This window comes from Frankia gtarii (assembly GCF_025403375.1).
GTDB classification, from domain to species: domain Bacteria; phylum Actinomycetota; class Actinomycetes; order Frankiales; family Frankiaceae; genus Frankia; species Frankia gtarii.
On sequence record NZ_JAMPTM010000005.1, the window covers coordinates 1 to 55439 of the forward strand.

Consider the following 55439-nt stretch of genomic DNA (forward strand, 5'->3'; position numbering starts at 1 on the left):
TGTGTATAAGAGACAGGGCCGGGCCGGCCACCGCCATGCGGATCTTCATCGCCGTCTGCGCCGCGCTGCTCGTCGGAGAGACGCTGTTGCTGAGAATCTTCGCGCCGTCGATCGCGCCGCGGGTGACCCAGATCCGGCAGGAGGATCTCGGTCGGGTGCTGCGTGGTTGGGACGCCAACCAGCTCGGCGAGCAGCGCGCCCTGAGCGACGACCTCGCCGCCCGCCAGCGCGCGCTGGATGGCGCCCACAGCCTTGTCGCCGGCAAGACCGCCGAGGTGAACTGCCAGCTCACCGGGGGCGACGGCTGTCTGAGCGGCGAGGGACCGGTGTACCGGATCAAGCTGGGCGAGCTCGGCGCCGCGACCGGGGCGGTCACCACCGCGACCCGCCAGCGCGACGCCGCCCAGGCCCGGCTGGATGCCTTCGACCAGTCCCGTGAGACCCGCCGCGCGCATTTCCGCGATCAGCAGGCCGCCACCGTCGACGCCGCCGACGACCTGCTGATTCGGGAGAAGGCCTTCTGGCGGCTGACGGTCGCCGACCGATCCGTGCTGCTGTGGCGGACGGTGCTGACCCTGCTGCTGCTCGGCATCGACCTCGGCCCGCTGATGTTCAAGCGGACGCTGGAGCAGACGGAGCTGCGGCGCCGAGAGCGGCTCCTCCAGTGGCGGGGAGAGACCACCGACGAGGTCGACGCCCAGCAGATCGCGCAGACCGCGCGTCGCCGCGGTGAGCTCGCCGAGACCCTCGCCGAGGACGCCGTCGGCCGTTACGGCCTGTATGTGCGGCGCCGAGACGAGATCGGCACCTCACTGCGGGTCGCGGCCGACCTCGCCGACGCCGACGTCGGCCGGGAACAGATCCGCATCGACCGGGACAGCCGAATCCGCGACCTGCGCATCCGGTACCGCGTGCCGGACCCCGCGCCGCCGCAGGACCCCGCCGAACCCACCAGCCGTTCCGACCGTTTCGACCGCACTGACCGCACTGACCGCACTGACCGCACCGACCGTTTCGACCGCACCGACCGTTTCGACCGCGGCGCACCGCCCTGAGCCGCCGCGCCGCGCGACAACGCCCGGGCACGTGGGGTCAGTCCCGCACGTGCCCGGGCGTCCTGGTGGCCGGATTCCCGGCGCGACCGGCGTCAGTCGAGTTCGCCTCCGCCCTGGCGCCGGCGGCGCAGCACGAACAGCAGCAGAGCGAGCAGCGCCGCGGCGGCTGCCGCCACCGAGCCGCTGGTCCTGGGGTTCGCGGCGGCCTTCTGCCGGCCGGCGTTGACCGCCCCGCCCGCCGTGTCGCGCACCTGGCTCACCTTCGCCGCGACCTGGGGGTGGGCGTCGAGCTGGCGGTGGACCGTCTGGCTGGCGGAGCCGGCGGCGCTGCCGGCGGTCTCCCGGGCCCGCTGCGCCGTCGCCGTGACCTGCGGGTGGGCGTCGAGCTGGCGGCGCACCGTCGCCTTGGCCTGGTCCGCGGTCTGGCGAGCCTTCTCGGTGGCGGTACCCGTCGTCGCGGCCACCTTCGGCCGTACCGATTCGGTCGCCGAACTCACCCGGCGACGAAGGTCCTGCGCCGTGCGCCCGGCCACCTTCTGCGGGCTGACGCGGTCGGAGAGCTCGTCGAGATCGTCGCCGAGTCGCGCGCGGGTCGCTTCGATGTCGGATCGGATCTCATCCGGACTCGTGCTGGTCACTGGCCCACCTGCCCTTTTCTGTCGCGGTCTGTGCCGCTGTCGCGGTCTTGCGCTGTCGAGGTCCGTGCTGTGCGAGTGATGCGGAGCGAGCAGGGGCCGGGCCTACTTGCGCAGGCTCTGCGCCCACTGGACGTCCTCGCGCAGCGTCTCCACGGTCTGCGTCGGGGCCGGGTGGACCTTACGGACGGTCGAACGACCCTTCAGCGCCAGCACGGCCGCGACGGCGCCGAGGACGACGGTGACGATGAGGGCCGCCCAGCCAAGCGCCATCACCTCACCCAGCCCGAACATGACGGCCAGCAGGGCGAACAGCAGCGCGAAGTACCCGGCGCCGCCGGCGCCCGCGAACATGCCGGCACCCCTGCCGGCCTTCTTCGCCTCCTCGCGGACCTCCGCCTTCGCGAGGGCGACCTCCTGGCGGAACAGCGTGGAGACGTCCGTGACGACCTCGGAGACGAGATGCCCGGTCGAACCGCGGCCCGCGGAGTGCCCGTCGCCGTTGTGGCGCGCGGCCGAGGGAGGACCCGCCGAGGGTGGGGCCGTCGCGGCTGACGCGGCTGGGGTGTGCTGAACCTGAGTGGACCCGTCCGGCGCGTTGACGCCTGCATCGCCTACGTAGGCGGTATTGTCTCTCGGGTACGGATCGGCAGTGACGTCCGGCTGCTGACGGTATGTACTCGTCATGGGGTCTCCTCGCGGGTTCTCCTGGCGGGGCGTCCGCGTGGCGGCACCCGTCAAACAACGTGTGGTCTGCGGAATTCCCCACCTTGGGCTGCTTAACCACGCCTCTCGCGGCGCCAGGAACGAATACCCGTCGTGATCCTTTCGGCCGCGCCCGCCGGGCGGTCGTCAGTGGTCCCGTCGTCTTGATCGGCTTCGTCGGATTCTGGCCGGTCCCAGGGGCGGCGCACGCCGACGGGGGAGGCCTCCGGGTAGGTCTCGGGCGCGGTGGCGCCGGTCGCCTCGCGCGCCGCCTCCGCGTTGAGCAGCGCGCCGATGAGCACGACTGTGACGGCGTAGTACAGCCACAGCATGAGGATGACGACGCCGCCGAGAGCGCCGTAGGTCTTGTTGTAGTGGCCGAAGGCGCGCACGTAGAACGAGAACGCCACCGACGCGACGATCAGCGCCACGGTAGCGACGACGGCTCCCGTCGACGCCCACCGCCAGTTCGCCGGCGTGTGGGCCGGGCCGAAGCGGTAGAGGGTGGTGATCGCGCCCAGCAGGAGCAGCGCCAGCACGAGCCACTGCACGACCGTGAGCAGCATCCGCACCGCCGCATCGGACACCTGGTGGGACAGCAGGGAGCCGCCGGCGGTGATGCCGCCGACCACCAGCACCGCGACGACCACGCCGCCGAGGCTCATCGCGACCGCGAGCGCCCGCAGCCGGATCGGCCCACGCGTCTCCTCCTGCTCGAAGGCCACAGACACGGCCTTGATCAGATTCTGCGTGCCGGAGGAAACCGCCCAGAGCACCCCCGCGAGGCTCAGGAGCAGGCCCAGGCCGAGCCCGGAGTGGTTCGTCGAGACGATGCCGGTCAGCCAGTCCCGCAGCACCGCGCTGGTCGACGGCGCCAGCGAGTCGGACAGGTCGGCGATCTGGTCGCTCACCGTCTGGGGGCTGGCGACCAGGCCGTAGACGGTGAGCACCGCGATGGCGGCAGGGAAGATCGACAGGATCGCCCAGAACGCCACCCCACTGGCGAGCAGCGGGATCGACAGGATGCCGAGCTGCGACTTCACCCGCTTCGCGACGGCGAGCCAACCCCGGGCGGGGACGGATGTGGGGCCGTGCTCGGGCGGGTCGACCTCCCGCACCGGTCGGCTGGTCCGGCGCCGGTGGTCGTCGTGGCGATGCCCCAGGAGGGTGGACGGATTCATGGCTATCTCCGCTGCCGTCGTGACATGGCGGCAGATGTACCCGTCCGACCCTGGTCAACCCTCCTTCCGGGGCATCAGCCCCGGCGGAGTCGGTCAGTCGGTGCGTTCCTGAGGGGAGGAGTGCTCCCAGTCGGCGAGGATGGTGCGGATGCCCGTGACCAGCAGCAGCGGCCGGTCGAGCATCACGTGGTGACCGGCGAGCGGGATCTCGATTACCGGCGCCACCCGGCCGAGCAGGTTGTACATCTGCACCCCGATGTCCGGCGTCAGCAGGCCGTACTCGGCCCGGAACAGCGCGACCCGGCAGTGCACCTTGCGTAGTACCTCGGGGGAGGGGGTGCGGTTGCCGAACACCTTCGGGTCGAACTTCCAGGTCCAGCCGCCCTGTACGGAGCCGATCGACCCGCGGGCGATGTGATCGATGATGAACGGTAGCGAGCTCGGCTGGTCCGGAACCGTGCGGAAGCGGGCGAGGGCGTCGGTCGCGGTCGGATAGACCCGCAGCGGCCCGAAGGCGGTGCGGTCGCGGGCGGCGCGCTCCTCCGGGGTGAACTCCTGGACGGGGGAGTCGACGACGACGATGCCGGCGACCCGGTCCGGGTAGTCGGCGGCCGTCGTGATCGTGACCCAGCCGCCCAGGCTGTGGCCGATGATGATCGGCGGCGAGGTGATCCCGGCATGATCGATGACGGCGATGACCTCCGCTGCCCACGTGCTCAGCGTGTAGTCCTCGCGCCGGTCACTGTCGCCGTGCCCGGACAGGTCCAGGGCGACTACCCGGTACTCGCTGGGGATCAGGGGGGCGATGTGGTCCCACCACCCCGCGTGCGCGGCGCCGCCGTGGACCAGGACGATCGCCGGCCGTCCGGCCGCACCCCAGCAGCGGTAGCTGATGGTGGCGCCGGCGACCTTGGTCTCGTTCCGCTGCGGTCGGCTGTCGATGGCGGCCTCGAACCAGGCCGGTGCTTCGTCTTCCATCCCAGATCTCTGCCGTTCGGTTTGTGGGCGGGTGGCTTCGGCCGCCGGCCGGACGGCCTGCGACGTGTCCCACCCTGATACAACACCGCGCGCCCGGAGTTCTGGCCCTTCCGGGGCAGGTTGTCGGATTGGCGATGTATCACCTGGCACGCTGCGACGGGGCTGTGACGCGGGTGGGGTCCTCTTCGGTGGCTCGTGGACCGGCGGTAATCGGCCGATGCCCGTCCAGGCACGGCCGAGGTCGTGGGTCCAGCCGGGGACACCGGTCGGCCCGTCCGGGCCCGTCCGGGCCGGGCCGCCGGAGTGGATCCGGCCGGTCAGAACATGAACGTGGAATTAATGATCGCACCTCGGCGGGTGTACTCGATGACGCAGTCCTGGATATCCAGTGGATGCGCGGGTATCACTCCTTCGATGAGGTCCTCCTCGCGCAGGCCGTGCAGCGACAACCCAAACCGGCAGACGTAGACCTTCCCGCCCTCCCTGATGAAGGTCTCGATCTGATGATTTATGTTGTGCTCACCCGGAAACGCGGAATCGCCGGTGTGCGGAAATCCTCGGGTCGCCATCGTGTTCATCGCGCCGGGTCCGTAGAAATAGAGTACGGACTCGAAGCCCTTGCGTAAGGCGCGGGTGGCCTGCAGTATCGCGACGAAGCTGACCGACGACTCGTGCGCGATCCCGTGAATGAGGGTCAGGTGGCACTCGCCGTCGCGGGCCTGGTAGTCCGGGAAGATCTTGGTTGAGCCGTATAGCTTGCTACCTGGCGGAAGCGCTGGGTGGGGAACCTCGTTGAGGCTCTGCCGGTCGTTCTCCGTCAGCTCCATCAAAGCTCCTCGATCTGGCCGGGGGCGTGACCATGCGGATCGCCTGTCGCCGGTCTCGCCGAAGTGCCGTCGGCCGTCGCCGACGATGAAACGCGGGACGTAACCGGCCGTCGGCACGCTCCGCGGAGATCCCCTCGCTGCACGGTTTGCAGTCAAGCACCTCGCCGATTCCTAGGTGCGACGAACACCGCGATCCGCAGGAAAGCCCAAGCCTTCTGGTCCCAGTGTGGCCACGGCGGACCAGAAGACATTGCCATCCGCTACAATTGAGGTCTTTCTTTGCACCTATTGCCCGGCTTGGGCGTCTTGCGGCTACCGGTCCACGCCAGTCGGTTCCAGTGACGGGTCGGTGATTGTTCGTCGGGCGGTTCGGCCGCGCCTCGGTGGGCGTTCGGCGGCGGCACGGCGTGGGGATCGGCGTGGGGATCGGCGAGCGCTCGGCGACGCGGCGGCGGACCGGGGATGCTGATGGGGTGCGATATGCCGTGCTTGCCGACCTCCACGGCCGGCCGAAGGCCCTGCGGCGCATCCTCGCCGCCGCCGCGGCGTCGGGGGCCGACGAGATCGTCTGCCTCGGCGACTACCTGGAGGCGAAGGTCCCGCGCAGGCTGCACGATCCCTCGCGGTTCTGGCCGCTGGATCGGGTGGTCGACCCCGACCCGGTGCTGTGGTCGCGACTCGCCGGCATCCGTCGGGTGCTGGGCAACCAGGAGCTGCGCATCCGCGAGCTGCTGAGGCCCGAGCAGGTGCCCCCCGACCTCGCCGTGCTGCTCGACGCACCGGAGCGGGATCGCCTGCACGGCGTCCTGGGCCTGCACGGCCACCAGATTCGTTGGACGACCGGTCGTGCCGAGCCCGCCGGCGCCCCGGTCGAGCCCGCCGGCGGCGCGATCGAACTGGTCGGGGTGGCGGGGCAGAGCCCCACGGACGGGCGGGACCTGCTGGTGCCGGTCGCCGCCGACGTCCCCCGGGTGCCGGTCGTGGTGGTGGGGCACACCCACCAGGAGGCCGTGTTCGAGATCGTCTGGTCGAGTGCCGCGTCAGGCGACGATGCGGCGGACGCCCCGGCGACGCGGCTCGCGGGGACGGCTGCGACCGTCCGGGCGCTCCTCGTCGAGCCAGGCCGGCCGGTACTGGTGCCCGGCCCGTCACCGGTCGCCCGTCGGCTTGGCGCGGGCCTGCCCGGTACCTCCACCCTGGTGGTCAACGTCGGGCCTGCCCGAGGCAAGCCGTCCCACTGGCTGTTGTATGACACGGACCGTGGCGAGATGAGTTTTCAGCGTGCGGTTCGATAGCCAATGGTCCATTGTCCAGCACGTTGCGGCGCCATATGGCAAGAGTCATAGGCTAGTGACTTTGGTCCTGTCGCGTCGGACAGATGGGGGTCGTACACTTTCACCAGTCCCGGTGAAGTTCTCCACCTGCGTTCCCCCCGTACGTCAGGTGAGGCGGCTTCACCGGGACTTCTTGCGTCTGGACGGCTGCGGAGCGTGCGCATGCCGAAGCTGTTGCTTCACTATCCCGACCCTGGCCGGTGCCGTGCCACCGCTCACCCCCACAGGGTGAATCCGAGCCGCTGAACGTCACGCGCCGATGTCGTTGTCCGCGCCCGCGGGCCGCGCCAGCTCGATCTCCCGCTGATCGGCGGGGCGTCGCCGCGCCCCGCCGATCAGCCTCTCCAGGTGGGCACACCCGACCGGTTGATCCCCGCCGCGTGATGTCGTCCCGCTGTCCCGCCGGTCCCCTCGATCGTCCCAGTCCGGACGGGCCCGCTCCGCCTCGGCAGGGTGACGGGAGGGTGACCGAATGCCACAGCGGGTATCGGAGGCGCGAGGATGCTCCGTGCACCCGGCGGCGTCCCGGCCCGTCGGTGGGGAGGGAGGGGGGCACCCACGTTCAATCACTGTCCGCTCTGGAGTGAGCGTCTTCGGCGATACAGATGAACGGTCCGACGGTTGGCGTCGCTTTGCCGACAGGTTCGGCTACGTTCGGGCAGATGTGAGATGTTTCGTAGATAACCTGTGTGGGCCGTAGCTGCGCCGTCGACCGGGATCGATAGCCTGTTTTGGGCATGTACTGACAAAGCTGGGCGTTACAACCGGACGAGTTGGAGGGGGCGCGGTCGCGTCGGCGGGAGGCCGGCGTAATCCGGGGCCGTGGGGTCGCGAGGGTCGCGGCCGCCAGGGATGTTCCGCAACGCGGCGATGCCGTCTCGCGGATGCCCGCGGGACCGACATCGCGGCAGGGCCGCGGTGCCGGGCGACCGGGGTCCGCGCATCGGCGCGCCACCGTGATGCGGGGCATCCGGAGCAGTGCCCGCTCACACGGATAACTCGGAAGGCAGGGGTGAACAGGTGCATGTCCCCGCGGCGCGCATCGTCTTCTCACCGGAGGATCGCGCGGAGATCGCGTCGGCCACGACCGAGATCCTTTCCACCGGTGCGATGACCTTGGGTGCTCATACCGATGAATTCGAGGCGGCATTCGCCGCCGCCCACCGGGCCCCGTTCGCGGTGGCCGTGAGCAGCGGAACGGCCGCACTGGAGATCATTCTCCGAAGTCTGGGCGTTCAGGGTGCGGACGTCGTCGTTCCCACCAACACATTCGCCGCGACCGCCTTCGCGGTGCTCCGGGCTGGGGCGAACCCGGTCTTCGCGGATGTGAGTCCGGACACCCTCGCGCTGACCGCCCGTGACGTCGAGGCGGCCCTGACCCCCAGCACCCGGGCCGTCATCCTGGTGCACGTCGGCGGCCTGATCCCGCCGGACATCGCTGAACTCGTGGCGTTCTGCGCCGACCGCGGCCTCCTGCTCGTCGAGGACGCGGCGCACGCCCACGGCTGCCGACACGGAGAGACATACGCCGGCTCCTTCGGGGTGGCGGGCGCATTCTCGTTCTACCCCACCAAGCTGATCACCAGCGGCGAGGGCGGGATGATCGTCACCGCCGACCCCGCGATCCACGAGGCCGCGCTGGTCTACCGCGACCAGGGCAAGGCGGGTTTCCTCGGTAACACCCACATCAAGCAGGGCTACGCCTGGCGTCTCAGCGAGATGCACGCCGTCACCGGCAAGGTGCACCTGCGCCACCTCGACGAGTTCCTGGCGGTCCGCGCCGCCGTGGCCGCCCGCTACGACGCCGCGCTCGACGCCCTCGACGGCGTCATCCGCCTGCGGGTGCCCGCGGACGACGTCTGCAACTACTACAAGTACATCGTCCTGCCCCGGCCCGGCGTCGACCGGGCGCGGCTGAAGAAGGAGCTCAAGGAACGCTACGGAGTCTCGCTCAGCGGTGAGGTCTACGAGGCGCCACTGCACCAGCAGCCCGTCTTCAGCGACTACGTGGGCCGCTCGCTGCCGGTCGCGGAGGACCTGTGCGCGCGGCACGTGTGCCTGCCGATTCATTCCGACATGACCGATGCGGAGGCCGACCACGTGGTCACCTCCTTCGCCGCCGCGCTGGCGAGTCTCGACCTGGACGGGTGTGCGTGAGCATGAAGATTGCCGTTACCGGTGGTTCGGGGTTCATCGGCAGCCACGTCGTGGACCGGCTCCTCGACGCCGGCCACGACGTCCTCTCCCTCGACGTCGACTCCCGGCTGAGCGACCCGCGGGCCACCAGCCGGCAGGTCGACGTGCTCGACCTGCCGGGGCTGACCGCGGCGCTGGCCGGGGTCGAGGCGGTTTTCCACGTCGCGGGGATGTCCAACGTCGACTTCGCCTATGCCGATCCGGCGCGCACGGTGCGCCTCAACGTCGAGGGCACCGGCAACGTCTGCGAGGCGGCCCGGCAGGCCGGGGTCGCCCGCGTGCTGTTCGCCAGCACCGTGTGGGTCTACGGCGCGGTCGGTGAGCGGGTGGATCCGGCGCCGCTCACCGAGGACGCCGAGATCACGCTCGGGCGTGCCGGCCACGTCTACACCTCGACGAAGCTCGCCGCCGAGCTGCTGCTGCACAGCTACCAGCAGACCTACGGGTTGCCCTTCACGATCCTGCGCTACGGCATCCCCTACGGCCCCGGCATGCGCGACGAACTGGTGCTGGCCCGGTTCGTCCGCAAGGCGCTCGACGGGGAGTCACTCACCGTCGCCGGTGACGGGCAGCAGTTCCGCAACTATGTGTTCGTCCGCGACCTCGCCGACGCCCACGTGCAGGCGCTGCGGCCCGAGGCGGAGAACGCCACCATCGCCCTGGAGGGCGCCGAGGCGGTCAGCGTGCTGGAGATGGCGCAGGCGGTGTGCCGCCACTTCCCCGGCACGGTGATCGAGCACGTGCCGGCCCGGCCGGGTGACTTCCGGGGCCGGGAGGTGTCGGCGCAGCGGGCGCTTGACCTGCTGGGCTGGCAGCCGACCACCCCGTTCACGGACGGGGTACGGCAGTACATCGAGTGGTACCTGGCAAACCGGCGGCCCCCGGCACAGGCCGTCCAGCCCGTCGACGACCTAGACGTCTCCGCGGCGTCCTCGGAGTAACCATGGCGCAGATCGGCGGTATCACGGTGAGCGGACCATCCGAAAACGGCGATCCGGCGGCGACCGCCGCCCTCCCGACCCGGCCCTCCGCGGAGGGCCGGCCGGCGAGGGTGGTGTCGGCTGCCGGGCGTCACGGTGACGACAAGGCGTCCGTCCGCGGCGGACCGGTGATCGACGGCCTCGCGGTGCAGGAGGCCGCGGCCACGGCCCTGCTCACCGGGGCCGGGGGTGGGCTTGCCCAGACACGGCCGCGGCCGGGCAGGTCGCCCGACGGCGTCGACGGGTTCGCCGCCGCCGCCGACACGGCGGACCTCGCCGGGGCCGCGGCGGAGCAGGCGTCGACCCGCCGCGGATCGGCGCTGCTGCTGTCCGGCTCGCTGGGTATGGGACACGACGTCATGGCCGAGGCGTGCGGGGCATCGCTGGCCCGGCGCGGGTTCACCGCCCGGACCGCCGACAGCCTGCGCATGCTCGGTGGGCGCAACGGCTCCCGCGGGGAGAAGGTCTTCCGCGGGATGATCGCGGTGCCGGGCCTCTACGACGCCGTGCACTTCTCTCAGATGCGCACCGGCGGCCGGCTGGCCCTGGCGATCGAGCGGGCGTCGAGTCGCTATGTCGTCCCGGCGTTGCGCGAGGAGCTCACCGAACACCCGACCGATCTCGTCATCTCCATCTTCGCCACCGGCGCCGCGGCGACCAGTCGGGTCAAGCCGGAGTTCCCCGGCCTGGTCACCGCGGTGTTCTCCACCGACTGCTGCGTGCACCGGCTGTGGGTGCACGACAACACCGACCTTTACCTGGTCACCTCGCAGACCGCCGCCCGCTACGTGCGGCGGTTCGCACCCAACGCGATGGTCTCGGTCGTGCCGACCCCGGTGCGCGAGCCGTTCTACGACCCGCCGAGCCAGGAGGAGGCGCGCGCGGCGCTCGGCATCCCGGCCGACGCCCCGTGCGTGCTGCTGATGTCCGGCTCCTGGGGGCTCGGGCCACTGGTCGAGGGCGCCGCGGCGATGGCGGCGGCGGGAATCTACGTGCTCGCGGTGGCCGGGCGGAACAAGCCGCTGGCGGCGCGGCTGACCGCCCTGTCCGAGCGGCAGCACAAGGTCATCCCGTTCGGCTTCACCGATCGCATCCCGGCGTTGATGGCCGCCAGCGACCTGGTCGTCACCTCCTCCGGGGACACGTGCAGCGAGGCGCGGGTGATCGGCCGGGATCTGCTGCTCATCGACGTCGTGCCGGGGCATGGCCGGGACAACCTGCAGAAGGAGCTCGAACGCGGACATGCCGAGGTCACCAACACCGATCCGGTGTCGCTGACCCGCTCCGCGCTCGCCTGCCTCGACCGGGTTAAGCCCCCCTCGGACCGGGTGGCGATCGGGCCGCAGGCGTGGGAGCAGGCGTTCGGCTCCGCCCTCGCGCAGATCGGTTTCGGTACCCACTGGTGAGACGCGTCGGTGGTGAACCCGTGAGCGGGATGGCGCGCGGATGAGCAAGGCGCTGGCACTCGGCCTTCCCACCGCGATGGTGTCGGCCGCCCTCTACGGGGTCGCCCCACTGGTGCAGGCACGGGCCGCCCGGCGGGAGGAGGAGAGCTCCGGCCTGGGCCTGGGCCTGCTGGCCCGGTTGGTGCTGCGCCCGCTGTGGCTGCTCGGGCTCGCCGTCGAGGCGGCCTCGTTCCTGCTGGAGGTCTACGCCCTGTCGGTCGCGCCGGTGGCGATGGTCGCCCCGGTGATGGCCCTCGACATGATCGTATTTACATTACTGGCCCAGCGGGTGCTCGGTGAGCGGATCAGCCTGACGGGCTGGCTGGGCGTCGGCTCGATGGTCGCCGGGGTCGGCCTGCTCGCCTACGCCTTCGCCCGGCGCGCCGAGGTCGGCGCCGCGGCCAGCACGGACGTCCTGCTCGCCTTCCTCGTCCTGGGCCTGATCTTCGCGCTGGTGTGCGCGTTCTTCGCGAACGTCGCCGCCGCCCGGCACATGATCGCCGGGGCGGCGTTCGGGTTCGGCGCGGCCGCCGGCGTCTGCTACGCAATCGCCACCCTCGCGACCCGGCAGATCGGCCTGGCGGTCAACGACCGTCGGGACGGCCAGTCCGCGCTCGCCGACCTGCTCACCACGCCGACGCCGTACGTCCTGGTGCTGTTCTCCGTGCTGGCGCTCGGCCTTCAGCAGCGCGGCCTGCAGGGCCGGGCCGCGGTGATCGCTTTCCCGGTGACGAGCGGCGTGTCCGCCTTCCTGCCGGTGACCCTGGGCCTGACGCTGTTCGGTGAGCCGGCCCCGGACGGTGCCCAGCGGGTGGCGTTCGTCGTCGCGATGGTGATGGTGGCCGCCGGCATCGCCGCCCTCGGGCGCGACCGAATGGCGGCGAATCGTTCCGTGGACGAGCTGGAGGGCGCGGCGAGCCCCGCCGACAGGCCGGATTCCGACAGACCGGACTCCGAGCGGCCGGACTCCGAGCGGCCGGATTTCGGGCGGCCGGATTTCGGGCGGCCGGACTCCGACCTCGGACAGCTGCCGCACCACGGTGACGACTCGTGGAATCCGCCGGGCCGGGCAGATGGTGGGCAGAGCGCCGCGCTGCGGGAACTCGGCTGATCCGGGTGTGCGCTCGGACCGGGCGACGAATCGTCACCAAGGACGCGGACCGGCACGGTCGTTAACCCGGACGGCATGCTTCAAAACTTATAGTGATGCCGCATGTGCTTTCGGTGAGATAGTCGAGGTGGCCGGCCGCCCGGGTTCACCCCCCGATCGCCCGGGCGCCCGGCCGCCTTCCGCCCGAGGTCACCCCGCCCGCTCAGGGTAGCCGCGGGACGGGTCGGAGCATCGCGGGATGCAGCACCGGGGCGTCGCCCCGTCGGTACAGCTCCGCGGGCCGCCCCCCGTCCCGGGTCGTGAAACGTCCGGTCGGGACGAGGAAGCCCGCCGTCCCGGTCACCTTGCGGTGGAAGTTGCGGGGGTCCAGCCGCGCACCCCAGACCAGCTCGTAGATGCGGCGTAGCTCCGCCACCGTGAACTCGGGCTCGCAGAACGCCGTCGCCGCCGCGCTGTATTCGATCTTGGACCGAGCGCGCTCGAGCCCGTCCGCGAGAATCGTCGCGTGGTCGAAGGCCAGTCCGGGACCGTCGTCGGCGGTCGCGACGGGGCCCCAGTAGCTCGCGGCGGCGTCCGTGCCGGCGATCGGCGTACGCGACTGCGGCGCGAGTGCCAGGAAGGCCACAGTGACGACCCGCCCGCGGGGATCGCGCTGCGGCGCGCCGTAGGTCGCCAGCTGCTCGAGGTGTGCCGGCGGGTGACGCAGCCCGGTCTCCTCCGCGAGCTCGCGCACGGCCGCCTCGGCGAGATCCTCCCCCGGTCGGACGAAGCCGCCCGGCAGGGCCGGGCGGTCCAGGAAGGGCTCGATGCCACGGCGCACCAGCAGCACCTGAAGCCGCTCCTCGCGGACCGTGAGCAGGACCAGATCGACGCTGAGCGCGACCGTCACGAGGTCCGGCGGCAGTGCTGCGCCGCCGTCGGGGTGGGCGGTCGTGTCGGGAGGCGGCTCAAGCGGAGGCGGCATGGGGGAACCATACTCGTCAGATTGACGAAAACCTCCGTCCCGGTTTATCGTCGGTTCGACGATAAAGAGAGGGCGTTCTCATGGCGGACATCAGCAAGGTCCCGTTCCTATGCCACCTGCGGGGCACCCCCACCGGGTACATCCGCCACCAGCGCGGCGCGGCCGTCGCCCACGAGGGCGTCGGCCTGGTCTTCTGGTACCGGCCGCGCACGGCGGTGATCAGCGAGGTGCCGGTCGACGACCGGGAGCTGGCGGTGCTCTTCCACGCGCGGACCGCCGACTTCCAGGACGTCGCGGTGCAGGCCACCGTCACCTACCGGATCGCCGACCCGGTGCTGGCCGCCACCCGTCTCGACTTCGGCATCGACCCCGAGCTCGGCACCTGGCGGGAAAAGCCCCTCGACCAGCTCGCTGGGATGATCAACGAGTCCGCCCAGGAGTACGCCTCGGACCTGCTCGCCCGCACGTCGCTCACCACCGCCCTCGCGGAGGGGGTGCCGGTCATCCGGGAGCGGGTGACCGATGGTTTGCGCGGGGACGCCCGCCTGATCCAGACGGGGGTGAATGTGGTCGGGGTCCGGGTGGTCGCCGTCCGCCCGGCGCCGGACGTGGAGAAGGCGCTGCGCACGCCCACCCGTGAACAGATCCAGACCGAAGCCGACCGGGCCACCTACGGTCGCCGCGCGCTCGCGGTCGAACAGGAGCGGCGCATCGCCGAGAACGAGCTGCAAAGCAAGATCGAACTGGCCGTGCGTGCGGAGCGGCTCGTGACCCAGGAGGGCGCCAACGAGCAACGCCGGATGACAGAGCAGGCTGCGGCGGCCCGCATCGCCGCCGCAGCGGAGGCGGAGCGGGCCGAGACGGCCGCCCGCTCGCAGGCCGAGAAGGTCCGGGTGGAGGCGGCGGCGCGGGCCGAGGCCGTGCGCCTGGTCGGGCAGGCCGAGGCCGAGGCCGAGGCGGCCCGGGTCGCCTCGGTCACCGGCCTGGACACGTCGGCGATGGTCGCGCTCGCCGTGCGCGACCTCGCCGACCATCTGCCCGCGATCGGGGCGCTCACCATCACTCCCGACGTGGTCACCGAGACGGTCGCCCGGTTCGTCCGCGCCGGCACTCCCCGGTGACCCTCGCCCCGCGCGCGGTGCTCGTGCACCGGCGTACCGAGTACGCCGAGCTGCTCGACCGGCACGGCACCCGCGGCCAGGCCGTGTTCTTCCTGGTCTCCCGCGGGCGGGAGCTCGCCGAGGTGCAGGCCGCCCACGACGCCGCCGAGGCGGCCCGCCGGGCGGTCGCCGCGGCGATCCCGCCGCACTGGCGCCGCGGCGAGGTGGAGCGGACCGATCTCGACCGGTTTCTGTTCGCCCCGGACGACGTGGTCGTCTGCGTCGGGCAGGACGGGCTCGTCGCGAACGTCGCGAAGTACCTCGACGGGCAGCTCGTCCTGGGGATCAACGCCCAACCCGCCCGTACGCCGGGTGTCCTGGTCCGGCACGCCCCGGGCGAGGCCGCCGCCCTGCTGCGCACCGTCGACGGATCGCCGGCGGACGCCGCCCGGGGGCTCGGTCGCCTGCTACAGGAGCTGACCATGGTCGAGGCCCGCTCCGACGACGGCCAGCGCATCGTCGCTCTCAACGAGGTCTACGTCGGCGATCCCGGACATCAGACCGCCCGGTACCGGCTGCGGGTGCCCGCCGACGGGGGCGCCCCGGTAAGCGAGCGGCAGGCGTCGTCCGGGCTGCTGGTCGGCACCGGCACCGGCGCGACGGGGTGGTGCCGGTCGGTCTGGGCGCAGCGGCGCAGCGAGCTTTCGCTGCCGGCGCCGACCGTCGGCGCGCTGGCCTGGTTCGTCCGGGAGGCGTGGCCGTCGCCGGCCACGGGCACCGCTTGCACCGAGGGCAGCCTCACCGGGCCGGCGCGACTTGAAATCCTGGTGGAGGCGGATCGGATGGTCGTGTTCGGCGACGGCATCGAGGCGGATGCGATCGAGTTGTCCTGGGGGCAACAACTCACCGTCGGCGTGGCCGACCGCCGCCTGCGTCTCGCCTGACACGCGCCGACGGCGGGGGGACGAGGTCAGCTGCGACGGCGAGCCCGGCGGCCGGGCCGGGAGGTCCAGGGGCGGCCTGGCCGGCGCAGCGCGCCGGTAGCGGACGGGCCGGCTGGCGGCCGGCGCCGCCCGCCTGGCCTGAGCCGGCCCATCACACTCCGAAGCGTTCGAGGGCCTTGCGGACCCGGAGGTTCGCCTGCGCGAAGGAGATCTTCCCGTCCACATACGCCGACAGGGCCGCGCGTCGAACACGTTCGACGCGCTGATCTTTCATCGGGGTGTTGAGCAGGTTGGTCGTGGCGGTGGCCACGGCAATCACCTCCCAGTGGCAGGGGAACAGGATGGTGGGAGTGCGTATCGATCCGGGTCCGCGACGCCCGCAAGGCCCCGGTGGCGTCGGGGACGTCGACGCTCGGCGGATCCAGATGCGGACCGACCGTGATCAGATTCGAGGGAGTGCCCGGCACGTGGGCGGATGTGCCGTCCGCAGCTAGGACGGCGACGGGATGGCGGCCCCGCCGGCCACCGGTCCCGTTTGATGCCGGCCCGCAGCCGGCAGGAGACACAGCGCGGCTACGAGGTTCGTGGCCGTACGCGCGACGTGGTGGACCCCGGGACCGAGCGCCTGCGGCGACACGGCCACCCCGACCGTGACGTCGCGGCGCCGCATGCGGGTAGCCGTACAGTCAGAAATGATCACAACGACTGCCCTCCTCCGCGTTGGGCGGGCATTCGGAGCCCGCGTGGCCCGTCCAGCGGGCGAAGGTGGCCGAGCGTTGTCCCATGCCGCCACGGCGCCGGGAGCGTCCGGTCCGCCGGCCCACCCTGCGCGATGGGCGGCGCGGACGTCGTGCCCCGGAAATGCCACGACCACAACGGGACGAACACTTGAACAACGAGGACCGACTGAACATCTACAAGAGTGCGCGACCGGGAGGCGTTGCGCAAGAGCCAACCGGCATGTGGTGCGGCGGCCACGGCACCGTCCGAAGAGGAACCTCGGCCCGGTCGGGACGGGAACGCCGACGTTGATCGGCTCGTTCCGGCACCGTGATCGGCGGATCTTCCCGGCCCTGGTCCGGTCCGGTCGCATCCGGTAGAGGCGTCCGGGTCGGACCAGGGCGATGCCGGGCGCGGCCGGCAGGCTCGAGGCAGGCCGGTTCGCCAGGCCGGGCGTGGGTCAGGCCTGGTGGACCCTGGTCCGGTCGAACTCGCCGTCCCGCGCGCCGGCCAGGAAGGCGTCCCACTCGGCGGCCGAGAAGGCAAGCATGGGGCCGCGCGGGTTCTTCGAGTCACGCACCGCGATGCCCTCGCTCAAGGGAGCGATCTCCACGCACATGCCACCCGCTCCGTTGCTGTAGCTGCTCTTGCGCCAGGCCAGCTCGGAGGTTCCGCCCAGATCGGGCTTCGCAAATCTGGTCATCTTAAATCCTTTGCGACGGATCGTATCATCTGTACGGATTCCTCTGGCCGCAGGGCGGCGGCCAGAAGGTGATTCATCTTCAACTTATAGCGTCGGACTTCGGCAGCACGCTCTATGTAAAGACTGCCGGCCGCCTCTTCTATATAGACCACTTCGTGGTCTTCCGAGTCGGGGAATCCGAGTATCGAGAATGCGCTGCCCAGACCGGCATGTGCGCCCACCGAGAACGGGAGGACCTGGATCGTCACATTCGGGAGTTCGGACCGTTTGGCGAGGAATTCGAGCTGGTCGCGCATGACCGCTCGGCCACCGATCTCCCGGCGCAGCACTGCCTCGTCCAGGATCACCCACAGCCGGGGATGGTCGGGGGCGGTGAGCCGGCGCTGCCGGTCCATCCGCAGGGCGATCTTGCGCTCGACCTCCTCCTCGCCGACCTCCAGGTCATCGGCCTGGATGACCTGCCGGGCGTAGTCCTCGGTCTGGAGCAGCCCGTGGACGAGCTGGGACTCGTATACCTGGATCGACGCCGCATCGCCCTCCAGACCGATGTAGATCTCGAACCAGGCTGGTACGACGTCGTGGTAGGAGTGCCACCAACCGTGCCGACGGGACTCCCGGGCCAACGCCATCAGTGCGTCGCGCTGCTCACCCTCCGTGACATCGTACAGGTTGAGCAGGTCGGACACGTCGCGCGTGCGTACCGGCACCCGCCCGTTCTCCATCCGGCTGACCTTCGAGACCGAGCAGCGAAGCAGCTGGCAGACCTCGTCGACCGAGACCCCCGCCGCCTCTCGCAGGCGCCGTAACTCGGCGCCCAGTCGCCGCCGCCGCACAGTCGGACCGCCGCTTGTGGCCATCGCTCGTCCTTCGGTCTGCTCGGAGTGATGGGTGCATCCTGCCACTGGATCGCCACTCCTCATACGAAGTGCACAGCTCTGGGTAGCGAAACTCTTACAGAAGCTCTTGCAGATGGTCGATGCAGGGGGCATGCTTCGGGTCTTGGTTAACTTTGAGTGGCGAGCTTGATGCTCTGAGTGAAAACTTGGTGCAGTGGCGAATCGCGGGGAGTAGTTGATGGTGATCGCGCAGGGTCCGCGTCACCGATGCGGCGACCATGCCGGTTCGACCAGCCGGGCAGCGTCAGCGCTGCCACACGCCGCCACCACGGGGTCCGCCACCACGGGGTCCGCCACCACGGCCCCGACAGCCCCGATCGCACCGCCTTTCACAACCAGGGTGCGGCCCACCACCGTGAGGCCCGCGGCCGGTCGGCCGGCGATCGGGTGGCCCGCCTCCGCTCGGCCTGCCGGCACAGGGGCCGGTGCCAGCGGCCGTCGACCGTCGACTCCGGGCGGGTGGGCGTCGATCCCCGCCCGGAGCCGGCCAATTCACCGTCGTGGGCCGGGTCGATTCCGTGGGCCGGACCGCGCGCCGTGGACTGCTCCACGGGTCTCATTATCCAATACAACTGAAAGGCGTGACAATGGCGACTCGCCGATTCCAGGTCTACGACGGCGATGGCGAACTGGTGGCCACCTTCCGCGAGTGGGAGGCGGCGCACTCCTGGGCGCACCGCCGGGCCACCGAGGCGGGGACCCGAATTCCTGTTCAGGTCGAGGACCGGGTCGAGCGGCGGACCTGGACGATCGAGGCAGATCAATGCCGACTCACGGTGTGGCGGCGCCACGTGGAGTATGGATACTGCGGCCGGACGGAGGCGCGTCCCGTCACAGCCGGCCGCAAGCACGTCTACGTCTCCTGAATTGGCCGGGGCGCCGCGATGCCGGGGTGTTCGGTGCCGGCTCCGTTGTTGTGGCCATCGGGGGCGTGCGCCGGTTGCCGGACGCCCGTGCGTAGCGCCTCGAAAATCGCCATGCCCTGCCCGACGAGGCCGGTGGCGATCTCACCGATGCCCTCCGCGCCGTTGAGCACCGTCACGTTCGCGCCCGCCAGCCCCGACGCCGCCTGCCGGACGATCTCCGGGAGCTGGTCGATGAGCATCCGGTCGAGCGCGACCCGGTTGTGCGATGCGGCGGCCTCCGCCTGAATCCTCATCTTCTCGGCCTCGGCGAGGGCGAGGACGCGGACCCGCTCGGCCTCCGCCTCGGCGGGTTTGACGACCTCGGTGATGAGCTGCTGCTGGCGCAACTGAGCCTCCCCTTCGGCCAGCTCGGTCCGCGCCGCGGTCACCGCCACCTCCGCCTGGGCCTTCGCCAGCGGCCCGGCCTGCGAGGCCTCGGCCTGGGCCCGGTCGATCTCCGCCCGGTACTGGGCCTGGACGATGGACGTCTGCCGGGCATATTCCGCCTGCGCCCGCTGCGAGCGTTGCTCGGCCTCCGCGGCGGCCTGGTTGGCCTCGGCCTGGGCGATCTGCGCCTGGCGCTGAATGGCGGCGTTGTGCGGTGCCGCGATTGCCGTGATGTAGCCGAGTGTGCCGTCGTCGATGGACTGGATCTGTAACGCGTCGATGGTCAACCCGATCCGGGCCATCTCCGCCTTGGACCCGTCGAGCACCTCGGTGGCGAGCTTCTGGCGGTCGCGGATGATCTCCTCGACCGTCATCGAACCGATGATCGAACGCAGGTGGCCGGAGAAGATCCGTCCCGTCAGCACCGCCATCTGGCCCTGGTCCGACAGGAAGCGCTGGCCGGCGTTGACGATGCTTTCGCTGTCGTTGCCGACCTTGAAAGCGATCACGGCCCGGACGTTGAGAGAGATGCCCTGGTAGGTGACGCATGTTTCCGCGACCTCGGCCTCGCACATCGCCAGCGTCAGGAAGCGCACCTTGCGGAAGAACGGCAAAATGAAGCCACCGTGACCGGTGATCACTTTGAACGGCATCCCGCCGCGGTTCTTCCCACCTGAGACGAGCATTGCCTGGTCAGGTGCGGGGACTCGGTAACCAAACACGCCGCGAACCTTTCGTCAGAGATCGCCACCGAAGACGGCGGCGGGATCCAGCCACGGCACCACCTCGACGGTCCGGGGCCCGCGCGTCCCGATGACCAGCACGGATGCGCCCTTGGGCAGCGGAGTGTCGGACAGCGCGAGAAACGTTTCGATTCCGCCGCGGATCCGGACCACCACCTCGCCCGGCCCGGCGTCGCCCCGGGTGCCTACGATGAGCGCGCCGACGTGACCGATGACGGACGGATCGCCCACCATCCTCGAACCTCCTCCTCGCACGCGGCGGGCGCGGAAGGCCATGGCTGAACAGTCGTTGCAGGCTAGAAAAGACTACAAGTCGCCATCCCCGGAATCAGGGCCTTGTCCTGTCGACTTCTGTATTGACCGGGCACGATCCGTCTGTAGCCGGCCGGATCCCCTGCCGGCTGCCTCCTTCTCCGCTCATCCTCCGTCGCCTCGGCTGGTCGGATCTGGCGATGGTTGGACCGGTCCGAACCGGCGCTGGTAGGCGGTGGGTGTGAGGCCTGTGTGCCGGCGTAGCGCGACCCGCAGACTCGCGGCGGTCCCGAGGCCACTGGCGCGGGCAACGAGATCGAGGCGACGTTCCCCTCGTTCGAGCAGCCGGCAGGCTAGCTGGACCCGTTCGACGGTCAGCCACGCCAGTGGGGTAACGCCGAGTTCGATACGGAACCGGCGATGCAACGTGGCCGGGCTGACCGCGGCCTGGCTGGCAAGGTCGGCGATCGCCATCGGTTGGTCAAGCCGCTGGCGGGCCCAGTCCAGTAACGACGCGAGGGAGGTGTCGGGCACAACCGGTACGGGGCGTTCGACGAACTGCCGCTGCCCGCCGTCGCGGTGCGCCGCGAACACCAGCCGCCGGCTGACCGCGTTCGCGACCTCGGCCCCGTGGTCACGTCGGATGAGGTGCAGCCCGAGGTCGAGGGCGGCGGCGCTGCCCGCGGCCGTGCACACGTCGCCGTCGTCGACGAACAGCACGTCCGGTTCGAGCCGTACCTCGGGGTGGCGGCGAGCGAACAGGTCGGCCCACCGCCAGTGGGTCGTGGCCCGGCGGCCGTCGAGCACGCCCGCGGCGGCGAGGGTGAACGTTCCCGTGCAGAAGCTGACCAGACGAGCCCCGCGGTCGGCGGCCTCCCGGATCGCGGCCAGCACCGACGGTGGCGGTGCGACGAGCGGATCCGGACGGTTCGGCACGATGACCGTGTCGGCGGCGGACACCGCGTCGAGCCCGGTGACGCCGGACAAGGTGAACAACCCGCCGTGCATGCGGATCTGCGGCCTGGGTGCGCAGAGCGTGCAGTCGTACCAGGGCCGGTCGAGCTCGGGGCGGCGCAGCCCGAACAGCTCGGTGGCGACGCCCAGCTCGAACGGGTTCGACCCGTCATCCACGATCACCGCGATCCGGTGGGCCGGCGGGCGGTCCGACTGCGAGGATCCATGCGACATGCGCGATTCCTAGCACTCGTACGTTCCTGTGCCCGGCGGAAGTATTTACGTATGACCCCAGAGCAAGCCCCCGGGCCTGACCGTCGTCTCGCATCCGCCGATACCTCCACCGGCTCCGCGTCCACCGGCTCCGCGCACGCCGTCGCGGAGGCAGCGCCTGTCGAGCTTCCGCGAGTGCGGCGGGCTGAACCGATCGATCTTGCCGCCGCGCTCGACAGCTTCGAGGAACTGTGGAGTCCCCGCGTCGCCGCCAGGGTGAACGACTACGACATACGCATCGCCAAAGTCGCTGGCGAGCATGTCTGGCATGCGCACTCCGACACCGACGAGTTCTTTCTCGTGCTGGAGGGCACGCTGTACATCAGCCTGCGTGACGGGCTGGGCGGAGGGGAACGGGTCGTCATCCTGAACCGGGGGGAGATCTTCGTCGTGCCGCGCAATATGGAGCACCGTCCCGCATCACCGGCTGGTGCATCGATCCTTCTGGTCGAACCCACCGGCACCCTGTCCGTGGGGGACTGCCACGACCTGCTGCCCGACCACGTCGACGCGACGACGGGGCATGCCCTCGACTGAACCGCCGTCACGAGCCGCTCGATCCGGGCGGGAGCGAGCCGGTGCCGGGGAGCACGGCGCCGAATTCATACGCGGCGACGACGAGCTGTGCTCGATCGCGTGCTCCGAGCTTGGTCAGCAGTCGGCTGACGTGCGTCTTGACAGTCGTAACGCCGACGAACAGCTGCCGGGCGATCTCGGAGTTCGACAATCCCGCTGCAACCTGGAGGAGTACCTCTCGCTCCCGCTCCGTCAACCGGGTCAGTTCCTCGCCCCGGGCTGTGGGCGGCTGCGGCCGCTGGGCGAACTCGGCGATAAGCCGCCGGGTGATGCTCGGGGTCAGCAGCGCGTCGCCGGCAGCCACGATCCTGATCGCGGCCAAGAGGTCCTCCGGGCGGGTGTCCTTGAGGACGAACCCGCTGGCGCCGCCGTGCAGGGCCGCGAAGACGTGCTCGTCCTGATCGAAGGTCGTCACCACGAGGACGCGCGTCGCGGCGGTGTCCGGGTCCGCGACGATGATCCGCATCGCCTCCAAGCCATCCATGATCGGCATCCGGATGTCCATGAGCACGACGTCCGGACGCAGCTGCCTGGCCAACCGCACCGCCTGGGCGCCGGTATCGGCCTCCGCGATCACCGAAAGATCGGAAGCGGACTCGACCAGCACCCGGAAGCCTGCTCGCACCAATGCCTCGTCGTCGGCGATGAGAACCCGGACGGAAGCGTCGGTCGCCGGCATCATCGGCCTGCACCGTGCCCGACGGGGCTCGGCCGAACGGAGGCCGGGGGGAGCTCGGGAGACTGCTGGGCGAGCACGGTGACGGGTGAGATGGGAAAGCGGACCACGACCGCGAATCCACCTGCTGCACGCGGGCCCGCAGCGAGCTTGCCGGCGAACAGCTCTGCTCGCTCGCGCATCCCGATCAGGCCCAGCCCGGAGCCCGATCCCCTGTCTGGTTCGGGCCGTCGTAGGGCTGGGCCGCGTGGTTCACCGGCTGGGTCGGATCGCGACTGATCGCGGTGGCAATCCTCCGTTACCTCGTCGCCGCGGTGGTGCGCTGCGCCGCTCGGTGAGACACGGCCGTCGTCGACGATGCTCACGATCAGTTCCCGCGGCCCGTCGTGCACGGTGACCTGTGCCTCGGCGGCGTTGGCATGTCGGACCACGTTCGTCAGAGCTTCTTGGACGATGCGGTATACCGAGGTCTCCAGGACCGGCAGATAGCTGCGAGCGGCGCCTGTACGCCGGTATGACGTGTGGAACCCGCGCCGCCGGAGCCCGGCGACCAGATGGTCGAGGTCTGAGAGCTTCGGTTCGGTGATTCTGGCTGGTTCGTCGGCATCGGCGTGATCGCCCACGCACGCCGACCCGGCGGCCCCTGCCGGTCCGTCCGCCGCCACCGGTCGATCCGCCTGGCCTGGGACTTCGGCCGGCTCCGCCTGCGGCCGCGTCGTCTGCATCGCTTCCGATCGACCCGATGGCTCCCGGATCTCCTGACGAGTAGCGCGTAGGACCCGGCGTACCTCATCGAGCGCCGAGCGGCTTGTCGTCTCGATCACGCTCAGTGCCTCGTGCGCCTCGCGCGGGTCCTCGAGTAGCCGGGCAACGCCGGAGCGGACCGCGATCAGACTCAGCGTGTGCGACACGATGTCGTGGACGTCTCGAGCTATCCGCAGCCGTTCTTCGGCGCGGATACGGCGCTCCCGCTCCGTGGCCTCTCGGCGCGCCTCCAGCACCAGGCGGGACCGGTAGCGGCGGCGGGTGCGCAAGGCATCGCCTACCAGCCATGCCGCTGCGGCGACAAGCGCCTGGACCAGATCCTGATCCTGATCGGGATACAGCCGCATGGCGACGGCGGTGGCGACCGATATCGCTACGACGGCCATCGTGCCCGCGGCCACCGACGTCCGCCTGGGGTGGCGGTCGGCGACGGCGAGGACGGCGACGCCGAGCGCTGGTCCGGCGTTGCTGACGAGCGGGGTGAAACGGACTCCTGCGAGCGCGGCCGAGCAGAGGACCGCGGCGACGGTGGCGAGCACTGGCAGCGGCCAGCGCCGGGCCGCGATCAACGGAGCGGCGGCGAGCATCCCGAACAGCAGAACATGGGAGGTTGAGCCGTAGCCCTCGGCCCCCGGCGCGACCGTCGGGGTCAATGCGGCCGGCAAGGTGAACAGGGCAAAAGAAGCGAGAACGATCGCGATATCGACCACGCCGAGGGTGGCGCTTCGGTCGGCCCGATCGAAGGTGTCGGCGGCCGTGGATCCGACGGATGCGTCCGTGGGCGCGGGTGGTTGGATTGGGCCGGGCGGTGCCGGCGTGGCGAGCGCCATGGGACATGACGGTAGACGCCGATGTCGGCCCTCGGCGTCCATCCACAGGATGACGCAGGCTATCCGCCTCAGGTCGGATCGAGCCGCTCCGATCCACCCTCCGAAGGGGCCGGAGGGGGTGCTGCCGACGGACGACAGGCCGGTCCAGAAAAGCGACGGTGATGGGCATGAAGCCGCGTCTATCCACTCGCCGGCGGCGGGCGGCCGCAGGGCTCTCGCCCGTCCTGTCAGCGTTCGCTGTGACTGCTCTCAGTGCAGGCGTCGTCTCCGGCGGCGTCACCTACCACGACCGGTCGCCCGTCCGTGCGGGGCACAGCGTGGGCACCGCCGCCTGGGGCCCGCACCTGGTCGTACTGATTCTGGCTGGGGCGCTCGCCGCCGGGGCATGGCTACGCCGTCGCCGGCTTCCGTCCGAGCGGCGTCCCCGTGGCCTGTTGCCCGCGCCGCTCGGCCGGCCCGCAACGCGGCGGATCGGGCTGACAGTCCGCGCCGTCCGGCATAGCCCGGCGGGGCTCTGGCGGCTGGCCGTGCTCGCCCTCTTGGCCGTGCTGCTGCTCTACCTGTGTTGGCGGGCCGGGGTGCAGATGCTCGGCGGATTGGACCCGAATTTCACGGTGAACGCGTGGGGCGGCCCCAGCTATGCGGGTGCGATGGCCTGCCATTACCTCGATCTCGCTGTCGTCGGCACGGTCGCCGCGGGGCTGCTCGACCAGGCCCTGCTGCCGCTGCCGCTGGCCGAGTAGCCTCTGGTAAAGCGAGGTGGGTGGTACTGTGGCCGCCGTCATAGGTGATCGTCTTGAGGAGGTGGGACCCATTTCCGCAATATCAAAGTGGGCGTACCTCTCCCATGATCACATTAGGTGCAGTCGGGCCTGGTGATCGGGAGGGCGCCCTTCGGCGGTCCGAAAGGCTTCCCGTGTCGTCATCTCCGTCGTCCTCTTCGTCCTCTTCCCCGGCTGCCCTTGTCGTCCGCCGGCTGCGTGCCGCGGGTTGCGTCTTCGCCGAGGACGAAGCCCGGTTGCTTGTCGCCGCTGCCCGGACTGCCGCCGAGCTCACCGCCATGGTCGATTGCCGGGTCGCCGGCCAGCCTTTGGAGCACATCCTCGGTTGGGCGGAGTTCTGCGGCCTGCGGATCGCGATCGAGGCCGGCGTGTTCGTGCCCCGTCGCCGCACCGAGTTTCTCGTCCAGCAGGCCCTCGAGCAGGCCGCTGTCAGTCCCGTCAGGATCGTGGTCGACCTGTGTTGCGGATCGGGCGCGGTGGCCGCGGCCTTGCTCGCGGCCCTGCCCGGTGCCGAAGTACACGCCGCCGACATCGAGCCCGCTGCGGTGCGCTGCGCTCGGCGCAACCTGGCCGCCCTCGGCGGCCGGGTACACGAGGGGGACCTGTTCGCCGCGCTGCCCGGAGAGCTGCGCGGAAGCGTGGATCTCCTGGTGGTCAACGCGCCGTATGTGCCGACCGACGCGATCGGCCTGATGCCACCCGAGGCACGGGAGCACGAGCCCCGGCTGGCTCTCGACGGAGGGACTGACGGTCTCGACGTGCTACGCCGGGTGGTCGCCGGGGGGCCGCCGTGGCTGGCACCGGGCGGAAGCCTGTTGTTCGAGACCAGTGCGCGGCAGGCACCCTCGCTCGTGGACGCCCTAGCGGGCGCCGAGCTGTCAGCCCGGATTGAGGTGTCCGACGAGCTGGCAGCCACCGTCGTGATCGCGGCGTTCCCGGGCGGCGGGGCCGCGGCCGGCGGTGGACAGCCGGCTGCCGAGCCAGCCGGCGGCGGCGGCGGCCGGCCACAGGCGGGTGGCGGCGTTGCGGGCACGGATGCCGGCCCAGGTAGCGGGAATGAGTAGGTGGGAAGCCTGCTCGACGCCGCGCTGGCGTGGTTCGACCAGGCGGCGATGGCGGGCCTCATAACGGCGTAGTGCCGAACGGTGATCGTCGGAGGTTGCGGCCAGTTCCTCGGCGAGCGCGAACGCCCCGGCCATGGCCAGGGAGGAGCCGTCACCGAACAGGGACACGCAGGAGGCGGCGTCGCCGACGAGCGCGATCCGGCCGGCCGACCAGGCCGGCACGTCCACCCGGCTCACCGCGTCGAAGTAGAGGTCCTCGCTTGCCTGCGCCCGTGCCAACAGCTCCGGCGTCCGCCAGGATCCGGCCGCGTAGGCGCCGGTGAGCATGGTGCGGTGCTGGTCGATGTCGCGATGGTTGAACTCCGCGAGCTCCGGGCGGCGGAAGGCGAAGAACGCGATCGGCCCGGCGGCTGAGGGGTGCAGGGCGACGACTCGGCCCGGCGTGTTGTGCATGACCACCTCGCGCCGGTGTTCGATCGACCCGTTGAACGGCACCGTGGCGGCGTAGAGGCCCAGGTGACGTACAAAGTTCGTATCCGGCCCGAAGGCGAGTCGGCGCACGACCGAATGGAGGCCGTCGGCGCCGATGACCAGGTCGAACCGGCGGGGGCGGCCGTGATCGAAGGTCACGTCGACGCCGCGCTCGTCCTGCGTCAGACCGGCGATGGAGTCACCGAACACGAACTCGGCGTGCTCCGCGCTCGCCGCCTGCAGGATCGAGGCGAGCGCGCCACGGGGAAGTTCGACGTCGCCGCCGCCGGTCGAGCGTGCAAGCGCGCGCAGGTTGACGCGGCCGACACTGCGGCCCGCCATGTCCACGAACCGCATTCCCGTCACGTCGGTGGCGGCGGCCCGCAGCCGGGCTAGCACCCCCATCCGCTCCGCCACCCGGAGGGCCTGGCCGCGCACGTCCACGGGGCTGCCGCTGGTTCGCTGCCACAGCCCGCGCTCGACCACCGTCGGCCGGAAGCCGTGCCACGCCAGCCAGTACGCGAGCGTCGTACCGGCGATGCCGGCGCCGGAGACGAGCGCCGTCCGGTTGCCCATGCGTCCTCCGCGATGTGGGGTCGAGGCCGATCGACCGTCAGCGTATGACCAATTATGAAATCTGGTCAAAAGTTGAATGCGCGGTGTGATGAACGTTGACCAGCTCTCGAACATGGTCATACGGTCATCGCGTGAGCCTGACAGCCGGCCGGTCCCGGGACCCGTCGCGCGGGCAGGAGCGTGCCGCGCGCATCCTCGACGTCACCGAGGATCTGCTGCTGCGCCACGGGGCGCGGCGGGTGACCGTCGAGGACGTCGCCGTCGGCGCGAACATCGGCAAGGGCACCGTCTACCTGCACTGGGAGACGCGGGAGAAGCTGTTCGCCGCGGTTTTCGACCGGGCGGTGGCCCAGGCGATCGCCGAGCTGCTCGCCGCGATGCGGGTCCAGCCGAGCACCTGCCTGCCGCACCAGTTCGCCCACGACTACTTCCTCGCCGTCATGCACCGACCGCTGCTGCGCGGGCTGTTGGTCGCAGACCAGGAGCTACTCGGCCGGCTGGCCCGCCAGCACGATCCCGCCTGGGACGAACGGCATCATCTGGTTTCCGATCGGTACTTCTGGTTGCTTGCCGAACACGGCATGCTACGGACGGAGCTCGGGCCCGACGAGGTCGCCTACGCGTTCCAGGCGACGTTCGAGGGCTTCGTGCGGGCCGAGGGGGAGCTGGTCGACGGCGGGGGCGCGGCGGCGCGGGCCGCCGCCCAACCGGCGGTGGCGAACCTGGAACGGCGGGCGGACCTGCTCGCCCGGACCGTCGAGCTCGCCTTCGAGAGCAACCGCCCGGTCGCGGCCGACGAACTGCGCCTACTCGCCGCCGACGTCGTGGACCTGTTCACCGACCTCGTCGACCGCCGCGGCTTCGCCGACCTGGTCGACCGCGCCGAGCTCGGCACCCCAGCCGCGTCCTGATCACCGGTGGCGGCGCCGCACCGGCCCGCACCGGCCCGCACCGGCCCGCGTTGACCTCAGGGGCGGCCGGCGGGCGGGTCAGGGCAGGACGTCGTAGGTGTAGAGAGCGGAGCTGTCGAGCACGCTGCCCGGGGTATCCGGCTTGCTGGCCGGGGTGAACGGGGAGACAAGCGGGTCGTCGATCCGGTGGCCGAGCAGACTTGCCGGGGCCGTCATGTCCGGCTGGTAGCGGCGGCCGTTGCGCCGCATCCACCCTTCCCAGAGCCGGTCGACGTTGCAGTGGTGGACGAAGAACACCGGGTCGTTCGGGGATGATGCCGGGGCCATGTCCCCGCCGACCCACAAGTGGACCTGGTTGTGCAGGCCGGGCCCGGTGAAGCCCTCCAGCCGGTTGCGGAACCCCCGGGACGAGATGTCGAAGGGCGGCCGGTCGTAGTCGGCGAGGGTTGGATCCGCCCGGGTGTCATAGGCGGCGCGCACGTCGCCGGTGCGAGGCAGCCGCGGCGAACCGAACGGGGCGTTCTGGCCGAACCTGCGGGCGAGGCCACGCTCGGCGACCTGGCGCAGAGCGCCGTTCGAGTTCGTCGCGATCCGGACCCGGAAACTCGTCGGGTCGGCGCGGTCGAAGGCGAACGCTCCGCCGCGCACCGGGCTGCCCTGGCCGCCGAAGCCGTCCGGGGCGTCACGCCACAATGCCGAGGCCGCCGGGCTCGCCACCCCGCCCTGCGCGGGCGGCGTGCCGTCGAGCGCCCAGTCCCAGTAGGGCAGGCCGAAGTCCGGGTCGGCGAGCACGCGCTGCAGGTGCGTCTCAAGCCAGCGGAGCATGACCCGGTGCCAGGGCAGGAACACCGGTCCGCGATGCGCGGCGTTACGGGTTCCGGCGTCACCGCCCGGCGGCACCGCGGTGTTCATCGCGAGGACGTGCCAGATGACGAACAGGTCGTAGGTGTGGACGGGTCGGGCGTGGCCGGGGATGCCGAACCGGTCCGTGGTCAGCGTGGTGGGTTCGTGTTTGAGCAGCCTGATGCCGCGGATGTAGGCGGCACGTGCGGCGTCGTCGCGGAGGATGTCGCGGCGGACGGCGGCCATCTCATCTCCCTCCCGGCATCTCGTGGTCGTCGTGGGTGTGGCCGCCGTGCCCGCCTTCGTGGCCGCCTTCGTGGCCGGCGTGGCCGTCCGCGGGTGGTGTCTGCGGGGAGAACTCGTCCGGGAAGGTGCGGATGAGCACCCGGACCAGGTCCACGAGAGAGGGAAGCTGGTAGGCGGGCAGACCGTGGCAGTGTGCCGAGCCGTCCTTGGACAGGCCGATGTGTACGTCCAGTGGCCGTCCGTCCACGGAGATCTCGTAGGTGGTCGTGATGACGACGTGATGGCCGTCGAAGTCGTCCACGCGGATGCTGCGGGCCGGACCGACATGATCATGATTGGGCTGTGGGAGGCCCGCAAGGTAGGTCGCAAGAAACGCCGGTTGGGCGGGTTCGGTGGTGTCCGGTTGCATGAAAGTTCCCCCGAGTGTCGGTCAGTGCTTCGATGTGGTCGGAGTATCGACCGTGTGTGAGGTGTTCGCAACGAAGTGTCGTCTAGGCGTCGCGCTGAGGTGACCGAGCCCGGGTGCGGGAGGCTGATCAGACCTGCCGGCCGGCCGGCAGGCAGGGACCGGCGGCGCCGGCGCCGCCGCGGAGCAGGCTTGACGGTTCTCGGCAGGCGGCGGAGCCTCTATTCGCGCCGAATCACGCTCCGCCCGGTCTGGAGGAACCCTGATGTCGCGAACGGTCCTGCTGCCGAACGCCGACCATCCGATCACCATCGAACCGACCCGCGGGCGGGTGGTCGTCCAGATCGACGGGCGTGTCGTCGCCGACTCGCACGACTCCCGCACCCTGCGTGAGGCCAGCTACCCGCCGGTGCAGTACCTCCCAATCGCCGATGTGGACCAGAGCGTGCTGCGCCGCAGCGAGACCACCAGTTACTGCCCGTACAAGGGCGACGCGAGCTACTACAACATCGAGACGTCGGACGGCACGACGCTCGGCGACGTCATCTGGACTTACGAGACCCCCTATCCGGCCGTCGCCGACATCGCCGGCAGGGTCGCCTTCTACGCCGACCGCGTGGAGATCACCGTCCCCGCCTACGTCGGTGCGCCCGAGCTCCCGTCCTGACCTGCGGCGAACTGGTCAAGTGCGCCGCGCAGGTGGCGGCCCAGCGTGTCGCTGCCGGTATGGCCGGAGTCGGTGACCGGGACGAGTTGCGCGCCCGGCCAGGCGCGGGCCAGCTCCCAGGCGACGTCGAACGGGCCGCCCAGGTCGTGGCGGCCGTGGATCAGTACCCCCGGGATGCCGGCGAGCCGGCCGGCGTCCCGCAGCAGTACGCCCTCGTCGAGCCAGGCCCCGTGCGCGAAGTAGTGCGAGCAGATCCGCACCAGCGCGAGCCGTGCCCGCGGCGGGCGACCGCCGTACGCGCCCGGCTGCCCGTTCGACTCCAGGGAGATGACCGCGTCCTCCCAGGCGCACCACTGGTCGGCGGCTCGTTGACGCACCGTCGGGTCGGGGTCGGCGAGCAGGCGCGCGTAGCCGGCGACGAGGTCGCCGTCGCGATCGGCGGGCGGCAGTGCGTCGCGGAACCGCTCCCACTCGGCGGGGAAGAACCGGGCCACGCCCCGGTAGAGCCAGTCGATGTCGGACCGGCGGGTCATCGTCACCCCGGCGAGGACGATCCCCGACACCCGGGACGGGTGGCGCTCGGCGTAGGCCAGGGCGAGCGTCGAGCCCCACGACGCGCCGTAGAGCAGCCACCGGTCGATCCCGAGGTGCTCGCGCAGCAGCTCCATGTCCGCGAGCAGGTGGTCGGTGGTGTTGTGCCGCAGGTCGGTGGTGTGGTCGCCGGCGTGCGGGGTGCTGCGGCCGCAGCCACGCTGGTCGAACAGGACGACCCGGTAACGGTCCGGGTCGAACCACCGGCGGGCGCCCGGCGAGCAGCCCGAACCCGGCCCGCCGTGGACGACGAGCGCCGGCCTGCCGGCCGGGTTGCCGCAGACCTCCCAGTAGACGAGGTTGCCGTCGCCGACGTCGAGCATCCCAGCGTCGTACGGCTCGATCGGCGGATACTGCGATCCCATCCGCCGATCCTGACCTACCGGTCACGGCGAGTGTCGGTAGTCGTCGAATCCCCGACCTCGTCGCCGCTGTTCGTGACGCGGGTCACGGCAAAAGGGTGACGGTACGGTGTCGCCGCCCCGGATCACGATCGGACCATGACTGCTTCCGCGACCGCGATGCCGTCCGACGTCCATCCCGATCCCATCGCTACCGATCCGATCGCGACGACCGGGCTCGACTGCCTTGCCGAGACCGAGGCGTTCAACGCCGCCTTCGAGGCCAGGGCGGGCTCCGTGCCGGACCGCAGCCGGGGGGTGGACGCGGCGACGCTGGCGACGCTGCGCCGCAACCGGGTGGGCGGCGACGCGCCGCCGGTGCGCCTGGCCGAGGCGCACGACCGGCAGGTCGAGGTCGACGGGGGGCGGGTCGGTCTGCGGGTCTTCGTGCCGCCCGCCGTCGAGGGCGCCTACCTGCACATCCACGGCGGCGCGTGGATGTTCGGCTCGGCCGACGGGCAGGATGAGCAGCTGTGGGACCTTGCCCGCACCGCTCGGCTCGCCGTGCTCAGCGTCGAGTACCGTCTCGCGCCCGAACACCCGTACCCGGCGGCGCCGGACGACTGCGAGCGGGCCGCTCTGTGGCTGGTCCGCCATGCCGCGGCCGAGTTCGGCACCGACCGGCTGCTCATCGGTGGCGAGTCCGCCGGTGCGCACCTGTCGCTGACCAGTCTGCTGCGGCTGCGGGACCGGCACGCGATCACGGGGGCGTTCCGGGCGGCACACCTGACGTTCGGACCGTTCGACCTTTCCATGACGCCGAGCCAGCGGCTGTTCGGCTCCCGCCGCCTGGTGAGCAACACCGACTCGCTGCGGGAGACCTACGACGCCTTCCTTCCCGGCCGGACGCCGGAGCAGCGGCGCGACCCCGACGTGTCCCCGCTGTACGCGGACCTCGCGGGCCTGCCCGCGGCGCGTTTCGTGGTCGGCACCGACGATCCGCTGCGCGACGACTCGCTGTTCATGGCCGCGCGCTGGCGGGCCGCCGGGCTCCCGGTGGAGCTGGAGGTGGTGGCCGGGGCGATGCACGGTTTCACCCTGTTCCCCCTCACCATCACCGAACGGGAGTTGCGCCGCCAGACTGACTTCCTGGCGCGGGCCTGATCTTCCCGGCACAGGCATGACCTTCCCTGCGCGGGCACGAAGTAGCGTCCGGGCGTGACCCGAACCGACCGGCTGTACGCGCTGATGGAGGAGCTGCGGGCGGTGGCGCCGCGTCCCGTCACGGTGCCGGCGCTCGCGCGGCGCTTGGAGGTCAGCGAACGCACGGTACAGCGGGACCTGAAGGCGCTGGCGGAGACGGGCGCCCCCGTCTACAGCGCGACTGGGCGCGGCGGCGGCTGGTCCGTGGACCCGGCGATGACCCTGCCGCCGATCGGCTTCACGCCAGGCGAAGCCCTGGCGGTGGCGGCTGCGCTGGCCGCCGCGGAGGGTTCCGCGCCGTTCGCCGACGGCATCCGTGGCGCGATGCGGAAGATCGCCGCGTCGCTGTCCGGTCAGGCCCTCGTCGAGGCGCACGAGCTGGCCGCCCGGATCGTGGCCCTGCCGTCCCGGATCGACCCGGCGGTCCGCGGTGTGGTGGAGCTGGCCCTGAGCAGGCGGGAGGTGCTGTCACTGAGCTACCTGGACGCCGCCGGGCGGACCTCGCAACGGGAGGTGGAACCGGCCGGCCTGCTCACCGCCGAGGGCCGCTGGTACCTGGTGGCCTGGTGCCGCCTGCGGCGTGCCCCCCGCGGTTTCCGGCTCGACCGGATCCACGGCGCCACCCCGACCGGGCGGCCCGCCCCTCGGCGGGAGCTCGCGGATCTGCTCGGCTCGGCCGCCACGGGCGCGGTCACCCCGGCCGCTCTGGACAGCCTCGCTCCGTGATCCGGTAGCCCCCTGATGTCGTCCGGCCCGACCCCCGCCGACGAGGCCAGGGCAGGACCGGCCGGCGGTGGGCGCGATGGGCCAGCGGCGAGCTAGAGGTTCTGGCCGCCGGACAGCTCGATGCGGGTGCCGTTGGCCCAGCCGAAGCCGTCGGCGAGGATCAGCGGCACGGCCGCGCCGATGTCCTCGGCCTCGCCCGCGCGGCCCAGTGAGGTGGCGTTCGCGAGCGCCTCGTTGAGCTGGGGGTTGTCCCGGACCCGGCCGCCGTTGAAGTCGGTGGCGATCGCCCCGGGCGCGAGTACGTTGACCCGGATGTGCCGCTCGCCGAGCTCCTGCGCCTGGTACCTGGTCAGAACCTCGAGCGCGCCCTTCGCGGCGGCGTACACGGAGGCACCCGGGCGGGTGATGCGGGCCAGGACGGAGGAGATGTTGAGGATGCGCCCGCCGTCGGCCAGCAGCGGCAGCAGCGTCTGCGTCAGGAAGAACGGCGCCTTGATGTGGATCCGGAACAACTCGTCGAACTGCTCCTCGGTCGTCTCCGTGTACGGCGCGTCGAGGCCGACTCCCGCGTTGTTGACGAGGTAGTCGAGGCGCTCGGCGCCGAGGCCGGCGAGCGTCGTGCGGACGTCGGCCGCGAACCGGGCGAAGTCCGCGCTGTTGCCCACGTCGAGCTGCAGCGCCGCCGCGGGCACCCCCTGCCCCTCGAGCTCCACCACGAGCCGGTCGGCCTCGTCCTTGCGGTTGTTGTAGGTGCCGATGACGCCCACCCCGGCGCGGGCGAGATGCGTGGCCATGCTGCGCCCGAGACCGCGGCTCGCGCCGGTGATCAGGGCGATTCTGCTGTCGGACATGAGTTCTCGTTCCTCCCGTGACATGCCGGTGGTGCTCGCCTCCACCCTGGTACCTGCACCGGCCGACAGCGGCGCCTCGGTCATCCCCGGACCGCGAGTCCGGGGGTAGTCCGGCCGGCCGCGGTCATGATGGAGATGTCTGCTGGGCCGTGGGCGCACGGCCGGGTGGCAGCCGGTCGAGTGAACCGCGGAGGTACCGCCGTGCAGCGTCATGAGCTGGGTGCATTCCTTCGTCACCGGCGGGAGCTGCTGCGGCCCTCCGACGTCGGGCTGGTCGCCAGCGGTCGGCGACGGGCGCCCGGGCTGCGCCGCGACGAGGTCGCCGTGCTCGCCGACATGTCGACGGACTACTACGAGCGGATCGAGCAGGGCCGCGGGCCGCGGCCGTCGCCGTCGATGCTCGGCGCGATCGCGCGGGCGTTGCGCCTCACGCTCGACGAACGTGACCACATCTACCTGCTGGCCGGCCACGAGGCCCCGCCGCGGCACTGCTCGCTCGGCTACGCCGACGCCGGCCTGATGTGCGTGCTGGACTCGCTCGCGCCCGCCGTGCCGGCGCTCATTCTGGATGACCTCGACAACGTCGTGGCGCAGAACCCGCTGAACGTCGCGCTGCTCGGCCCGATAGCCCGCGCGCCAGGTCGGGCGCGCAACTTCCTGTGGCGCTGGTTCACCGGCGGCGAGCTGCGCGCGCGGTACCTCGCCGACCAGCACGACACGCTCGGCCGCGAGCACGTCGCGGACCTGCGCGTCACGCTCGGCCGGCGGCATGAGGACGAGGCGGTCCGATCCCTCGTCGCCGAGCTCTCGGCGGTCAGCGCCGAGTTCCGCGAGGTGTGGGCCCTACAGGAGGTGGCGGTGCGGCGGACCACCCGCAAGGTGCTCATCCATCCCCAGGTCGGCCGGCTCGACCTGGAGTGCGACGTGGTGATCAGTCCGCCGTCCGGCCAGCGGCTGGTCCTGTCCCGTCCGCAGCCCGGTTCGGGGGCGGGTGAGCGCCTGGAGATGCTCGCAGTCCTCGGCACCCAGACCTTCCTCGACCCCAGCTGTTCGCGCTGACGCCGACCGCCGGGTCAGGCTGGGACGAGGCCGTGCAGCGCCGCCCACCGGCCGACCTCCTCCCGGCGCAGAGCCGTGGCCAGCAGCTCGGGGAATCTGTCCGGGGTGCAGGCGAAGGCCGGCGCGCCGAGCTGCGCGCAGGTCGCCGCGAGCTGGTGGTCGTAGGCGGGAGCACCGTCGTCGGACAGCGCCAGCAGCACGATGACGGCGACCCCTGAATCGACCAGCCCACGCAGCCGGGCGATCAACGACGACTGGTCGCCGCCCTCGATGAGATCGCTGATGAGGATGAGGACGGTGTCGGCGGGCCGGCGCACGAGACTCGCGCCGTAGCCGACCGCGCGGTCGATGTCGGTGCCGCCGCCGAGCTGGACCCCGAAGAGCACGTCGACGGGGTCGTCGAGGGCGTCGGTCAGGTCCACCACAGACGTGTCGAAGACGACCAGCGAGGTGCGCAGGGACCTGATGCTCGCCAACGACGCGCCGAGCACCCCGGCGTAGACGACCGACGAGGCCATCGAGCCGCTCTGGTCGATGAGCAGGATGACGTCGCGCAACGCGGCCACCCGCCGGGCCCGCTGGTATCCGATCAGCCGGTCGACGATGACGGTGCGCTGCTCGGGCTGGTAGTTGCGCAGGTTGGCGAGGATCGTCCGGTTCCAGTCGACGTCGGGCAGCCGCGGGGTGCGGGCGCGTTCGCCGCGGTTCAGCGCGCCGAACACCGCCGAGCGCAGCGAGTGCGCCAACCGTCGCTCGATGTCCTCGACGACCTTGCGCACCACCATCCGCGCGGTTTCCCGGGTGCGTTCGGGCAGCGCCGAGCGCAGCGACATCAGCGTGCCCACCAGGTGCACATCGGGCTCGGCCGCCGCCAGCAGCTCGGGCTCCATCAGCAGCCGAGCGAGTCCCAGCCGCTGGACGGCGTCGTGCTGGAGGACCTGCACCACCGACGACGGGAAGTAGTCGCGGATGTCGCCGAGCCAGCGGGCCACCGCCGGCGCCGATCCGCCGAGCCCCGCCGAGCGCCGCCGCCCACGACCGCCGCCGGGCTCGCCGTCGGCGTCGTAGAGCGCGCCGAGCGCGGCGTCGATATCCGCGTCCCGGGTCGACAGCGCCCGCGCCGGGCCGAACGCGGGCGCCGCCGGCGCGCCGAGGATCAGCCGCCACCGCCGCAGCCGCTCCTCCTCCGCCGCCATCTCGCTGGCGGACCGCGTCGACCCCGGACCGTCGATGTCCCTGGTCGTGTGGTCAGGCATCGGAGTGTCCCTCCTCCGCGCCGGCAAGCGCGGTGCTGGCCGGTCTGGTGCTGGCCGGCCGTGTGCCGGCCGGTGTGGTGCCGGCGGCGGGTGCGGTGCCGGCAGGACCGAGCAGAGTGGTGAGCGCGGGCAACACGGCCGCGACCCGGCCGAGGTCCCAGGCCGGGCCATCGCCGGCAGGGACCGCGCCGGCCGGCGAGATGGCCGCCGGGGCCGGACTTCCTCCCGCACTCCCTCCCGGGCTCCCGGAGTCCGCCGGGTCTGTCGCGATGCCGCCCGGCGGGCCGGCGGTCGGCCGGGGCAGGCCGGAGCGGACCCGTTCGCCGATCAGGCGGCGTTCCGGGCCGGCGAAGTCGGCGAACGTTCGGCGCAGGGGCGCCAGCACGATCGTGAAGGCGTCCCCGTCGAGGCCGGCCAGCCAGGTGTCGACGAGCGAGAGCATCGCGGGGTCGCGGGCCAGCACCGCGCCGGACCGGCCGAGGAAGCCCGCGAGCCAGCGCGCGGCGTCTGCGGGGGCGCCGCCGGCCGCGGACAGCGCCCGCGCCAGCCTGGTCGCCACCTCTGTGGCCGCGAGCACGCCGGCGTCGGACAGGATGCGGGTGCTTCGCCCGGCGACCAGCGGGTTACCGCCGGCCATGGCGGCGGCGACGCCCACCGCCGCGTGCCACCGGGCGACGTGTTCGGGGTCGGCGACGAGCCCGAAGGCGGTGTCCGCGGTGTCGATGGCGGCGACCATGGCGTCCGCGGCGTCGTCGTCGAGGCTTGCGCAGGCCGGCGGCAGCCCCGCGCAGATGCGGGTCATCAGGCTCGTCGTCAGCCCGACGACCAGGCCGGTGTCGGTGCCGCGCACGTCGCCGTAGCGGTGGACCCGGGCCAGCGGGGCCAGCGCCAGCATCAGGTGGGCGACGTCGCCGGTCGTGGCCGCGCGCTGTTCCAGCCCCGCGCGCACCGCCTCCAACGCGGCGGCCAGGTTCGCGAGGACCACCTGCTCGAACAGCCCGGTGATGGCGGCGAGGTCGGGCGCTGCATGGATGCGCTCGGCGACGACGTCGCCCGCGGCGTCCTCGACGGTTGCGCCGTGCCTGGCGGCCGCGACGAGCGCCAGCACGAACGTCGGCTTCCAGGCGAGCGTCCAGCCCTCGGCGAACGTGCCGGTGCTGCTGGTCGTGGTGGGGATGCCCCAGTCGACGTCGAGCAGGCGCAGCCGGTGCAGCAGGGCGCTGCGCTCCCGGTCGAGCTCGCGGCGCAGGTCCAGGCGCAGCGGCTTCTCCACCGGGGTGGGCGCGAGCCGCAGCCTCTTCTGCGCACGGGCGACGTCGGCGGCCAGCGGCACGGTGGGCACGTCGGGGCCGACGGCGCCGACGACGTCACCGACGACGAGCTGTTCGCGGACGACGGCCAGCGGCACCGGGTCACCGGCGCAGAGCCCGGCCAGCACCGCGTCGGTCAGCTCGGTGAGTCCCGGGACGGCTCGCTCACGCACCGCGGCGAGGGCCTCGGCCAGCCGCACGGTCTCCACCACCGAGGCCGTCGAGGCGGGCAGGTCGGCGGCGCGCAGAAGCGCCGCGACACGGGCGACCCACCTGGCGCCGACCTGGTTGGGCGCGGTCCACAGGTGGTGGTACCAGCCCGGTGACGTGACGCCGGCGCCGTAGCCGGAGTCGGCGCTCAGCAGCGCGTGCGTCCACGGCACCCACGTCGTGGCGGTGCGCACCGGCCGGACGCCGCGCAGCAGCTCACGGTCTGCCGCGACGGTGATCCGGCCCGTCCGGCCGGTCAGCGCCGGGACGTGCCACGCACCGCAGAGCACGGCGATCCGTGCAGCGGCGTCGGCGCCGGTGCTGGCCGCACGGATCGCCAGGCGCATGTGCGCCTCGCGCAGGTCCTCCCGCCGAGCGTGCGCCCCCCGCGACGCGTCCGGTCCGGGCTGGTGGTCGGGATCGCGCAGCGCCGCCATGGACTCGGCCACGGCGGCGAACAGCTCCAGCACCGGGGAACGGCCGCCCGCGCCGGCCGTCGGGGTACTCGCGGGCCGGCGGTGTTCGACGAGGTCCTCCCAGAATCGTTCCGGGTCGTCGTGGCCGGCGGCGAACGCCAGCCAGCCGAGCGGGTCGGCCACCAGCTCCGGGACCGTCTCGTCGCCGGCTTCCGCCGTGTCCTCGCCGGCTTCCGCCGTGTCCTCGTCGGAGTCGGTCTCGGCGTCGCGCCGGCGCAACGCCAGGTCGTGACCGAAAGGCAGGTCGATGAACCGGGTGGGCACACCCGCCGCACGGCCGTGCAGCAGGGCCTGCCACTCGGGGGAGAACTCGGCGAAGGGCCAGAAGGCGGCGTCGCGCGGCTCGTCGAGGGCGTAGGCGGTCAGCGCCACGGGTGGGGTGAGCGCGCCGACGTGGGTGAGCGCGCTGTCCCCCTCGGGCGGCCCCTCGACGAGGACGAGGTCCGGATCGAGTTCGGCGAGCGCCGCCCGCACCGCCCGCGCCGACCCGGGGCCGTGGTGGCGCACTCCCAGAACGGTGACGGACATCAGGCGCCGCCGGGGACGCGTGCGTCGTCGTCCAGGTCACGGCAGGCCCGGTACAGGTCCGACCAGCCCTTCCGGTCTCGGACCACGCCTTCGAGGTACTCGCGCCAGGCCACGGGGTCCGCCGAGGGATCCTTGATCACCGCGCCGAGGAGCCCGGCGGCGACGTCCTCGGCCCGCAGCCGGCCGTCGCCGAAATGGGTGGCCAGCGTCATTCCCCCGGTGATCACACTGATCGCCTCGGCGGTGGACAGGGTGGCGGTCGGGGTCTTCAGCGTGGTGCGCCCGTCGCTGGTGACGCCGGCGCGCAGCTCGCGGAAGATCTGCACGACGCGGCGCACCTCGCTCGCGGCCGGCGGCTCGTCCGGCAGCGCCAGCGCCCGGCCGAGGTCGGCGACCCGCCTGGTGACGATCTCCACCTCGGCGTCCTCGCTGGCGGGCAGCGGCAGCACGACGGTGTTGAACCGGCGGCGCAGCGCCGAGGACATCTCGTTGACGCCGCGGTCACGGTCGTTGGCGGTGGCGATCACGGCGAACCCGGCGACGGCCTGCACCTCGCTGGCCAGCTCGGGGACGGGCAGGGTCTTCTCCGACAGCACGGTGATGAGCGCGTCCTGCACTTCGGCGCCCATCCGGGTGAGCTCCTCGACCCGGGCAATCGACCCGCGGGTCATCGCGCGCATCACCGGCGAGGGCACCAGTGCGTCGGGGGAGGGCCCCTCGGCGATCAGGCGGGCGTAGTTCCAGCCGTAGCGGACAGCGTCCTCGGAGGTGCCGGCGGTGCCCTGCACGACGAGGGTCGAGTCGCCGCTGACCGCCGCGGCGAGGTGTTCGGACAGCCAGGTCTTGGCGGTGCCGGGGCTGCCGAGCAGCAGCAGCGCCCGGTCGGTGGCGAGGGTGGCGACCGCGACCTCGACGAGGCGCCGGGATCCGATGTACTTCGGGGAGATGACCGTTCCGTCGTCGAGCACGCCGCCGAGCAGGTAGGTGACGACCGCCCACGGCGACAGCCGCCACGACGGCGGGCGCGGCCTGGTGTCGGCGGCGGCGAGCGCGGCGAGCTCGCCGGCGTACGCCTGCTCGGCGTGCGGACGCAGCAGCGGCGCACTGTCCGCGGTGGGACCGGCGTCGGGGGCGGCGGTGTTGGTGGACGGGGGCGCCAGGGTCATGAGGGGCCTTCCTGAGGCAGGTGCACCGGGCGTGCCGGCCCGGTGTCGACGGGGGGTGGGTCGGTCAGTGCGGTGCGTAGCCGCCGTCGGGTGCCGAGGATCGTGGTCAGCCGGGTGCGCCCGTCGAGATCGAGGTACCTCGGCCGATCCGGGTCGGGATCGCCGAGGTCGGTGTCGGGATGCAGCGCCCAGGCCATGGGTCCGATGAGCTCACGCAGGAGGTAGTCGTCGGAGTAGCGACGTGCGGACAGGGCGGTGAGCGCGGTCCACACCGCCCGGGAGAACGGCTCGGACCATGGGCCGGGCACCGCGGTCAGCAGCGTTGTGATCCGCTCGACCGGCGAATCCAGCCACCGCCCCTCCCGGTCCTGGGCCGCTGACCCCTCCGGGTGGTAGGAGTCGAGCCTCAGCAAGCGCAGCGCGTGCGTGAGAGCGTGCGTGCGGGCGGGCTCGGCCAGGCAGGCGATGAGCCGCCCCTGGTGCGTCCGCCCGACGTGGGGGAGGAGCGCCGCAACCCAGCCGGGATCGCCATGGCGCAGGACGGCGGGCAGCAGCCCGATGCTCAGCAGCTGGCTCCCCGGGTGGCGCGCCCCGGGCAGGTCGGCCACGGCACCGAGGAACTCCTCGGGGGTCAGCCCGGTGCGGCGCGTCCACACGGTCGGATCGACGCGGGCGAGTTCGGCCACGAACATGACCTCGCCCGCCGTTGCCCTGCTGAGGATCAAGCTGGCCGGAGTGTCGCTGATGCCGTCGCGGCGCATCTCGTCGCTGCACTCGGCCGGCAGGGTGATCTCGAGATGGTGGCGCCCGATCAGCCTGCCGCGCCGTGCCGCGATCATTCCTTCGGTGCGCGCCTCGGCGCGTGCCTGCAGGCCGGCACCGGGCAGGAGCAGAGCGATCTCGACCGCGGCCCGGCGGATGTCGTCGCGCCGGTCGTCGAGGGCATGGTCGAGCAGGTCGACGTCCCAGGGACCGAGACCGACCCGCAGCGCCTCGCAGAAGGCGAGGCGTTGCGCGGCACTGGCCGCGTCGAACGCGGCGAAGGCGGGACCGTCCGCCGGGCCGCGCAGGAGCGTCATCGCGGCGGCCGGGTCGCGCTGCCTCAGCTCCTGCACCAGCGTGCGCCGTTCGAGGGCGCTCGCGGTCGGCCAGTCGGCGAGGCGGGTGGGCGCCACCCACCGGCCGTCCGGGTGCAGGCCGGCGAGCCACCGCCCGCGCTCGCCCAGAACACCGGCGATCGGGGCGCGGATCGCGACATCCCGCAGGCCAAGCGACAGCAGCCCCGGCAGCAGCAGATTCGGGGCGCGCCACCCTCCCTCGGCCACCAGCTCCAGGCACTGGCGGGCCGCCTCGGGCTCGGATCCGCCGAGCGCGCCCTCGACGATGCGCGCCGTGTCCGGCGCCAACGCCGGTACCCGTTCGGGTGCGGCGAGGGCGGGGGCCGGCAGCGCACGGGCGTCGGCGGCGAACAGGCCGGCGCGGCGCGCGCAGGACGCGAGAGCCGCCGTCCGCAGCAGAGCGGCGGCGCGCGAGGGCCCGTCCCCGGCCGCACCGCCTCCGCCGCCTTCACCGCCTTCACCGGAGCCAGCAGCGTCACCGAGGTCGGGGAGGACGGGCACGGCGGCGCGCGCCGTGCCGATAACGGCCGCGTCGACCAGGCTCGACCATCCCGGCGCCGGTCGCGGACAGGCGGGCTGCTCAGGGGGCTCGCTTCCGGGGTCCGCAGAGCTCGTCGGTGCGGGCAGGTCGGCGCCGGGCTGCGGCCGGGACGGCATCGCCGCCAACGGCACCAGGTCAAATCCGTCCCACTCCACGGCCAGGTCGAGGGGGCGGCCGCCGCCAAGAGCCAGCAGGTGCCAACCCCACTGGGCGCCCGAGTCGGCCGCCAGCGGCAGGGCCTGGCCGGCCTGGTCGCGCAGCAACCAGCGCGCACCGACGCCCGACGAGCGCCCACCCGCCGGACCTTTCCTCGCCGCCGCACCCGTCGGCGCCCTGCGGGGGGCGTCGACGAGAGGCGGCAGCACGGTGAGCTGGCGCACGACGAACGCGACGGGGTCGGCCCACGGATCCGCGGCCAACGCCGGGGTGAGCGCCGTCAGCGCCTCCTGCCAGGTCCTCGCGGTATCACCGGTGTCGTCGCCGGCCAGGTCGGCGAGTGGTTCCGGGGCCGTGGTCGTCTCGGCGAGGGCCAACCTGGTCGGGCGACGCCCCGGATACGCGGCCACCTCCGCCTGGAAGCGGGTGAGGACGGGCAGGGTCGGCGGCGGGGTCTCTTTGGCGGGGCCGTAGGTGACCAGCAGCGCGAGCCGGTCGAGTCCGGCCACCCGCAGCCACTGCCGCCGACCCTGCAGCTTTCCGGTGCTGAACCGGCGCTCGCCGAGGACGTCGATCGGCCCGGCTAGCCGCTCGCCGGCGAGCACGTCCGACGCGTTCCGGGAGAAGCCGATCCGGTCGCGCACGACGTCGACCAGCGCGGGCCCCACCTCGCCCCGCCTCGACCAGCCCTCGCAGAGCAGGTACAGGCGGCCGAGCCGGTCGGTGAGCCGCGCCGGCCAGTCGGGACCGCCCGCCGCGGCGATCCGCGCCATGTCGCGGACGACCTCGGCGAGCCCCGGCGCCTGCGCATCGACCATCCGCGCCGCGGTCACCTCCCACCAGGAGGAAGGCCGGACCTGGGCGGCGCCGAGCCCGCCGTGGGCGAGGTCGACCAGCCAGCGGCTCAGCTCCGCGACCCCGGCGTCGACCCGGGCGTCGCGGCGGGCCTGCGTGCGAGCCGACGAGGCGGCGCGGGCCGTCCCGGACTTCCTACCGCCGCCGGCCTCACCCGTCACCGCGGCCTCACCCGTCACCGCGGCACTTCCCCGCGCCGTGTCGGAGGAGGCCGCCCGCGCGGCACGGGCGGCCCGCCGCGCGAGCCAGTCCGCGACCCACTCCGGCGGATCATCGCCGGTGGCGAACGCTGCCGGGGTGTCGTAGGCGAGGAACAGCAGGCCGAGGGCGTGCTTGCAGGGAAACTTCCGGCTCGGGCAGGTGCAGGAGGAGGCGAACTCGGCGCCGGCCAGCACCACCACCCGATACGGCGTGGCTCCGCTTCCGCGGCACGCCCCCCACAGCGCCTCGCCGGACATGCCGAGGCCCGACCAGCTCCCGGGGCTGCCGAGCCGTTCGCCCGCCCGGGCGGAAGCCTGATCGGGCGCCATGGCGAGGACGGCCTCGCGGCTCATGGCCGAGACAGGTGTCAGCGACATGCCAGGGAGTCTGGCCCCGGCCTCCGACACTTTTGCCCGGCGCAAGCACGCCGACGAAGGCCATCAAACTGACCTGCGACGCTGGTGGGCCAAGGTGACGTGCGACGCGCAGGCACGGCACCAAATGGTTCAACCGCAGCGGGTCTGAATTCTCACACTGCCCAGGACGCCCACACGCAGGGTGGCCGAGGTGCGGCGTGCGCTCATGCGTGAGTCGCTGGACCAGCTCAGGGCGCTCACCGCAGCCCTCTGGCCGACCACTGGCGCCGCCGTTACGACTGGCGTGCGGCGGAGGCCGAGCTGAACAGCCATCCGCAGTTCGTCACCGAGATCGACGGCCAGCGGATCCACTTCCTGCACCTGCGCTGCCCGCGGCCGGACGCGCTCCCGCTGGTGCTCACCCACGGCTGGCCGGGGTCGGTGGTGGAGTTCCTTGACGTGATCGGGCCGCTCTCGGCCGAGTTCCACCTGGTCGTCCCGTCGATCCCGGGCTGGGGCTTCTCCGGCCCGACGCGCGAGCGCGGTTGGGATGTCGACCGCGTGGCACGTGCCTGGGCGGAGCTGATGCGCGGCCTGGGCTACCGGCGGTACGGCGCCCACGGGGGAGACCGGGGGGCCTCGGTGTCCCGGGCGCTGTCGCAGCACGACGCCGAACACGTCGTCGGGATCCACCTCAACTACCTCCCGACCCCACCGCTGCCCGGCGACCCGGACCGCACCCGGCTGACCCCGGGGGACCAGGAGCGGCTCGCCCAGACCGAGGCCTACCTGCGCGACCAGCCGGCGGTTCGGCAGATCAACGGCACCCGGCCGCAGACCCCGGCGTACGCCCTCAACGACTCGCCGGTCGGGTTGCTCGCCTGGCTGCTCGACCCGATGACGATGTGGGCGGCCCCGGACTTCTCGATCAGTCCCGACCGGGTGCTCACGAACGTGACGCTGTTCTGGCTGACGGGCACCGCGGGCTCGGCACCGCGCCTGCACCGGGAGACCGGCGGCCCGCCATCGTGGCGGACCGTCCAACCGGTGGGCGTCCTCGTCCTGCCCGAGGACATCACCCGCCCGATCCGTCCGTACGCGGAGCGACGGCTACCGATCGCCCGGTGGACGGAGGCCGGCCGTGGCGGCCACTTCCCGGGGCTTGAGGTTCCCGACCTGCTCGCCGCCGACATCCGTGCCTTTTTCGGAGCCTGTGAGGCCGACAGCTCCGGCGTGCGATTGTCCGTGTGACGACTGCGAGGGCTGTCTCATGCTCGCTGGTCGGGTCTCCTGTTCAACCAGCGGAACAGCGACAGGCCGGTCAGGAACAGGACGAGGACGGCGGGGCCGACGTGCACGGTGATGAACCCGATGTAGTGAGGGCCGCCCCAAGCTCGTCGGTAGGTCTCGGGACGGCCGGGGTGCTCGGTGGCGATGATGTATCCGGCCCGTGCGACGAGGAAGGCGCCGGCCGCCAGGAGGAGGAGGCGAGCCGCCGCGCGCCGTAGTCGGGCGCCCCAGCCACCGGCTGGCGGTGGCGCGGACCGGCGTGCCACGATCAGACCCAGCGTGATCAGGACCGCCGCGACCAGCGCCGCTACGAGCAGGCCCGTCATGCCGGTTCGTGATCGCGGCGCCGGACGCGCCGCCTGGTCGCGGAGCCGATCACCAGCACTGTCGGTGCCAGAACCGCCACCAGCGCCAACGTCCGCAGCGGGGTGGTCGGAGCCCAGAGGATGTTGTCGGTCAGCCCTGCCCGCGAAGCCATGGCTTCGACGGCGGCCGTCGCGAGTACCGATCCCGCGACCTGGGCGACGCGTGGCCTGGCCTGGAGGCGGAGCCCGACGGCGTGGCGCAGAACGTCGACGATCGCGGCCAAGGTAAGTGGAGTCTCCTGGAGGAGCGCGGCGAACTCGTCGCCGTAGCGCGCCCGCCACCGTTTGGGATACATGGCGAGAAGGAGACACCTCATGCCTGCGCCAGCCGTGACTGTCCGGTCTGGACGACCCGGGACCAGGTCGCCAGCTGGGCGGCCAGCGCCGCTCTTCCCGCCGCCGTGATCTCGTAGGGGCGGCGGCGATCGTCGCTGGGCAGTGCGGCGATGAGGCCGCGCTCCACCAGCTTGGTCAGTGAGCCGTACAGGGTGCCGGGACCGAGCCGGACCCCGGTCTGCTCCAACACATCCGCGGTGATCGCGTAACCGTGTTTGGCGCCGTCGCTCAGTGACAGCAGGACCAGAACTCCCGGCTCGCCGAAGCGGGCCAAGCCCTCATCCCGCTGGAATCTCGCCATACGATGTATCGTATGGCGTAGTAGGAGGGAGCGGCAAGACACGAAGCGGCCCGGAACTCTCGGACTCGCGGCGACCGCGATGTCACTGCTCGGACGCCGGCGATCGCGAGACGAGGGGCGACGACGCGGACGAGCTGCTGACGAATGACCCGCTGGCCACCGACCATCGGTGGCCGAGCCGCCGGCGCCGGACCGGCGTCTGCCTCCTTTCCGCCCCTTCTCCTCGGCGCGATCTGAGGACTGGTCGGCGGGCGCGACAGTCCTCACCGCGATCAGGCTCGCCCACGGCGATGGCAGAGCCGCCGATTACCCACCGCTGCCCCTGACCACTCCTGCCCGGCAGACACCGTGGACGAGCCACATCGAGATGACATACCGCGGTAGTTGCTACCCCGGTATTCTGGAGCGGTGAAGGTTGACAAGATGAGCGTCTCGTTCGACGGCGAGCTGGGCGACGCGGTTCGGGACGCCGCCCGGCGCGCTGGCGTCGGGCTGTCGGCCTGGCTCGCGGGCGCCGCTGCCGCGAAGCTTCGAGCCGATGCCCTCGCCGAGTTCCTCGACTCGTGGGAGACGGCAAACCCGGCGTTGACGCCGGAGGAACTGGCGCGGGCTGAGCGCGAGCTGGGCCTGGGCACGGATCAGTCGGCGGCGTGAGCGCGATCGTTCTCGACGCGGGTGCGCTCCTGGCTGTCGAGCGCGGCGATCGGGAGATGGTCGCCCGACTCCGGGTTGCGCAGCAGCGGGACATCGGGCTACGGAGCAACGCCGTCGTCGTTGCCCAGGTCTGGCGGGATCACGCCGGGCGGCAGGCCGCACTGGCCCGCCTGCTACGCGCGGTGGAGGTGTGCACCGTTGACGAGCGGACCGGCCGCGATGCCGGTGTGCTACTTGGTCGCGCCGGTACATCCGATGTGGTCGACGCGACGGTCGCCCTGCTCGTCCGTCCGGGCGACCGCATCCTGACCAGCGACCCCAAGGACATCACCCGGCTCGTTCAGGCGGGTGGCGTACCAGCCGTGGTGGTGCGCTGCTGACAACCCCACCAGCCGGCTTCCCACGGCGGACGATCCGCTGACGAACGATCCGCCGGCGCTGTTGATCGGGATGGTGCTGGATCAGCGGATTCGGTGGTGGTTCCGCTGCCGCCGGTCCCGGTCAGGGTGTGCCGAATCCTTGTTGCAGCGGGGCCAGGGCGTCGTCGATCGCAACGACCGGGTCCCGACGGTGCACCTCCCCGCGTATTGATCACAGGTAAATGATTGGCGAGGGTTCCGGTCCTGCGTGATGATTCCGCCGTCCGCGTCCGCGTCCGCGATCGAGTGCGCGATCGAGTGCGTGGTGTGTCCGCGTAGGAGGAACGATGACGACTGCCGTTGCCGGACCGGCGTCTGCTGGGTCCCGGCCCGAGGTCCGCGTGGCGGGCGGGGCACTGCGCGGCAGCCTGGAGTCGGGCGTGGCGGTCTTCCACGGCATCCCCTACGCCGAGCCGCCGGTCGGCGGGCTCCGCTTCGCCGCGCCGCGGCCGGCCGCAAGCTGGGACGGTGTGCGGCCGGCCCTGTCCTACGGCCCCCCGCCGCCGCAGTCCGATGGGCTTGGCCGGGACCCGTCGTCCCAGGACACGACGGGCGACGACTGGTTGACGGTCAACGTCTGGTCGCCCGAGCCCGACCCGGCCGCGAAGCTTCCGGTGATGGTCTGGATCTACGGCGGTGCCTACACGATCGGCGCATCCAGCCGGCCCGAGTACGACGGCGCTCACCTGGCCCGGGACGGCGGTGTGGTCGTGGTGACCTTCGACTACCGCCTCGGGATGGAGGGCTTCGCCCAGATCGCGGGAGCACCCCCCAACCGCGGCCTGCTCGACCAGGTCGCCGCCCTGGAATGGGTACGCGACAACATCGCCGCCTTCGGTGGCGACCCGAACGAGACCACGGTGTTCGGCGAGTCCGCCGGCGCCGGATCGGTCGCCGCCCTGCTGGCCATGCCCCGGGCGGCCGGGTTGTTCCGCAGAGCCATCGCGCAGAGCGTGCCGGGCACCTTCTTCTCCCCGCAGCTCGCCGCCGACATCGCCACCACCTGCGCCGACGAGCTGGGACTGCGTCCCACCGTCACGGACCTGTCCACCGTGGACCCGGCTCTGCTGGCCCTCGCCGGTGACACCGTCGCCGCCACGATGACCGCCCGGGCCCAGCGCTGGGGCCAGGCCGCGCACCGGTCGATCCTTTTCGCGCCCGTCGTCGACGGCGAGGTGCTGCCGGCCACGCCGTGGCAGGCCATGGCCGCCGGCTCCAGCCGGGAGGTCGACCTTCTCGCCGGCCACACCCGCGACGAACAGCGGCTGTTCACCGCCCTCACCGGCCTGCTCGGGCAGGTGACACCCGATCAGGCGGCGACCGCGCTGCAGGTCTTCGCCCCCGGCCCGGACGGCGCCCGCCGCTACCGTGACGCCTACCCGGACGCGGGCCCCGACCAGTTGTACGAACTGGTGCACTCGGACTGGCTGTTCCGGATGCCCACCCTGCACCTCGCGCAGGCGCAGGTCGCGGGCGGCGGGCGGGTGCACCTCTACGAGTTGGCCTGGTCGGCCCCGGGCCTGGGCGGCGCACTCGGCGCCTGCCACGGCCTCGACGTACCGCTCGTGTTCGGCAACCTCACCAACGGCCAACCAGCCATGCTCATCGGCGAGCGCCCCACCTCCGAGGCGACGGCCCTGTCGGCGCGGATGCGGACCGCCTGGACCACGTTCGCCACCCGGAGCGACCCTGGCTGGCCGGCCTACGATTCCGCCCGACGCCTCACCCAGGTCTTCGACACCACATCGCTCGTCACCGCCTACCCGGAGGAGCGATCCCGGCTGATCTGGCAGGACCACTCCTTCCCGCCCCTCCTGCCAGGACTCGACGTGCGCTGAGTTTCTCGCCGCCCGACCTTCGTGTTGCTTCCCGGCGGGCTCGACCCTCCGCGCTCCCCCTCCGCACTTCGCCTCCGCGCTCCGCCCGCGTTCAGGCGGACACTGGCGGAGGAACTGGGCGGGGCAGGGCGTCAGGCGTGGGTGCGCAGTGCCTGGGCATATCACTCGCGTAGCAGCTCGGCGATCTCAACCCAGGCCGCGACCTGCTCCGGGGTCGAATCCTCGGGTAGCTCGGGTGCACCCATGGCCAGCTTGTCAGCGACAGCGCTCGGACTGTCGCCGAAGACGGCGGGCCTCCACCCACTGGAGAGTCAACGGCCCCGACCTGCCCACTCCCCGCGTCGCGCGGTGGGACGGTCCGCGGGCGTCACCACTGTCGATCATCACGGTTCAAGGCTGATCGACGACCGGTGGCGTCGTCGCGGGTGGCTTCGATCCGGATGCTGGGCAGAGCCGTCCGATGCCGATTTTGATGCCGACGCGTACCGGGGCTAGTCGCTCAGCGCGATGAAGCGCTTGAGCTTGCCTGTCGAGGCGTGCCGGGGGAGCTGTTCGACGACGCTGACACTGATGTCAGGATTCGTAAGTCCGTACGGCCGTAGCGAAGAGGCGAGTGCCGCGGCTACCGCGGTGGCGTCGGGTGACCCGACCACGAGCACCTCCGCCCCGCCCGCGGTCTGACGCACCTGATATTCCGAGATGAGCGGGTCGGTACCCAGCACGTGCCGGAACGCGCTCGCCGGGACCGTTCGCCGCCCGTAGCGGAAGTCGTCGTCACACCGACCGACGATGTCGGCGACGCGCGGCATCGAACTGCCACATGCGCAGCGGCCGGGCAGCAGCGTGATCTCGTCACCGAGGTCATAGCGAACAAACGGGAACGTGCGCCCGGCGAGCCCGGTCGCGAGCGTGCGCGCCGCCGGCTCATCGGGGGCGACTGGCCGCCCGGCCGCATCGACCCGCTCGAGGATCACCTCGTCCGCGCAGATGTGAAGACCGTCGCCGTGGCCGCAGCCGACCGCCTGGACGCCGATCTCGGTCGAGCCCCACAGGTTGTGGACGGGAGCGCCCCAGGCGGTGTCGATCGCGTGGCGGTCCTGTGCGCTGAGCGGCTCGGAGTTGGTGCTCACCCGAACCGGCCGGATGTCGAGCTCTCCCACGATCGCGGCCCGGGCGAGGCGGCCGATCATCGAGGCGTAACCCACGAGATGGGTCGGCCGCGCGCCCGCCACCGCGCGCAGCACCTGATCGAACGGCGCCGCCGCCGGGATCACGACGGTCTGCATCGACGGCCCGGTCGCGACGTCGAACAACGGCGTGCTCGCGTGTGGCGGCTCGCCGGCCTCTATCACCGCCAGTCGCATCGGGTGGCCGGCCGAGCCGGAAGCGCGCTCGTCACGCGTCTGCCATCGCCAGGCGAGACAGGCGAGCGTGACGAACTGCTCCCAGTCCCAAACGTAGACGCCGCGCACACCGCTTGAACCGCCCGAGCTGAATACCTGGAGTCCCGCGGGCGTGTAGGAGAACCAGCCCTGCTGGGCCAGCACCCGCTCGGCGCCCGCACGGTCGATATCGGGCGTGGTGACGATCCTGTCCCATTCGTTCTGGATATCCTGCTTGTTCATGGCTGGCAGCCGTGCGAGGTCCTCGACCGTCGCTGTGGCCGGGTCGATGTGGGCCATCCGGGCCGCGTGGAACGGCGAGCGCTCGCGCGCGAAACCCAGCAACGACCGGAGTCGTTCGGTGCGGTAGCGCTCGACTCGCTGGCGCGGCCACGCCAGCCGCGCCACATGATCCTCGAGCGTGGCCTGCACAGCGCTCAGGTGTGCTGCGCGCAGACGCTGGTACGCCGCCTTGGCGTCCTCCCGGGACACGCACCCAGTGTCGGCCACGGCGCAGCGGTCACGCCAGCCGCGAGGCGGCAGCAGTCGCTGACGAACCGCTCGCCCCAAGATCGAGCCGTGCGGGGCGGTGAGACCGCGTGCGCCACCGTTGGCCAGGCGGAGGCTGAACGACCCGCTGGCGCTGCTGATCGGTAGGGTGCTGGCCCAGTAAATCGGACAAACAAGGAACGGCGGGTAGACAGATCAGCGTTGATGCTCGCCACGGGTCGCGGAGCTGTGGTGGGTACGGCTTTGGTTGCGGTAGCGCCCTGGAGGAATCGCCCGGTGGCGTGAGAAGGCGCGGGAGAACGCGTACTCGGAGGTGTAACCGACGGCGCGGGCGATGACGTCGATCTGGTCGTCCGTGTCACGCAGTCGCCGGGCGGCCAGGTCCATGCGCCATCGGGTGAGGTAGGCGGCCGGGGTTTCACCGACGAGGGTGGGAAAGCGGCGCGCGAGGGTGGCGCGGGAGACGGCGACGTGGTCGGCGAGGGCGTTCAGCGTCCAAGCGCGACCGGGGTCGGCGTGCAGCGCGGTGAGGGCCGCGCTGACCGTGGGATCGTTCAACGCCCGCAGCCAGGAGCCTGCCGGCGCCGTGGGCTCGGTCCGCAGCCAGACCCGGAGAACCTGGATGAGCAGCACGTCAACGAGTCGGTCGAGCAGTGTGGTGGTGGCCGGACCGGGTTCGGCGAGCTCGCCCGAGAGCAGCCGGACGGTATCGGCGAGCGGACCAGCCCCGGCCGCCCCGGCGGGGACGTGAACCAACTCGGGCAGCACGGTGAAAAGCGGGGTGCTGACCGCGGGATCGTGCCGGTAGGAGGCGCACAGGATGCTGGTCCGCGCTGGCCGGGGCCCGACGTCGAGCCGGCCGTCTGTGGCGAGCGCCCGTTTCGACGCGGCGTGATCGAACGGTTCCAGCGGGCCGTCCGGATCTCCGGCCAGTCCGTGCTCGGACCCGGTGGGCAGGAGGACGACGTCGCCGGGCATGAGTCGCACCGGGGGCTGGCCGGGCAGGCGTAGCCAGGCGGTGCCGGCGGTCACGGCGTGGAAGGCCGCCGCGGAGATCCGGAACAGCTGTAGCCCCCACGGATCGCCGGCGTGGACCGTCGCCGCTACGGTTCCGCGCACGCCGGCGACGCTCAGCACGTCGGCAAGCAGATCCATGGCCGCAGCTTACCGATGAACATACAACGGGCCGGTAGCTGAGACGAACAGACAAGATTCTGAGATTATTTGGCATCGATTTCCGCACATGTGTGTCATACGGTTGATCTACTGAACGCGTCAACCGGAAGGCGAACCATGAATGTCAACGGCAGCATCGCTCTGGTGACCGGTGGGAATCGTGGCCTTGGCGCCCGCCTCGTGGACAATCTCCTCGACGCCGGTGCCGGCAAGGTCTACGTCACGGCCCGGGATCCCCATGGCGTCGCCTCGACCGTGAGCGCCGACCCGCGGGTGAGTGTCCTCGAACTGGATGTCACCGACCAGGCGAGCGTGGACGCCGCGGCCAAGGCAGCGAACGATGTCACCCTGCTGGTCAACAATGCCGGTGTGCTCGGGTTCGGCAGTGCCCTCGAAGGTGATCTGGACCTGTTCCAGCGCGACATGCTGACGAACCAGATCGGCCTGCTGCGGGTGAGCCGGGCCTTCGTCCCGGTCCTGACGGCGAACGCCCCGGGCGCGATCGTCAACGTACTCACCCTGATCGCGTTGGCGCCGGTGGTGGGAATGGCGGGGTACTGCGCATCAAAGGCCGCAGCGCATTCGGTCACTCAGTCCTTGCGGGCGGAGTTGCGTGACAAGGGCATCGAGGTCCTTGGTGCCTATCCCGGCGGTATCGACACCGACATGCTTGCCGGGGTCGACGCAGACAAGGCCGCCCCGGAGGTCGTCGCCGAGCGGATCATCGCCGGCGTCGCCGCCGGACAGGCGGTCATCTGGCCAGACGACGCCTCCGCCGGTGCGAGTTCGGTGTACCTCGCCGACCCGGTGGGCCTCGAGCGCATGCTCGCGGGCTGAGCGATGGCCGCCACCGGCCCGGTGACCACGGCCTCTACCGGCGGCGGCGAGCTGATCCACCGCCTGCTCGCGGCCGCGGGGAGTGGGAAGTGGGAAGAGCTCCCCGACATCCTGCACCCGGACTTCACCATCATCGAACCCCGCTCGCTGCCTTGGGGCGGGACGCACGTTGGCATCGACTCCTACGTCACGCTGATGACCACCATCGCAGCGACATTCGCACTCGACTTCCGGACCGAATGGGTTGTCCGGGACGGCGATCACCTCGTGCTGAGGGCTACCGTCACCTTCACCGATCGGGCAACGGGAAATGGAGTGGTGATGCCGACCGTGGAGCTGTTCACGGTCGCGGACGGTCGTCTACGCACTAGCGAGGTGTATTTCGCGGACCCGATGGCACTGCTCGCTGCCCTGCCGGCGGCGTGCTGACGGCGTGCTGACGGCGGGTCCATGTGCCCGGCGGGTCTCTCCGGACCCGCCGGGCACGCGTCAATCCTGCTGTTCGGCGGCGGCTGCGTCCGGCGCGATGAGCGACGGGGAACGCGGGTCGGCGGGGAGACCAGCGGCGGGGCGTCCGCCGCTCCAGGCCGGATACGGCGTTCGCGTGGGACTGCACTTGAGTCAGATCGACGAGGCGGACGAGCTGCTGACGAACGATCCGCTGGCGCTGCTGATCGGGATGGTTCTGGACCAGAGAACTTCGGAAAGAACGAGCGACGGTTGGCCGCTGAGGCGGCCGGATAGGGGGCCGTGAGCTCGGGGTCAGCGCGTGGCCGTCTCCACTGGCCACGCCGCCATCGCCACATCGACGACGGCGAGCAGGTCTGCCGCGTGAGCGCCGTCGCGTGCCTGTTGTGACATGCCCTGGAGTACTGCGCCCACGTACCGGGCGAGTGCCTCGGCGCGGGTCGCGGCGGGCAGCACCCCGGCGGCGATGTCGGTCACGATCCGCTCGCGCAATGCCGCCGTGTTTGCCTCCCGACGTTCCCGTAGCAGCGCCTCGACGTCGGCCGACGCGGTGCCGCAGTTCACCGCGGCGCTCAGGACGAGGCATCCGGGCGGGCGATCGGGCCGGGTGTACTCGACCGCCGCGGTTCGCAGCGCGCGGTGGACTCCGCGGCCCACCGTCTCCTCCGCCGCCAGCGCCCGGTCGAAGAAGGCGCCGTAGGAGCCGGTGTACGTGTCGACCACCTCGCGGAACAGGGAGCGTTTGTCCCCGAAGGCCGCGTACAGGCTCGGCGCGGCGATGCCCATCCGCGCGGTCAGCTCCGCCATGGAGACGGCGTCGTACCCGCGCCGCCAGAACTCGAACATCGCCACCTCGAGCGCCCGTGCTCGGTCGAACGTGCGGCGTCTGCCCGGGCGGGGGAAGTCCGTCGTCGCCATTGACTCATTCTATAGCGATCGCTAAAGTTCTCCCCGAGATCTTTATCGATCGCTAAAGATCTGACCCGGGACAGACGAGGGGAACGTGATGGCACGTCTCGACGGCAGGACCGCGCTGGTCACAGGGGCCAGTCGGGGCATCGGGCGGTCGATCGCGCAACGCCTGGCGGACGACGGCGCCCTGGTCGCCGTGCACTACGGCCGGGACGAGGCCGCGGCGGAGGAGACGGTCCGGCGCATCACCGAGGCAGGCGGCCGGGCCTTCACCGTCCGGGCCGACCTCGAGGTCCCCGACGCCGCCGGCACCCTCTGGGCGGCTTTCGATGCCGGGCTGGCCGAGACCCACGTGGCGCCCGGGGTGGACATACTGGTCAACAACGCCGGTATTTCGTCCTCCAGCGACCTGCCCGGCACCGCCGTCACGGAGTTCGACCGGGTCTTCGCGGTCAACATCCGGGCGCCCTTCTTCGTCATCCAGGAATCGCTGCCGCGGCTGCGTGACGGCGGGCGGATTATCAACATCTCCTCGGGAGTCACCCGGATCGCCGCCCCGGAGATGGTGACGTACGCGATGAGCAAGGGGGCCCTGAACACGCTGAGCCACAGTCTGGCGAAGGGGCTCGGCGCGCGCGGGATCACGGTCAACGCGGTTTCGCCCGGCATCGTCGACGTGGACAGCAATGCGATGTGGCTGCGCGATGATCCCGACCAGCTTGCCCACTGGAGCTCCTTCTCCGCCTTCAACCGGGTCGGGCGGCCCGTCGACGTCGCCGACGTGGTGGCATTCATCGCCTCCGACGAAGCCCGCTGGATCACCGGCCAGATCATTGATGCCACCGGCGGGGCGCACCTGTGACGCCCTCGCCGTCGTCGTCCCGGGTGGTTGTCTCCGCGTCGCTCTCGGGAACGCGACGCGGTCGGAATCCCGGACGATGACGTCAACTGGTCTGTCCGGTCGGCATGATGGTGACCTGCTGCAGGTTGACGCGAGGCGGGAGCGCCGCGAGGAACAGGATGGTCTGCGCGACATCACCGGGCTGGAGCCATTCGATGGACTCCCGCGAACCGGCCAGCCAGTCGCGGGCCCCCTGGTCGGTGACGTGGTTTTGCAGCTCGGTGCCCACGATTCCGGGCAGGATCGCGCAGACGCGGACGTTTTTCGGGCCCAGCTCCGCGCGCAGGTGACGGGACAGGTGGCTGACGTAGGCCTTGGTCCCCGAGTAGACGGCGAATCCCGGGAAGAGGTTCTCCGCCGCGATCGAGCTGGTGTTGATGAGATCGGCAACGCCGCGACTGCCGGCCGCCTGGACCAACTGTGGGGTGAAGGCGCCGATGACGTTCATCAACCCGGTGACGTTCAGGTCTATCTGATGTTGCCACTGGCCGGCATGCCTCTGTTCGATCGGTGCGGGCAGCATGACGCCGGCGTTGTTGAAGACCAGGTCGGCGTCGCCCAGTTCGGCGCCGACGCGGTCCGCGGCGGCCTGTGCCGCGGCCGCGTCGGTGATGTCGGCCGCGACGGCGAGCGCGGTACCGCCGGTCTTCTCGATCCGGACGACCAGATCGTCGAGCCGGTCAGCGCGACGCGCCACCACGGCGACCCTGGCGCCCGACGAAGCGAGTAGCTCGGCGGTCGCTTCGCCGATGCCACTGGACGCGCCGATGATCACTGCGACGCGGCCGTCAAGAGGCTTGGCTGATATTTCGGCTGTTCCGGCTGTTCCGGGAGACATGAATGGCACCTTCCGTTCGAAGTCGGACGCGGCGGATGGGAATCGGCACCGCCGAGGGCTCGGGTAGCGGTGCCGCGACCGCCACATCCATCTGACCTCCGCGCCGGTCCCCGCGGAGCAGCGCGGCTGGCCCTGCCGAGGCAGGTACTGGCAGGGCTATCCGACTT

The 55439-nt window shown here is 71.7% G+C and carries 53 protein-coding genes and 1 pseudogene; 24 read left to right on the forward strand and 30 right to left on the reverse strand.

The features are described 5' to 3' along the window. On the forward strand, positions 1-1055 hold a 1055-nt coding region (locus tag NBZ83_RS01670), incomplete at its 5' end, for a DUF4407 domain-containing protein (protein WP_261574193.1). 92 nt (positions 1056-1147) lie between these two features. On the opposite strand, the gene NBZ83_RS01675 is transcribed toward NBZ83_RS01670, so the two are convergent. From NBZ83_RS01675 to NBZ83_RS01695, 5 genes are all read right to left on the reverse strand, one after another. Continuing rightward, a complete protein-coding gene (locus NBZ83_RS01675; RefSeq protein ID WP_261564483.1) occupies positions 1148-1693 on the reverse strand; it encodes a DUF3618 domain-containing protein in 546 nt (181 codons plus the stop codon). A 102-nt stretch (positions 1694-1795) separates the two neighbouring features. Further along, entirely contained in the window at positions 1796-2377 is a 582-nt protein-coding gene (locus NBZ83_RS01680) for a phage holin family protein (RefSeq protein ID WP_261564482.1), read from the reverse strand. A gap of 92 nt (positions 2378-2469) precedes the next feature. Then, a complete protein-coding gene (locus NBZ83_RS01685) occupies positions 2470-3576 on the reverse strand; it encodes a YihY/virulence factor BrkB family protein (protein ID WP_261564481.1) in 1107 nt (368 codons plus the stop codon). Between the two features lie 93 nt (positions 3577-3669). Next, positions 3670-4554, reverse strand: a complete 885-nt coding sequence (locus NBZ83_RS01690; protein WP_261564479.1) for an alpha/beta fold hydrolase — start codon at positions 4552-4554, stop codon at positions 3670-3672. A 317-nt stretch (positions 4555-4871) separates the two neighbouring features. Beyond that, the gene (locus NBZ83_RS01695; RefSeq protein WP_261564478.1) at positions 4872-5381 is read right to left on the reverse strand and encodes an MSMEG_0572/Sll0783 family nitrogen starvation response protein; all 510 of its coding nucleotides are present in this window, start codon (positions 5379-5381) and stop codon (positions 4872-4874) included. Between the two features lie 473 nt (positions 5382-5854). Here NBZ83_RS01695 and NBZ83_RS01700 point away from each other — a divergent pair, with 473 nt between their 5' ends. The 5 genes from NBZ83_RS01700 (at position 5855) to NBZ83_RS01720 (ending at position 12447) form a co-directional block, all read left to right on the forward strand. Then, positions 5855-6676 (forward strand): metallophosphoesterase, encoded by an 822-nt coding sequence (locus tag NBZ83_RS01700; RefSeq protein ID WP_261574194.1) that lies wholly within the window; start codon positions 5855-5857, stop codon positions 6674-6676. A gap of 1059 nt (positions 6677-7735) precedes the next feature. Beyond that, positions 7736-8872: a DegT/DnrJ/EryC1/StrS family aminotransferase gene (locus NBZ83_RS01705; RefSeq protein WP_261564476.1), complete on the forward strand. Its 1137-nt coding sequence runs from the start codon at positions 7736-7738 to the stop codon at positions 8870-8872. 2 nt (positions 8873-8874) lie between these two features. Further along, positions 8875-9852, forward strand: coding sequence for an NAD-dependent epimerase/dehydratase family protein (locus tag NBZ83_RS01710; protein WP_261564474.1), 978 nt, complete (start codon positions 8875-8877; stop codon positions 9850-9852). A 2-nt stretch (positions 9853-9854) separates the two neighbouring features. Beyond that, positions 9855-11297 carry an MGDG synthase family glycosyltransferase gene (locus NBZ83_RS01715; protein WP_261564473.1) on the forward strand — a complete coding sequence of 481 codons (1443 nt, stop codon included), beginning with the start codon at positions 9855-9857 and terminating at the stop codon, positions 11295-11297. Positions 11298-11337: 40 nt separating this feature from the next. Further along, on the forward strand, positions 11338-12447 hold the full coding sequence (locus tag NBZ83_RS01720; RefSeq protein ID WP_261574195.1) for a DMT family transporter: 1110 nt from the start codon (positions 11338-11340) through the stop codon (positions 12445-12447). Between the two features lie 202 nt (positions 12448-12649). Here the strand turns inward: NBZ83_RS01720 and NBZ83_RS01725 are convergent, their stop codons facing one another. After that, complete coding sequence (locus tag NBZ83_RS01725) at positions 12650-13411, reverse strand: NUDIX hydrolase (RefSeq protein ID WP_261564470.1); 762 nt, start codon at positions 13409-13411, stop codon at positions 12650-12652. 80 nt (positions 13412-13491) lie between these two features. Between NBZ83_RS01725 and NBZ83_RS01730 the strand changes: the two genes are divergently transcribed. Together NBZ83_RS01730 and NBZ83_RS01735 are read left to right on the forward strand one after the other, a co-directional pair. After that, positions 13492-14532, forward strand: coding sequence for an SPFH domain-containing protein (locus NBZ83_RS01730; protein WP_261564469.1), 1041 nt, complete (start codon positions 13492-13494; stop codon positions 14530-14532). Continuing rightward, a complete protein-coding gene (locus NBZ83_RS01735; protein WP_261564467.1) occupies positions 14529-15455 on the forward strand; it encodes a hypothetical protein in 927 nt (308 codons plus the stop codon). The genes NBZ83_RS01730 and NBZ83_RS01735 overlap by 4 nt, the downstream gene beginning before the upstream one ends. Positions 15456-15606: 151 nt before the next feature. Here the strand turns inward: NBZ83_RS01735 and NBZ83_RS01740 are convergent, their stop codons facing one another. From NBZ83_RS01740 to NBZ83_RS01750, 3 genes are all read right to left on the reverse strand, one after another. Continuing rightward, a complete protein-coding gene (locus NBZ83_RS01740) occupies positions 15607-15765 on the reverse strand; it encodes a hypothetical protein (RefSeq protein ID WP_205446998.1) in 159 nt (52 codons plus the stop codon). A gap of 870 nt (positions 15766-16635) precedes the next feature. Next, entirely contained in the window at positions 16636-16878 is a 243-nt protein-coding gene (locus NBZ83_RS01745) for a DUF397 domain-containing protein (RefSeq protein WP_261564466.1), read from the reverse strand. Next, the gene (locus tag NBZ83_RS01750) at positions 16875-17735 is read right to left on the reverse strand and encodes a helix-turn-helix domain-containing protein (protein WP_261564465.1); all 861 of its coding nucleotides are present in this window, start codon (positions 17733-17735) and stop codon (positions 16875-16877) included. The genes NBZ83_RS01745 and NBZ83_RS01750 overlap by 4 nt, the downstream gene beginning before the upstream one ends. A 626-nt stretch (positions 17736-18361) precedes the next feature. Here NBZ83_RS01750 and NBZ83_RS01755 point away from each other — a divergent pair. Continuing rightward, the gene (locus NBZ83_RS01755) at positions 18362-18640 is read left to right on the forward strand and encodes a hypothetical protein (RefSeq protein ID WP_261564464.1); all 279 of its coding nucleotides are present in this window, start codon (positions 18362-18364) and stop codon (positions 18638-18640) included. Here NBZ83_RS01755 and NBZ83_RS01760 read toward each other — a convergent pair. From NBZ83_RS01760 to NBZ83_RS01770, 3 genes are all read right to left on the reverse strand, one after another. After that, complete coding sequence (locus tag NBZ83_RS01760; protein ID WP_261564462.1) at positions 18628-19788, reverse strand: SPFH domain-containing protein; 1161 nt, start codon at positions 19786-19788, stop codon at positions 18628-18630. The genes NBZ83_RS01755 and NBZ83_RS01760 overlap by 13 nt on opposite strands. Positions 19789-19803: 15 nt before the next feature. Then, the gene (locus NBZ83_RS01765; protein WP_261564461.1) at positions 19804-20043 is read right to left on the reverse strand and encodes an NfeD C-terminal domain-containing protein; all 240 of its coding nucleotides are present in this window, start codon (positions 20041-20043) and stop codon (positions 19804-19806) included. Positions 20044-20226: 183 nt separating this feature from the next. Further along, positions 20227-21249 carry a helix-turn-helix domain-containing protein gene (locus tag NBZ83_RS01770; protein ID WP_261564460.1) on the reverse strand — a complete coding sequence of 341 codons (1023 nt, stop codon included), beginning with the start codon at positions 21247-21249 and terminating at the stop codon, positions 20227-20229. A gap of 174 nt (positions 21250-21423) precedes the next feature. Between NBZ83_RS01770 and NBZ83_RS01775 the strand changes: the two genes are divergently transcribed. After that, positions 21424-21825 (forward strand): cupin domain-containing protein, encoded by a 402-nt coding sequence (locus NBZ83_RS01775; RefSeq protein WP_261564458.1) that lies wholly within the window; start codon positions 21424-21426, stop codon positions 21823-21825. Positions 21826-21832: 7 nt separating this feature from the next. Here NBZ83_RS01775 and NBZ83_RS01780 read toward each other — a convergent pair whose 3' ends face one another. Then, positions 21833-22543, reverse strand: a complete 711-nt coding sequence (locus NBZ83_RS01780) for a response regulator (protein WP_261564457.1) — start codon at positions 22541-22543, stop codon at positions 21833-21835. Beyond that, complete coding sequence (locus tag NBZ83_RS01785; protein WP_261574196.1) at positions 22543-24015, reverse strand: sensor histidine kinase; 1473 nt, start codon at positions 24013-24015, stop codon at positions 22543-22545. Before NBZ83_RS01785 ends, NBZ83_RS01780 begins: the two co-directional genes overlap by 1 nt. Positions 24016-24374: 359 nt before the next feature. Between NBZ83_RS01785 and NBZ83_RS01790 the strand changes: the two genes are divergently transcribed. After that, positions 24375-24878: a hypothetical protein gene (locus NBZ83_RS01790; protein ID WP_261574197.1), complete on the forward strand. Its 504-nt coding sequence runs from the start codon at positions 24375-24377 to the stop codon at positions 24876-24878. Between the two features lie 104 nt (positions 24879-24982). Beyond that, positions 24983-25786 (forward strand): annotated as a pseudogene (locus tag NBZ83_RS01795) (putative protein N(5)-glutamine methyltransferase); the annotation flags it as partial. Positions 25787-25795: 9 nt separating this feature from the next. Here NBZ83_RS01795 and NBZ83_RS01800 read toward each other — a convergent pair. Beyond that, positions 25796-27028 carry an FAD-dependent monooxygenase gene (locus NBZ83_RS01800; protein ID WP_261574198.1) on the reverse strand — a complete coding sequence of 411 codons (1233 nt, stop codon included), beginning with the start codon at positions 27026-27028 and terminating at the stop codon, positions 25796-25798. Positions 27029-27159: 131 nt separating this feature from the next. Between NBZ83_RS01800 and NBZ83_RS01805 the strand changes: the two genes are divergently transcribed. Next, a complete protein-coding gene (locus NBZ83_RS01805; RefSeq protein WP_261564451.1) occupies positions 27160-27939 on the forward strand; it encodes a TetR/AcrR family transcriptional regulator in 780 nt (259 codons plus the stop codon). Positions 27940-28017: 78 nt separating this feature from the next. Here NBZ83_RS01805 and NBZ83_RS01810 read toward each other — a convergent pair whose 3' ends face one another. Both NBZ83_RS01810 and NBZ83_RS01815 read right to left on the reverse strand, forming a co-directional pair. Beyond that, on the reverse strand, positions 28018-29028 hold the full coding sequence (locus NBZ83_RS01810; RefSeq protein WP_261564450.1) for a tyrosinase family protein: 1011 nt from the start codon (positions 29026-29028) through the stop codon (positions 28018-28020). A 1-nt stretch (position 29029) separates the two neighbouring features. Beyond that, the gene (locus NBZ83_RS01815) at positions 29030-29437 is read right to left on the reverse strand and encodes a hypothetical protein (protein ID WP_261564449.1); all 408 of its coding nucleotides are present in this window, start codon (positions 29435-29437) and stop codon (positions 29030-29032) included. A gap of 262 nt (positions 29438-29699) precedes the next feature. Here NBZ83_RS01815 and NBZ83_RS01820 point away from each other — a divergent pair, with 262 nt between their 5' ends. After that, positions 29700-30101 carry a DUF427 domain-containing protein gene (locus NBZ83_RS01820; RefSeq protein WP_261564448.1) on the forward strand — a complete coding sequence of 134 codons (402 nt, stop codon included), beginning with the start codon at positions 29700-29702 and terminating at the stop codon, positions 30099-30101. On the opposite strand, the gene pip is transcribed toward NBZ83_RS01820, so the two are convergent. After that, on the reverse strand, positions 30071-31057 hold the full coding sequence (pip, locus tag NBZ83_RS01825; RefSeq protein WP_261564447.1) for a prolyl aminopeptidase: 987 nt from the start codon (positions 31055-31057) through the stop codon (positions 30071-30073). The two genes, NBZ83_RS01820 and pip, sit on opposite strands and share 31 nt — an antisense overlap. 135 nt (positions 31058-31192) lie before the next feature. Between pip and NBZ83_RS01830 the strand changes: the two genes are divergently transcribed. Both NBZ83_RS01830 and NBZ83_RS01835 read left to right on the forward strand, forming a co-directional pair. Beyond that, a complete protein-coding gene (locus NBZ83_RS01830; protein WP_261574199.1) occupies positions 31193-32197 on the forward strand; it encodes an alpha/beta hydrolase in 1005 nt (334 codons plus the stop codon). Positions 32198-32251: 54 nt separating this feature from the next. Beyond that, positions 32252-32962 (forward strand): helix-turn-helix transcriptional regulator, encoded by a 711-nt coding sequence (locus NBZ83_RS01835; protein WP_261574200.1) that lies wholly within the window; start codon positions 32252-32254, stop codon positions 32960-32962. A gap of 92 nt (positions 32963-33054) precedes the next feature. Here the strand turns inward: NBZ83_RS01835 and NBZ83_RS01840 are convergent, their stop codons facing one another. After that, positions 33055-33813, reverse strand: a complete 759-nt coding sequence (locus NBZ83_RS01840) for an SDR family NAD(P)-dependent oxidoreductase (RefSeq protein ID WP_261564444.1) — start codon at positions 33811-33813, stop codon at positions 33055-33057. Between the two features lie 201 nt (positions 33814-34014). Here NBZ83_RS01840 and NBZ83_RS01845 point away from each other — a divergent pair, with 201 nt between their 5' ends. After that, positions 34015-34872 carry a helix-turn-helix transcriptional regulator gene (locus tag NBZ83_RS01845; protein ID WP_261574201.1) on the forward strand — a complete coding sequence of 286 codons (858 nt, stop codon included), beginning with the start codon at positions 34015-34017 and terminating at the stop codon, positions 34870-34872. 14 nt (positions 34873-34886) lie between these two features. Here NBZ83_RS01845 and NBZ83_RS01850 read toward each other — a convergent pair whose 3' ends face one another. Genes NBZ83_RS01850 through NBZ83_RS01865 form a run of 4 tightly spaced genes read right to left on the reverse strand, consistent with a single transcriptional unit; the run spans position 34887 to position 43066 of the window. After that, positions 34887-36128 carry a VWA domain-containing protein gene (locus tag NBZ83_RS01850; RefSeq protein WP_261564442.1) on the reverse strand — a complete coding sequence of 414 codons (1242 nt, stop codon included), beginning with the start codon at positions 36126-36128 and terminating at the stop codon, positions 34887-34889. Next, positions 36121-38652: a DUF5682 family protein gene (locus tag NBZ83_RS01855; RefSeq protein WP_261574202.1), complete on the reverse strand. Its 2532-nt coding sequence runs from the start codon at positions 38650-38652 to the stop codon at positions 36121-36123. Before NBZ83_RS01855 ends, NBZ83_RS01850 begins: the two co-directional genes overlap by 8 nt. Continuing rightward, on the reverse strand, positions 38652-39818 hold the full coding sequence (locus NBZ83_RS01860) for an ATP-binding protein (protein ID WP_261564439.1): 1167 nt from the start codon (positions 39816-39818) through the stop codon (positions 38652-38654). Before NBZ83_RS01860 ends, NBZ83_RS01855 begins: the two co-directional genes overlap by 1 nt. Then, positions 39815-43066: a DUF5691 domain-containing protein gene (locus tag NBZ83_RS01865; protein ID WP_261574203.1), complete on the reverse strand. Its 3252-nt coding sequence runs from the start codon at positions 43064-43066 to the stop codon at positions 39815-39817. Before NBZ83_RS01865 ends, NBZ83_RS01860 begins: the two co-directional genes overlap by 4 nt. Positions 43067-43315: 249 nt before the next feature. On the opposite strand from NBZ83_RS01865, the gene NBZ83_RS01870 reads away from it, so the two are divergent. Continuing rightward, positions 43316-44296, forward strand: a complete 981-nt coding sequence (locus NBZ83_RS01870) for an epoxide hydrolase family protein (protein WP_261564596.1) — start codon at positions 43316-43318, stop codon at positions 44294-44296. Positions 44297-44313: 17 nt separating this feature from the next. On the opposite strand, the gene NBZ83_RS01875 is transcribed toward NBZ83_RS01870, so the two are convergent. From NBZ83_RS01875 to NBZ83_RS01885, 3 genes are read right to left on the reverse strand one after another with little or no spacing between them, the layout of a single operon-like run. Then, positions 44314-44661: a hypothetical protein gene (locus tag NBZ83_RS01875; RefSeq protein WP_261564437.1), complete on the reverse strand. Its 348-nt coding sequence runs from the start codon at positions 44659-44661 to the stop codon at positions 44314-44316. Continuing rightward, positions 44658-44996: a hypothetical protein gene (locus NBZ83_RS01880; RefSeq protein WP_261564436.1), complete on the reverse strand. Its 339-nt coding sequence runs from the start codon at positions 44994-44996 to the stop codon at positions 44658-44660. Before NBZ83_RS01880 ends, NBZ83_RS01875 begins: the two co-directional genes overlap by 4 nt. Before the next feature lie 17 nt (positions 44997-45013). Continuing rightward, positions 45014-45337 (reverse strand): PadR family transcriptional regulator, encoded by a 324-nt coding sequence (locus tag NBZ83_RS01885; RefSeq protein WP_261564434.1) that lies wholly within the window; start codon positions 45335-45337, stop codon positions 45014-45016. A gap of 423 nt (positions 45338-45760) precedes the next feature. Between NBZ83_RS01885 and NBZ83_RS01890 the strand changes: the two genes are divergently transcribed. From NBZ83_RS01890 to NBZ83_RS01900, 3 genes are all read left to right on the forward strand, one after another. After that, a complete protein-coding gene (locus NBZ83_RS01890; RefSeq protein ID WP_261564433.1) occupies positions 45761-45991 on the forward strand; it encodes a hypothetical protein in 231 nt (76 codons plus the stop codon). Beyond that, positions 45988-46371: a twitching motility protein PilT gene (locus NBZ83_RS01895; protein WP_261564432.1), complete on the forward strand. Its 384-nt coding sequence runs from the start codon at positions 45988-45990 to the stop codon at positions 46369-46371. The genes NBZ83_RS01890 and NBZ83_RS01895 overlap by 4 nt, the downstream gene beginning before the upstream one ends. 326 nt (positions 46372-46697) lie before the next feature. Then, complete coding sequence (locus NBZ83_RS01900; protein WP_261574204.1) at positions 46698-48248, forward strand: carboxylesterase/lipase family protein; 1551 nt, start codon at positions 46698-46700, stop codon at positions 48246-48248. Between the two features lie 491 nt (positions 48249-48739). Here NBZ83_RS01900 and NBZ83_RS01905 read toward each other — a convergent pair whose 3' ends face one another. Together NBZ83_RS01905 and NBZ83_RS01910 are read right to left on the reverse strand one after the other, a co-directional pair. Continuing rightward, on the reverse strand, positions 48740-50122 hold the full coding sequence (locus tag NBZ83_RS01905) for a phenylacetate--CoA ligase family protein (protein WP_261574205.1): 1383 nt from the start codon (positions 50120-50122) through the stop codon (positions 48740-48742). Positions 50123-50335: 213 nt separating this feature from the next. Further along, positions 50336-51295, reverse strand: a complete 960-nt coding sequence (locus NBZ83_RS01910; protein WP_261564428.1) for an AraC family transcriptional regulator — start codon at positions 51293-51295, stop codon at positions 50336-50338. Between the two features lie 138 nt (positions 51296-51433). On the opposite strand from NBZ83_RS01910, the gene NBZ83_RS01915 reads away from it, so the two are divergent. After that, a complete protein-coding gene (locus tag NBZ83_RS01915; RefSeq protein ID WP_261564426.1) occupies positions 51434-52153 on the forward strand; it encodes an SDR family NAD(P)-dependent oxidoreductase in 720 nt (239 codons plus the stop codon). Between the two features lie 3 nt (positions 52154-52156). Further along, a complete protein-coding gene (locus tag NBZ83_RS01920; RefSeq protein WP_261574206.1) occupies positions 52157-52582 on the forward strand; it encodes a nuclear transport factor 2 family protein in 426 nt (141 codons plus the stop codon). A 333-nt stretch (positions 52583-52915) separates the two neighbouring features. Here NBZ83_RS01920 and NBZ83_RS01925 read toward each other — a convergent pair whose 3' ends face one another. Beyond that, complete coding sequence (locus tag NBZ83_RS01925; protein WP_261564424.1) at positions 52916-53539, reverse strand: TetR/AcrR family transcriptional regulator; 624 nt, start codon at positions 53537-53539, stop codon at positions 52916-52918. 88 nt (positions 53540-53627) lie between these two features. Between NBZ83_RS01925 and NBZ83_RS01930 the strand changes: the two genes are divergently transcribed. After that, entirely contained in the window at positions 53628-54395 is a 768-nt protein-coding gene (locus tag NBZ83_RS01930; RefSeq protein ID WP_261574207.1) for an SDR family oxidoreductase, read from the forward strand. An 82-nt stretch (positions 54396-54477) separates the two neighbouring features. Here NBZ83_RS01930 and NBZ83_RS01935 read toward each other — a convergent pair whose 3' ends face one another. Further along, positions 54478-55272 (reverse strand): SDR family oxidoreductase, encoded by a 795-nt coding sequence (locus NBZ83_RS01935; RefSeq protein WP_261574208.1) that lies wholly within the window; start codon positions 55270-55272, stop codon positions 54478-54480. Between the last annotated feature and the right edge of the window lie 167 nt (positions 55273-55439).

Coding starts and splice junctions, on each gene's coding strand:
- NBZ83_RS01930 (WP_261574207.1), top strand. CDS start 53,628: ATGGCACGTCTCGACGGCAGGACCGCGCTGGTCACAGGGGCCAGTCGG.
- NBZ83_RS01875 (WP_261564437.1), bottom strand. CDS start 44,661: ATGACGGGCCTGCTCGTAGCGGCGCTGGTCGCGGCGGTCCTGATCACG.
- NBZ83_RS01820 (WP_261564448.1), top strand. CDS start 29,700: ATGTCGCGAACGGTCCTGCTGCCGAACGCCGACCATCCGATCACCATC.
- NBZ83_RS01720 (WP_261574195.1), top strand. CDS start 11,338: ATGAGCAAGGCGCTGGCACTCGGCCTTCCCACCGCGATGGTGTCGGCC.
- NBZ83_RS01685 (WP_261564481.1), bottom strand. CDS start 3,576: ATGAATCCGTCCACCCTCCTGGGGCATCGCCACGACGACCACCGGCGC.
- NBZ83_RS01680 (WP_261564482.1), bottom strand. CDS start 2,377: ATGACGAGTACATACCGTCAGCAGCCGGACGTCACTGCCGATCCGTAC.
- NBZ83_RS01860 (WP_261564439.1), bottom strand. CDS start 39,818: ATGACCCTGGCGCCCCCGTCCACCAACACCGCCGCCCCCGACGCCGGT.
- NBZ83_RS01840 (WP_261564444.1), bottom strand. CDS start 33,813: ATGTCCGACAGCAGAATCGCCCTGATCACCGGCGCGAGCCGCGGTCTC.
- NBZ83_RS01830 (WP_261574199.1), top strand. CDS start 31,193: ATGACTGCTTCCGCGACCGCGATGCCGTCCGACGTCCATCCCGATCCC.
- pip (WP_261564447.1), bottom strand. CDS start 31,057: ATGGGATCGCAGTATCCGCCGATCGAGCCGTACGACGCTGGGATGCTC.
- NBZ83_RS01810 (WP_261564450.1), bottom strand. CDS start 29,028: ATGGCCGCCGTCCGCCGCGACATCCTCCGCGACGACGCCGCACGTGCC.
- NBZ83_RS01865 (WP_261574203.1), bottom strand. CDS start 43,066: ATGTCGCTGACACCTGTCTCGGCCATGAGCCGCGAGGCCGTCCTCGCC.
- NBZ83_RS01755 (WP_261564464.1), top strand. CDS start 18,362: ATGGCGACTCGCCGATTCCAGGTCTACGACGGCGATGGCGAACTGGTG.
- NBZ83_RS01855 (WP_261574202.1), bottom strand. CDS start 38,652: ATGTCCGTCACCGTTCTGGGAGTGCGCCACCACGGCCCCGGGTCGGCG.
- NBZ83_RS01725 (WP_261564470.1), bottom strand. CDS start 13,411: ATGCCGCCTCCGCTTGAGCCGCCTCCCGACACGACCGCCCACCCCGAC.
- NBZ83_RS01885 (WP_261564434.1), bottom strand. CDS start 45,337: ATGGCGAGATTCCAGCGGGATGAGGGCTTGGCCCGCTTCGGCGAGCCG.
- NBZ83_RS01890 (WP_261564433.1), top strand. CDS start 45,761: ATGAGCGTCTCGTTCGACGGCGAGCTGGGCGACGCGGTTCGGGACGCC.
- NBZ83_RS01920 (WP_261574206.1), top strand. CDS start 52,157: ATGGCCGCCACCGGCCCGGTGACCACGGCCTCTACCGGCGGCGGCGAG.
- NBZ83_RS01800 (WP_261574198.1), bottom strand. CDS start 27,028: ATGGGCAACCGGACGGCGCTCGTCTCCGGCGCCGGCATCGCCGGTACG.
- NBZ83_RS01900 (WP_261574204.1), top strand. CDS start 46,698: ATGACGACTGCCGTTGCCGGACCGGCGTCTGCTGGGTCCCGGCCCGAG.
- NBZ83_RS01730 (WP_261564469.1), top strand. CDS start 13,492: ATGGCGGACATCAGCAAGGTCCCGTTCCTATGCCACCTGCGGGGCACC.
- NBZ83_RS01715 (WP_261564473.1), top strand. CDS start 9,855: ATGGCGCAGATCGGCGGTATCACGGTGAGCGGACCATCCGAAAACGGC.
- NBZ83_RS01915 (WP_261564426.1), top strand. CDS start 51,434: ATGAATGTCAACGGCAGCATCGCTCTGGTGACCGGTGGGAATCGTGGC.
- NBZ83_RS01850 (WP_261564442.1), bottom strand. CDS start 36,128: ATGCCTGACCACACGACCAGGGACATCGACGGTCCGGGGTCGACGCGG.
- NBZ83_RS01815 (WP_261564449.1), bottom strand. CDS start 29,437: ATGCAACCGGACACCACCGAACCCGCCCAACCGGCGTTTCTTGCGACC.
- NBZ83_RS01765 (WP_261564461.1), bottom strand. CDS start 20,043: ATGGTGGGCGATCCGTCCGTCATCGGTCACGTCGGCGCGCTCATCGTA.
- NBZ83_RS01745 (WP_261564466.1), bottom strand. CDS start 16,878: ATGACCAGATTTGCGAAGCCCGATCTGGGCGGAACCTCCGAGCTGGCC.
- NBZ83_RS01935 (WP_261574208.1), bottom strand. CDS start 55,272: ATGTCTCCCGGAACAGCCGGAACAGCCGAAATATCAGCCAAGCCTCTT.
- NBZ83_RS01695 (WP_261564478.1), bottom strand. CDS start 5,381: ATGGAGCTGACGGAGAACGACCGGCAGAGCCTCAACGAGGTTCCCCAC.
- NBZ83_RS01690 (WP_261564479.1), bottom strand. CDS start 4,554: ATGGAAGACGAAGCACCGGCCTGGTTCGAGGCCGCCATCGACAGCCGA.
- NBZ83_RS01780 (WP_261564457.1), bottom strand. CDS start 22,543: ATGCCGGCGACCGACGCTTCCGTCCGGGTTCTCATCGCCGACGACGAG.
- NBZ83_RS01750 (WP_261564465.1), bottom strand. CDS start 17,735: ATGGCCACAAGCGGCGGTCCGACTGTGCGGCGGCGGCGACTGGGCGCC.
- NBZ83_RS01910 (WP_261564428.1), bottom strand. CDS start 51,295: ATGGATCTGCTTGCCGACGTGCTGAGCGTCGCCGGCGTGCGCGGAACC.
- NBZ83_RS01770 (WP_261564460.1), bottom strand. CDS start 21,249: ATGTCGCATGGATCCTCGCAGTCGGACCGCCCGCCGGCCCACCGGATC.
- NBZ83_RS01880 (WP_261564436.1), bottom strand. CDS start 44,996: ATGTATCCCAAACGGTGGCGGGCGCGCTACGGCGACGAGTTCGCCGCG.
- NBZ83_RS01710 (WP_261564474.1), top strand. CDS start 8,875: ATGAAGATTGCCGTTACCGGTGGTTCGGGGTTCATCGGCAGCCACGTC.
- NBZ83_RS01925 (WP_261564424.1), bottom strand. CDS start 53,539: ATGGCGACGACGGACTTCCCCCGCCCGGGCAGACGCCGCACGTTCGAC.